Origin of the sequence: Photobacterium sp. BZF1 (assembly GCF_014349205.1) — a bacterium.
In the GTDB taxonomy this organism is placed as follows: Bacteria; Pseudomonadota; Gammaproteobacteria; order Enterobacterales; family Vibrionaceae; genus Photobacterium.
This window is the reverse complement of record NZ_JACSOF010000034.1, coordinates 1-48,161: the sequence shown is the minus strand read 5'-3', so window position 1 is coordinate 48,161 and position 48,161 is coordinate 1. Positions and strand designations below refer to the sequence as shown.

51 protein-coding genes are annotated in these 48,161 nt (G+C 43.4%); 32 read left to right on the top strand and 19 right to left on the bottom strand.

What is annotated here, in order from left to right:
• Positions 1-278 precede the first annotated feature (278 nt).
• On the bottom strand, positions 279-728 hold the full coding sequence (locus BIZ37_RS09825; RefSeq protein WP_187461351.1) for a GyrI-like domain-containing protein: 450 nt from the start codon (positions 726-728) through the stop codon (positions 279-281).
• A 75-nt stretch (positions 729-803) separates the two neighbouring features.
• Here BIZ37_RS09825 and BIZ37_RS09820 point away from each other — a divergent pair, with 75 nt between their 5' ends.
• The 3 genes from BIZ37_RS09820 (at position 804) to BIZ37_RS09810 (ending at position 2,209) form a co-directional block, all read left to right on the top strand.
• Positions 804-980: a hypothetical protein gene (locus tag BIZ37_RS09820; RefSeq protein WP_187461350.1), complete on the top strand. Its 177-nt coding sequence runs from the start codon at positions 804-806 to the stop codon at positions 978-980.
• A gap of 136 nt (positions 981-1,116) precedes the next feature.
• A complete protein-coding gene (locus tag BIZ37_RS09815) occupies positions 1,117-1,539 on the top strand; it encodes a DUF3859 domain-containing protein (RefSeq protein ID WP_187461349.1) in 423 nt (140 codons plus the stop codon).
• Positions 1,540-1,582: 43 nt separating this feature from the next.
• A complete protein-coding gene (locus BIZ37_RS09810; RefSeq protein WP_187461348.1) occupies positions 1,583-2,209 on the top strand; it encodes a PolC-type DNA polymerase III in 627 nt (208 codons plus the stop codon).
• A 117-nt stretch (positions 2,210-2,326) separates the two neighbouring features.
• Here the strand turns inward: BIZ37_RS09810 and BIZ37_RS09805 are convergent, their stop codons facing one another.
• Both BIZ37_RS09805 and BIZ37_RS09800 read right to left on the bottom strand, forming a co-directional pair.
• On the bottom strand, positions 2,327-2,980 hold the full coding sequence (locus tag BIZ37_RS09805) for a carboxylesterase (RefSeq protein ID WP_187461357.1): 654 nt from the start codon (positions 2,978-2,980) through the stop codon (positions 2,327-2,329).
• Positions 2,981-3,115: 135 nt separating this feature from the next.
• Entirely contained in the window at positions 3,116-3,589 is a 474-nt protein-coding gene (locus BIZ37_RS09800; protein ID WP_187461347.1) for a glycine zipper 2TM domain-containing protein, read from the bottom strand.
• 207 nt (positions 3,590-3,796) lie between these two features.
• Between BIZ37_RS09800 and BIZ37_RS09795 the strand changes: the two genes are divergently transcribed.
• Both BIZ37_RS09795 and rodA read left to right on the top strand, forming a co-directional pair.
• The gene (locus BIZ37_RS09795) at positions 3,797-4,249 is read left to right on the top strand and encodes a hypothetical protein (protein ID WP_187461346.1); all 453 of its coding nucleotides are present in this window, start codon (positions 3,797-3,799) and stop codon (positions 4,247-4,249) included.
• 95 nt (positions 4,250-4,344) lie between these two features.
• On the top strand, positions 4,345-5,427 hold the full coding sequence (gene rodA, locus BIZ37_RS09790) for a rod shape-determining protein RodA (protein ID WP_187461345.1): 1,083 nt from the start codon (positions 4,345-4,347) through the stop codon (positions 5,425-5,427).
• Positions 5,428-5,578: 151 nt separating this feature from the next.
• Here rodA and BIZ37_RS09785 read toward each other — a convergent pair whose 3' ends face one another.
• Both BIZ37_RS09785 and BIZ37_RS09780 read right to left on the bottom strand, forming a co-directional pair.
• Positions 5,579-7,198, bottom strand: coding sequence for a peptide ABC transporter substrate-binding protein (locus BIZ37_RS09785; RefSeq protein ID WP_187461344.1), 1,620 nt, complete (start codon positions 7,196-7,198; stop codon positions 5,579-5,581).
• Between the two features lie 245 nt (positions 7,199-7,443).
• Complete coding sequence (locus tag BIZ37_RS09780; protein WP_255526724.1) at positions 7,444-9,069, bottom strand: peptide ABC transporter substrate-binding protein; 1,626 nt, start codon at positions 9,067-9,069, stop codon at positions 7,444-7,446.
• Between the two features lie 245 nt (positions 9,070-9,314).
• On the opposite strand from BIZ37_RS09780, the gene BIZ37_RS09775 reads away from it, so the two are divergent.
• Positions 9,315-9,986, top strand: coding sequence for a Crp/Fnr family transcriptional regulator (locus BIZ37_RS09775; protein ID WP_187461343.1), 672 nt, complete (start codon positions 9,315-9,317; stop codon positions 9,984-9,986).
• 43 nt (positions 9,987-10,029) lie between these two features.
• On the opposite strand, the gene BIZ37_RS09770 is transcribed toward BIZ37_RS09775, so the two are convergent.
• Together BIZ37_RS09770 and BIZ37_RS09765 are read right to left on the bottom strand one after the other, a co-directional pair.
• A complete protein-coding gene (locus BIZ37_RS09770; protein WP_187461342.1) occupies positions 10,030-11,526 on the bottom strand; it encodes a sulfatase in 1,497 nt (498 codons plus the stop codon).
• Between the two features lie 14 nt (positions 11,527-11,540).
• Entirely contained in the window at positions 11,541-12,785 is a 1,245-nt protein-coding gene (locus tag BIZ37_RS09765; RefSeq protein ID WP_187461341.1) for an anaerobic sulfatase maturase, read from the bottom strand.
• A gap of 214 nt (positions 12,786-12,999) precedes the next feature.
• On the opposite strand from BIZ37_RS09765, the gene BIZ37_RS09760 reads away from it, so the two are divergent.
• The 5 genes from BIZ37_RS09760 (at position 13,000) to BIZ37_RS09740 (ending at position 18,897) form a co-directional block, all read left to right on the top strand.
• On the top strand, positions 13,000-14,268 hold the full coding sequence (locus BIZ37_RS09760) for an O-acetylhomoserine aminocarboxypropyltransferase/cysteine synthase family protein (protein ID WP_187461340.1): 1,269 nt from the start codon (positions 13,000-13,002) through the stop codon (positions 14,266-14,268).
• A 105-nt stretch (positions 14,269-14,373) separates the two neighbouring features.
• Positions 14,374-15,498, top strand: coding sequence for an endonuclease/exonuclease/phosphatase family protein (locus BIZ37_RS09755; RefSeq protein ID WP_187461339.1), 1,125 nt, complete (start codon positions 14,374-14,376; stop codon positions 15,496-15,498).
• A gap of 202 nt (positions 15,499-15,700) precedes the next feature.
• Positions 15,701-17,611 carry a bifunctional UDP-sugar hydrolase/5'-nucleotidase gene (locus tag BIZ37_RS09750; RefSeq protein WP_187461338.1) on the top strand — a complete coding sequence of 637 codons (1,911 nt, stop codon included), beginning with the start codon at positions 15,701-15,703 and terminating at the stop codon, positions 17,609-17,611.
• 179 nt (positions 17,612-17,790) lie between these two features.
• Positions 17,791-18,141 carry a putative quinol monooxygenase gene (locus tag BIZ37_RS09745; RefSeq protein WP_187461337.1) on the top strand — a complete coding sequence of 117 codons (351 nt, stop codon included), beginning with the start codon at positions 17,791-17,793 and terminating at the stop codon, positions 18,139-18,141.
• Positions 18,142-18,255: 114 nt separating this feature from the next.
• Positions 18,256-18,897, top strand: a complete 642-nt coding sequence (locus tag BIZ37_RS09740; RefSeq protein WP_187461336.1) for a DJ-1/PfpI family protein — start codon at positions 18,256-18,258, stop codon at positions 18,895-18,897.
• A 4-nt stretch (positions 18,898-18,901) separates the two neighbouring features.
• Here BIZ37_RS09740 and BIZ37_RS09735 read toward each other — a convergent pair whose 3' ends face one another.
• The 4 genes from BIZ37_RS09735 to BIZ37_RS09720 all read right to left on the bottom strand — a co-directional run bounded on the left by BIZ37_RS09735 (position 18,902) and on the right by BIZ37_RS09720 (position 21,244).
• Positions 18,902-19,240: a DUF1840 domain-containing protein gene (locus tag BIZ37_RS09735; protein ID WP_187461335.1), complete on the bottom strand. Its 339-nt coding sequence runs from the start codon at positions 19,238-19,240 to the stop codon at positions 18,902-18,904.
• Positions 19,240-19,809, bottom strand: coding sequence for a rhomboid family intramembrane serine protease (locus BIZ37_RS09730; RefSeq protein WP_187461334.1), 570 nt, complete (start codon positions 19,807-19,809; stop codon positions 19,240-19,242). The genes BIZ37_RS09735 and BIZ37_RS09730 overlap by 1 nt, the downstream gene beginning before the upstream one ends.
• Before the next feature lie 58 nt (positions 19,810-19,867).
• Positions 19,868-20,674, bottom strand: a complete 807-nt coding sequence (locus tag BIZ37_RS09725; protein WP_187461333.1) for a crotonase/enoyl-CoA hydratase family protein — start codon at positions 20,672-20,674, stop codon at positions 19,868-19,870.
• Between the two features lie 78 nt (positions 20,675-20,752).
• Positions 20,753-21,244 carry a hypothetical protein gene (locus BIZ37_RS09720; RefSeq protein WP_187461332.1) on the bottom strand — a complete coding sequence of 164 codons (492 nt, stop codon included), beginning with the start codon at positions 21,242-21,244 and terminating at the stop codon, positions 20,753-20,755.
• Between the two features lie 524 nt (positions 21,245-21,768).
• Between BIZ37_RS09720 and BIZ37_RS09715 the strand changes: the two genes are divergently transcribed.
• The 12 genes from BIZ37_RS09715 (at position 21,769) to BIZ37_RS09660 (ending at position 32,953) form a co-directional block, all read left to right on the top strand.
• Positions 21,769-22,287 carry a DUF4136 domain-containing protein gene (locus BIZ37_RS09715; protein WP_187461331.1) on the top strand — a complete coding sequence of 173 codons (519 nt, stop codon included), beginning with the start codon at positions 21,769-21,771 and terminating at the stop codon, positions 22,285-22,287.
• 306 nt (positions 22,288-22,593) lie between these two features.
• Positions 22,594-22,782 carry a Flp family type IVb pilin gene (locus BIZ37_RS09710; RefSeq protein ID WP_187461330.1) on the top strand — a complete coding sequence of 63 codons (189 nt, stop codon included), beginning with the start codon at positions 22,594-22,596 and terminating at the stop codon, positions 22,780-22,782.
• 3 nt (positions 22,783-22,785) lie between these two features.
• Complete coding sequence (locus BIZ37_RS09705; protein ID WP_187461329.1) at positions 22,786-23,271, top strand: prepilin peptidase; 486 nt, start codon at positions 22,786-22,788, stop codon at positions 23,269-23,271.
• Positions 23,272-23,282: 11 nt separating this feature from the next.
• Positions 23,283-24,620, top strand: coding sequence for an AAA family ATPase (locus BIZ37_RS09700; RefSeq protein ID WP_187461328.1), 1,338 nt, complete (start codon positions 23,283-23,285; stop codon positions 24,618-24,620).
• A complete protein-coding gene (cpaB, locus tag BIZ37_RS09695) occupies positions 24,613-25,407 on the top strand; it encodes a Flp pilus assembly protein CpaB (RefSeq protein ID WP_187461327.1) in 795 nt (264 codons plus the stop codon). The genes BIZ37_RS09700 and cpaB overlap by 8 nt, the downstream gene beginning before the upstream one ends.
• A gap of 24 nt (positions 25,408-25,431) precedes the next feature.
• Positions 25,432-26,895: a type II and III secretion system protein family protein gene (locus BIZ37_RS09690; RefSeq protein WP_187461326.1), complete on the top strand. Its 1,464-nt coding sequence runs from the start codon at positions 25,432-25,434 to the stop codon at positions 26,893-26,895.
• 10 nt (positions 26,896-26,905) lie between these two features.
• Positions 26,906-27,205, top strand: a complete 300-nt coding sequence (locus BIZ37_RS09685; protein WP_255526723.1) for a hypothetical protein — start codon at positions 26,906-26,908, stop codon at positions 27,203-27,205.
• A gap of 78 nt (positions 27,206-27,283) precedes the next feature.
• A complete protein-coding gene (locus BIZ37_RS09680; protein ID WP_187461325.1) occupies positions 27,284-28,531 on the top strand; it encodes an AAA family ATPase in 1,248 nt (415 codons plus the stop codon).
• Positions 28,532-28,533: 2 nt separating this feature from the next.
• Positions 28,534-29,925, top strand: coding sequence for a CpaF family protein (locus tag BIZ37_RS09675; RefSeq protein ID WP_187461324.1), 1,392 nt, complete (start codon positions 28,534-28,536; stop codon positions 29,923-29,925).
• On the top strand, positions 29,925-30,893 hold the full coding sequence (locus BIZ37_RS09670) for a type II secretion system F family protein (protein WP_187461323.1): 969 nt from the start codon (positions 29,925-29,927) through the stop codon (positions 30,891-30,893). Before BIZ37_RS09675 ends, BIZ37_RS09670 begins: the two co-directional genes overlap by 1 nt.
• A gap of 1 nt (position 30,894) precedes the next feature.
• Positions 30,895-31,854, top strand: coding sequence for a type II secretion system F family protein (locus BIZ37_RS09665; protein WP_187461322.1), 960 nt, complete (start codon positions 30,895-30,897; stop codon positions 31,852-31,854).
• A gap of 19 nt (positions 31,855-31,873) precedes the next feature.
• A complete protein-coding gene (locus BIZ37_RS09660) occupies positions 31,874-32,953 on the top strand; it encodes a lipopolysaccharide assembly protein LapB (protein ID WP_255526722.1) in 1,080 nt (359 codons plus the stop codon).
• A 40-nt stretch (positions 32,954-32,993) separates the two neighbouring features.
• Here BIZ37_RS09660 and BIZ37_RS09655 read toward each other — a convergent pair whose 3' ends face one another.
• Positions 32,994-34,379 carry an O-antigen ligase gene (locus tag BIZ37_RS09655; protein WP_187461320.1) on the bottom strand — a complete coding sequence of 462 codons (1,386 nt, stop codon included), beginning with the start codon at positions 34,377-34,379 and terminating at the stop codon, positions 32,994-32,996.
• 137 nt (positions 34,380-34,516) lie between these two features.
• Positions 34,517-35,569, bottom strand: a complete 1,053-nt coding sequence (gene aroG, locus BIZ37_RS09650; RefSeq protein ID WP_187461319.1) for a 3-deoxy-7-phosphoheptulonate synthase AroG — start codon at positions 35,567-35,569, stop codon at positions 34,517-34,519.
• 289 nt (positions 35,570-35,858) lie between these two features.
• Between aroG and BIZ37_RS09645 the strand changes: the two genes are divergently transcribed.
• From BIZ37_RS09645 to BIZ37_RS09630, 4 genes are all read left to right on the top strand, one after another.
• Positions 35,859-36,596 carry an amino acid ABC transporter ATP-binding protein gene (locus BIZ37_RS09645; protein ID WP_187461318.1) on the top strand — a complete coding sequence of 246 codons (738 nt, stop codon included), beginning with the start codon at positions 35,859-35,861 and terminating at the stop codon, positions 36,594-36,596.
• Positions 36,597-36,607: 11 nt separating this feature from the next.
• Complete coding sequence (locus BIZ37_RS09640) at positions 36,608-37,438, top strand: amino acid ABC transporter permease (protein ID WP_187461317.1); 831 nt, start codon at positions 36,608-36,610, stop codon at positions 37,436-37,438.
• Between the two features lie 114 nt (positions 37,439-37,552).
• Positions 37,553-38,317, top strand: a complete 765-nt coding sequence (locus BIZ37_RS09635) for a transporter substrate-binding domain-containing protein (protein WP_370577328.1) — start codon at positions 37,553-37,555, stop codon at positions 38,315-38,317.
• Positions 38,318-38,344: 27 nt separating this feature from the next.
• Positions 38,345-39,238 carry an amino acid ABC transporter permease gene (locus tag BIZ37_RS09630; protein ID WP_187461354.1) on the top strand — a complete coding sequence of 298 codons (894 nt, stop codon included), beginning with the start codon at positions 38,345-38,347 and terminating at the stop codon, positions 39,236-39,238.
• A 42-nt stretch (positions 39,239-39,280) separates the two neighbouring features.
• Here BIZ37_RS09630 and BIZ37_RS09625 read toward each other — a convergent pair whose 3' ends face one another.
• The 4 genes from BIZ37_RS09625 to cobU all read right to left on the bottom strand — a co-directional run bounded on the left by BIZ37_RS09625 (position 39,281) and on the right by cobU (position 42,524).
• The gene (locus tag BIZ37_RS09625) at positions 39,281-39,814 is read right to left on the bottom strand and encodes a GNAT family N-acetyltransferase (protein ID WP_187461315.1); all 534 of its coding nucleotides are present in this window, start codon (positions 39,812-39,814) and stop codon (positions 39,281-39,283) included.
• 66 nt (positions 39,815-39,880) lie between these two features.
• A complete protein-coding gene (locus BIZ37_RS09620; protein WP_187461314.1) occupies positions 39,881-41,368 on the bottom strand; it encodes a cobyric acid synthase in 1,488 nt (495 codons plus the stop codon).
• A 10-nt stretch (positions 41,369-41,378) separates the two neighbouring features.
• Entirely contained in the window at positions 41,379-42,002 is a 624-nt protein-coding gene (locus BIZ37_RS09615; protein ID WP_187461313.1) for a histidine phosphatase family protein, read from the bottom strand.
• Positions 42,003-42,524: a bifunctional adenosylcobinamide kinase/adenosylcobinamide-phosphate guanylyltransferase gene (cobU, locus tag BIZ37_RS09610; protein WP_187461312.1), complete on the bottom strand. Its 522-nt coding sequence runs from the start codon at positions 42,522-42,524 to the stop codon at positions 42,003-42,005.
• Positions 42,525-42,696: 172 nt separating this feature from the next.
• On the opposite strand from cobU, the gene BIZ37_RS09605 reads away from it, so the two are divergent.
• The 3 genes from BIZ37_RS09605 to BIZ37_RS09595 all read left to right on the top strand — a co-directional run bounded on the left by BIZ37_RS09605 (position 42,697) and on the right by BIZ37_RS09595 (position 45,084).
• Positions 42,697-43,533 (top strand): CPBP family intramembrane glutamic endopeptidase, encoded by an 837-nt coding sequence (locus tag BIZ37_RS09605; RefSeq protein ID WP_187461311.1) that lies wholly within the window; start codon positions 42,697-42,699, stop codon positions 43,531-43,533.
• 105 nt (positions 43,534-43,638) lie between these two features.
• Complete coding sequence (locus BIZ37_RS09600) at positions 43,639-44,010, top strand: NirD/YgiW/YdeI family stress tolerance protein (RefSeq protein ID WP_187461353.1); 372 nt, start codon at positions 43,639-43,641, stop codon at positions 44,008-44,010.
• A gap of 270 nt (positions 44,011-44,280) precedes the next feature.
• Positions 44,281-45,084, top strand: coding sequence for an alpha/beta fold hydrolase (locus tag BIZ37_RS09595; protein WP_187461310.1), 804 nt, complete (start codon positions 44,281-44,283; stop codon positions 45,082-45,084).
• Positions 45,085-45,163: 79 nt separating this feature from the next.
• On the opposite strand, the gene BIZ37_RS09590 is transcribed toward BIZ37_RS09595, so the two are convergent.
• Complete coding sequence (locus tag BIZ37_RS09590) at positions 45,164-46,345, bottom strand: amino acid aminotransferase (protein ID WP_187461309.1); 1,182 nt, start codon at positions 46,343-46,345, stop codon at positions 45,164-45,166.
• Positions 46,346-46,623: 278 nt separating this feature from the next.
• Between BIZ37_RS09590 and BIZ37_RS09585 the strand changes: the two genes are divergently transcribed.
• Positions 46,624-46,935 carry a DUF3081 family protein gene (locus BIZ37_RS09585; RefSeq protein WP_187461352.1) on the top strand — a complete coding sequence of 104 codons (312 nt, stop codon included), beginning with the start codon at positions 46,624-46,626 and terminating at the stop codon, positions 46,933-46,935.
• A 271-nt stretch (positions 46,936-47,206) separates the two neighbouring features.
• Positions 47,207-47,377: a hypothetical protein gene (locus BIZ37_RS09580; RefSeq protein WP_187461308.1), complete on the top strand. Its 171-nt coding sequence runs from the start codon at positions 47,207-47,209 to the stop codon at positions 47,375-47,377.
• Between the two features lie 73 nt (positions 47,378-47,450).
• Here BIZ37_RS09580 and BIZ37_RS09575 read toward each other — a convergent pair whose 3' ends face one another.
• Positions 47,451-47,867, bottom strand: a complete 417-nt coding sequence (locus BIZ37_RS09575; RefSeq protein WP_237156837.1) for a VOC family protein — start codon at positions 47,865-47,867, stop codon at positions 47,451-47,453.
• Between the last annotated feature and the right edge of the window lie 294 nt (positions 47,868-48,161).

Sequence of the window (48,161 nt, the reverse complement as noted above, 5' to 3'; positions counted from 1 at the left end):
GGTTTACAAAATGAAATATTTAGACGGGGAAATTAAAAAATTCAGATGGAAATAAAAATATAAAGAATTTTATGAGGCACATACTTTGTACGCATGAATAATACCCTTAACTCGGGTTTTTCTTCAAGTCTTTTCTGTCTAACCGATAAAAGAAAACCTTTTGCTACATAACCCAGCAAAAGGTTACATTTAAAAACAATTCAAAAACACTTTTACTCTTTTAAATCAGTATTTTGCATCCCACAGCACATTAATCGCCAAAATTGGTTAAGCTACCATTAACCTTTAATCGCCAGATAAAAACCGACATCTGCAACATGTGTTTCAATATCATAACTATGATACAACTCGAAACATGGCCGTTGATCCAGTTCAAGCCCTGCCTGCTTTGCCCTTTGTTTTAATGCATTCCAATATTCCGCATACTCACTTTTTTGCCTAACTATATCCCTATGGGTACAGTATTTACCTTCTGGCAATATTTGTATTTCTACCTCTCCTGACGGCAGTGTTCCTGCTGGTACGGTTAAGCATATATCCGTCCGACATTTCGCCGGTTCTGTCTTATCAGGATCGTCATGATAAATAAATAAGCATTGCCCGCCCTGCAAACCATTTTCACCAGCCCAGCGATAAACTTGGTCGACGGCAGGTTCATAGTTCTCGCCATACGGGCCTGTAACTCTTATGAATGCCAGGTAAGTTTGAGCAATCTTTTCGCTTTTCATGTCATTACCTACACAACGGACTAGTATTAGTGGTGTCTATTCAAAAACAACGTATACCGTTAATAAGGTTAGCCTATGTTTGAGTGGCTCAAGAACATCTTTAACCCTGCTCAACCCGAGCAGGACAATATCGTTGACCAGCACACCCCTGACGAAGAAGATGACAGATTAGACCGTTACGCCAAAGGAAGTCCGGGCGAAGACAACTCGTATGACGGGACCCATGACGGCGATGGTGATAGCGGAGATTGAATAATGGATCTATTCGACCAACAAAAGAGGCTATCCAACTAGCCTCTTTTTCATTTGCTAACAAATGAACATGAAACCTAGCCAACTTACCTTTATAATGCCCCTTTGTTTCTTTTGTAGCGCTGCTCTGTAAGTCATGGCCAAATCAAAACCTGTCGTCAGCATTGAGACCTATGGTATCCATACCACCTGGGATGCTGAGTCCAAGCACCTCCCAAAAATCAAGACCTTCACCACCGATGTGCCAGCAGAAATAGACATCGAGTTCGGCTTTACTGTCAATATTAAGAAAGCCCGTGGCGAGAAGATCCGCTATTGTATTTACCATCCGGGGATCACCGACGAAGATGGTGACGAGTTGGATCCGTTCGACGGCGAATTGCACGTCCGTACCAACGACTGGGATTTCTACTTGGGAGACACGATTTGGGAACCCATTGCCAACAAAATTGGCAAATGGCGCATGACGATAGAACTCGGTGGTAAGGTCGTGGCGGAAAAGACATTCAATCTATACGCCAGAGACGAAGCTGACTTTTGGAAAAAGCGCGGCTACTAATTTACAGAAAAAACAACATAAACAATAATTTGCTAGGTTACTAATGTATACACAACATCCTGCTGATACGGTTATCGTTCTCGACTTTGAGACGACCGGTCTTTCACCTAACATGGGCGACCGTGCAATAGAAATTGGTGCTGTCAAAATTCAAAATGGCATCGTTATCGATCAATTCCAGCAATTGATGAACCCAGGCTTTCGAGTCAGCAGCTTTATTGAAGGATACACAGGTATCACCAACAAAATGTTGGAATCTGCCCCTAGTTGCCATGCGGTGATGGATGAGTTTGCTGATTTTATCCAAGGTTATAACCTTATCGCCCATAACGCTTCTTTTGACCAACGCTTTCTAGATGCCGAATTGGGGATGTTAAACCGCCAATATACCGGTAACTTCGTGTGTTCGATGCTATTGGCTCGCCGCCTATACCAAGAGGCACCGAACCATAAACTGGGCACTTTGGTTAACGAGTTGGATATCCCCAATGATGGTACCTTCCACCGGGCGTTAGCTGATGCCGAAATGACGGCAAGACTGTGGTTACGTTTAGTGAACGAAGTCAAAGACAAAACCAATTTACAATCTGTCTCATTTGATGTGATGCACAAGCTAAGCAAGACCAGCAAAGCATCAGTACCAGCCTTATTTAGAAAGCTGGCAGCTTAATTTCTGTTCTAAGGCCAATTTGCTCATTTCATCGCAGAGTTCAAATAATACCCAAGCCAATATGCTTGGGTATTTCCTAAACGACTAATAATGTTGGACTTGGTCTCCTATTGACAGTTACAGCAATTTAGCTTGCAACCACATTGAAATATCATTGATTTGTGGATAACACACCTGATGCTCCATAGGGTACTCTCGCCAGTTAGGATTAAATCCAAGCGCTTTGAGGGCATCTAACGCATCACTCCCCATAGCAGGTAATACAACAGGATCATGGCTACCATGCATTATCTCAATATCTAGCTTCTTGTTGGCACTATTTGGTTCAATATCATTCACTGTAGGAAAATACGTTGAGAGTGCGAGAAGTCCAGCTAATGGCTTGGGATAGGTTAATGCAACTTGATAGGCAACTGCGCCGCCTTGCGAGAAGCCAGCCAGAACAATCCGTTCACTGCTGATACCACTCGCAATTTCATGGTCCACCAACTTTGCTATTGCATCAGCCGAATTGATCAACTGTTGCGTATTAAGTTTACGCCCCGCACCCATCTCCAGAATGTCATACCATGCTGGCATGACCATACCGCCGTTGATAGTGACAGGAATCGATGGAGAGTGCGGGAAAATAAACCGGATGGCTGCGTCTTCTGGCAGCTTCAACTCCGGTAAGATTGCTTCGAAGTCGTGACCATTAGCGCCAAGCCCGTGAAGCCAGATAACCGATGCTGTGGGAGTAACTAGAGGTTCGACAACCACGGAAGATAACATGCGGGTCATTGAGATTAAATCCTGTAATCAACTGAGACGAAGACTCCAATATAATGTATCCATATAAAACAAAGCCACTCTAACTGTCGGGATCAAGACTTATATCCCATAGGTTAGAGCAGCCAGTTATGGTCATCACTCAGGCACTACCCGAGCTGTTCGGCCATCGACATTGACCCTGACCCGTTGACCCACTGTGAACATCATATTTGGATTGGCTTCTTGAACAATCGCGATGGTTTCACCTGTATCATCCATCTTGATAGTCAAATTGACACCATTACGACGAGTCACTCCTTCAGCAGCTTTACTACCGGCGTAGCCACCGAGTACACCACCACCGATAGCAGCGATATCTGAACCAGAGCCGCCACCTATTTTAGAACCGAGAATACCACCTACAGCGGCACCTGCTATCGCACCAACCGCTTGGCCTTCGCCTTCAATGGTGACGGGTTCTGTCTTCATCACAACACCATAACGCACCTGCTGAATAGTACGGGTATCTGCGACCCCATAAGAATCACCATAAGGATTACTCGAACACCCTGCCAGTCCCATCCCCATCAAACCAAACAGCAACACTACCGGATAAAACAACTTCTTCATGCCGACACCTTTTCTCACAGTGGATCCTGATTTAAGTATAGCGGTAGCTTTTCAAGGCTCTAGCAAGGAGATGTGTATAAAGATCCCGCAACCGGATGTAAGGGAGTGCTACTAGTTCAAAAATAAATTGCATTTTTTTACTAAAACTATAACTTGTTTACACTCCTCGACGATAAAGCCCTCAACGCTGTGGCTTAGATACAAGCAATGAAAACGTCCCTTTCACTTCCCAAGTTCATCACGCTGTTTTTTGGGTTATCGCTCGTATCGCTTTCTACCTATATCAGCTTTCTTTTCCAGCCTGGCTTTGAACACAGCCGTTTCCATTTGGCACTGGTCGTAGAATCATCGGAACAGAGATTAGGTGATGAAGAGGAATGGTATTTTTCGACACTGCACAAGCATGAGCCAATTGGTTGGATCACGATCAGCTCTCCACCCACTTCGCAAAGGCACCTCGAATTACCACAGCGCTCGCTACCACTTGAATCTTGGTCGCATACCTCGGCAAGACGGCTTTTAGTTATGCAATGGGTATTAGTCGCTATGGCAATTATTGCCATTCCTATTAGTGCCTACAAACTAGTGAAAACCAAACACCGGCTAGGAGGATGGAAAGAAGCCAACCTCCAGTTCCGCAGTATTGTTCAACACCAATAATGTATTGAATCTACCCGTTATATTTTGCCCTACGGGGCTAACGTGCGTAATGGATGCCATTACGCAGATTGCTATTGCTTACGATTCAATAAATTATGCTTAACTACAGACCCAGAATTGATTACCCCTTGCTGATTGCTATCAGCCTACTGATTTTACTTGGTTCCCTCACCGTATGGAGTGCCAGCGGATTTAGTGAGCCTATGCTCGAAAGGCACCTTGTTCGTGCCGTAGTGGCTCTGTGCTGCCTAGTTGTAATGTCGGCTATTCCACCAATCAAGTACCAACATGCCGCTCCCTACCTTTATGGTTTGGCGATTGTATTACTGCTAGGCGTTATCGTTATGGGAGATAGTACCAATGGTTCTCAGCGTTGGCTCGCCATTGGCCCTGTTCGTTTCCAACCTTCAGAACTCGTTAAAGTTGCCATTCCTATGATGGTAGCCTGGCTTTTGGTTGTTGATGCTGGTCGGCCTGATCTGAAAAAAATTGGCCTCTGTTTGCTGGTAACTGGGGTACCGGCAGGCCTTATATTTATTCAACCCGACCTTGATGGCGCCATTTTTACCATTATCTATGCGTTATTTGTGCTCTATTTTGCCGGAATGAGCTGGAAAATCATTGGTTCATTCCTTGGCGGTATTGCCACGGCAGCCCCACTATTGTGGTTCTTCGTGATGGAGGCATATCAGAAAAAGCGAGTCACCCAATTTCTTGACCCAGAATCAGATCCGCTTGGTGCCGGCTATCAGATAATCCAATCTCTGATTGCCATCGGCTCTGGAGGGATCAAAGGCAAAGGGTGGACCAATGCAACCCAGGGACATCTGGGTTTCATCCCGGAAAGTCATACTGACTTTATTTTCTCGACCTATGCCGAAGAATGGGGCTTTATTGGTAGCCTGATTCTACTCGGTTTGTACCTGTTTATTACCGGACGTGTAATTTGGCTAGCCTGCCAGTGTGAATCGCCGTTCAACCGGTTGGTCAGCGGCGCGTTGTCTTTAAGCTTCTTTCTCTATGCATTTATCAACATGGGGATGGTGAGTGGTGTATTGCCGGTAATGGGAAGCCCGCTACCCTTCTTCAGTTACGGTGGTACCGCGATGATCACCCAGGGGGTTTGCTTCGGTATCATCATGTCGTTGTGTTTGTATAAACCCTATAAGAGTAAATAACTATTAGAGTCAATATCTTATGGTGAGAACAGTAGGCTCAAGTTTCAAAAACGCATAAATACATCCATGTAGCTCCGACCCGCCATCCCTGGCGGGTAGGTTTTGAAACTTAACCCTACTGCTCTCTAAATTAATCGGTTCTTAGACCTGCTTACTTCACAAAATACATATCCTTGGCATAAATATTCCCCTTCGGATTGTTGACTGGGAAGCCTTTCAAATCCGCTTTGACCAAACGGGTGTGGTTATAGTGATAAAGCGGGATCACTGGCGCGGCATCGTTCAAGATAGCTTCCGCCTGATGGTACAGGTCATAGCGCTCGCTTTGATCCGAAGCCGATGCAGCCTTGGCGAGCAGATCATCAAACTTGCTATCGCAATATCCCGTCTCGTTGCTGACATGACCGCATTGAAAGCTACCCAATACCGATGAAGGCTCGGCGAAATCCCCGAAGGCATAAGAGCGGGCGACAGTAAAATCACCGGCTGTTTTAGCCGATAAGTACGCGTTCCACTCCATGTTGTTCAGCTGGACATTAACACCCAATGGCTTCCACATTGATGCAATAGCCAAAGCAATTTTCTTGTGATTCTCGCTGGTGTTATAGGTCAACTTGATTGTCAGCGGCTTGCTTGGGCCATAGCCAGCCTCAGCCAATATGGCTTTAGCTTCATTGAGTCGCTCTTTACTTACTGTGCTCTTAAATGAAGGTACCGCTCCTTCGTAACCGGCAATAATATCCGGCACGACAGAATAAGCGGCAGGTTCACCTTGCCCTGTCACTTTATCGACCAATATTTCACGATCGATTACCATACTCAGCGCCCTGCGCACATCGGCATTGTCGAAAGGTGCAACGCGGGTATTGAATGCGTAGACATAAGAGCCCAGTAACCGTAGTGCTTGAATTTGCTCAGGGCTTTCTTTGATAAGCTTTTGGTAATACTCCAGCTGCACCCTATTGGTCATGTGGATTTCACCGGCTTGATACCGGGTTAGCTCAGCATTCTGCGACGAAAGCGCAAGGTAGGTCACCGCATTAATCACGGTGCTGTCATTATCACGGTATTGCTCGTTTCGAACGACGTCCACTTTTTCATTCGGCACCCATTGTTTGAGCTTATAGGCACCATTGGAAACAAAATGCTCGGCACGGGTCCAATTGTCACCATATTGTTCAACTGTTGACTGCGGCACCGGGAAAAACGTTTTGATACTCATCATACTGATGAAATACGGTGTCGGGCGGGTCAGTGATACCACAAGGGTGTTCTGGTCAGAAGCCTTCACTCCCAGTTCAGAAGAAGGCTTGTCGCCAGCGACAATTTCATCCGCATTGACGATATTTGCTGTCTGGAAGTTAAAACCTGTGCTGTTACCGGTTTTGCTGTCTATCGCACGCTGCCAGGCATAAACAAAATCATTCGCCGTTAATGGCGATCCGTCTGACCATTTCAAGCCATCTCGTAAAACGAAGGTTACGGTTTTACCGTCTTCAGATACTGACCAAGATTGTGCCTGTCCGGGGATAGTTTCGCCTGTTAGATTCTCGATCACCAAGCCCTCGAAAAGATCATTGACGATCACATCACCTGGGCTACCTGAGCCAACAAAACCGGGATCGACAGTATCAGGTTCAGCACCATTGGCCCGAACCAAATGCTGACTGTTTGCCAGTTCAACGCCCGCAGGGACATCAGCGGCAATCAAATTAAATGAAGGGAGAGCAAGTGCTGCACTAATAGCTGCGGAGAGAACGTACTTTTTCACTACAAAGTCCTTTTTCGAATATTACGTGTTACTTCCTGTTGTCAGAATGACCTATAAATAGAACGCTATATTGTTCTACAAATCAATAAGCAATCCCACGTAAATCATAACTTGGAGTTTTTATTTTAGTGAATAAGCAATTCTGGATAACAACACTGAAAACTCCCCTCAGGACAGCGTAGATTTCTGCATTGCCACTATAAATTTGAAGTGATGCGCGGCACGAGGCCGCGCAAATGTCATCGCTAGGATTTCTCTACGAAAAATAGATCTTTTGCGTAAATGTTCCCTTTCGGGTTGTTATCAGGGAAGCCTTTAAGTTCGGGTTTAACCAAACGTGTATGGCTGTAATGATAAAGAGGGATCACCGGTGAAGCCTCATTAAGAAGTGCTTCTGCCTGATGGTACAACTGATATCGTTCGGCTTGGCTGCTAGCCTCACCTGCCCTTTTCAATAAATCATCAAAACGGCTATCGCAGTATCTTGTTTCATTGTTACTGTGGCCGCACTGGAATCGTGCCAACATTGCGTAAGGTTCGGCAAAATCCGCAAAGGCATATGAGCGAGCAACACTATAATCACCGGTTGTTTTGGCAGCAAGGTAAGCATTCCACTCCATATTCTCAAGCTCAACCTTTACGCCTAGTGGCTTCCACATTGCCGCGATAACCAAGGCTATTTTCTTATGGCTCTCGCTGGTGTTGTAAATCAACCGGACGGTTAAGGGCTTATCTGGCCCATAGCCGGCACTTGCCAGCAATGCCTTCGCCTGTTCTATTTTCTGCTTGCTATCGACACCTTTGAACTGTGCAACAGCTCCTTCATACTCAGCAATCAGATCCGGGACGACACCATAAGCAGAGGGCTCTCCCTGACCAATAATTCTCTCGACCAACAATTCACGATCAATCACCATACTTAGCGCTCTTCTAACATCAGCATTATCAAAGGGAGCGACTTCAGTATTAAATGAATAAATGTAAGATCCCAAGGTCCGCAACACCTGAATCTGCTCAGGGCTTTCCTTCATCAATTTCTGGTAATACTCAAGCTGGACATTGTTGGTCATATGAATTTCGCCCGCTTGATAGCGGATATATTCAGCATTCGGTGACGCCAGAGCAAGGTATGTGACCTTTTCAATGATGGTCTTGTCGTTATCCCAGTATTGTTGGTTTCGAATAACATCCACTTTTTCATTAGGGACCCACTGCTGGAGAGTATAAGCACCATTGGAAACAAAAAACTCAGGGCGGGTCCAGCTATCACCATGTTTTTCCACTGTCGCTTTCGGCACTGGGAAAAACGTCTTGATACTCATCATGCTGATAAAATAGGGTGTGGGTTTATTAAGGCGCACTTCGAATGTCAGTGGATCCAATACCCTGACACCCAACTCTTTAACAGGCGCATTACCAGCAATAATTTCTGCAGCGTTGACTATGTTCGCCGTCTCAAGGTTAAAGCCCGTAACATTGCCAGTTGCTGGGTTTACTGCCCGCTGCCAGGCATAAACAAAGTCTTCAGCAGTCAAGGCAGTACCGTCAGACCAGTTCAATCCTTCTTTGAGAAAGAAAGTGATGGTCTTTCCATCTTCGGATACTTTCCACGCCCTTGCCTGCCCAGGGATCTCACGGCCCTCACTGTCTTCAATCACTAATCCTTCGAACAAATCATTGATAATCACATCCCCCGGAGTATTAGATTGCACAAATCCAGGGTCAACCGTGGCAGGTTCGGCGCCATTTGCCCGCACCATGTGTTGCTGCTCGGCTAATTGTGTACCAGACGGGATTAATGCTGCATGAAGAGTAGGAGATGATGTAAGGAAAGCTGCGCTGATCACAGCAGAGATAAGTTGCTTTTTCAAAATCAAACCTATGACGTTATTGTATTTATCAAATACTCAAGAGAGTGCATAACAAATATCGCCAAGTTATTGCCAATGCAACATAATCAATTTTTTATTATCTAATTTTGCGACTCATTTGACCTTGTTACTGAGTTGAAAATAAAAAACAATCTTGTGCAACATAGATTTGTTATATAATAGATTTCGAACCATCCATTACAGCTATTTTTAGCCCTATAAACTTAACTAAAGTGTTTTTCATTGTGCTTATAACTTCTGAAGATATATACGACACCAATCGCCTAATTGAATATATCAGCACACATCATGGTGAGCTTTTAGCCAGAAAAACCACCATCACCGAAGGCCAAACCTTACTCAATCAGGGGCAACAAGTTGATCAGTTGATCTTCATACTCTCTGGTGAAATATCGTTAAGCCGCCAAACAATACATGGTAGACGGTTCCAGCTCGGTACCTACAGTCACAATGGTTTCCTTGGCCTTATGGAACTTTTTTCAGAGAAACCATGCTTTTATACCGTAACAGCCAACACTGAATGTTCCGGCTTACTGTTTGATGCCAAGCAGTTCACCCAACTGATTTATCAAACACCTGAGCTTGCTAAGTTTGTTTTCAAACACATCACATCTAAGTGGTATCTATCAGTAGAAAAGATGACTCGTAATATGCTCCATACCATCAAATACTGTGTCATTGATGAGTTACTCGCCTTCGATCAGCAGCAACGAGGGGAAAAGCTGATCGTCAATAAATCATTGGAGTCAGAACGTTTAGGCACCAGTATCCGTGTATATAACAGAATAATTAAACAGCTTCAGGTCGAGGGAGCAATCGAGGTTGGAAGAAATTATATTCAGGTCATCAATCGTGACCTATTAAAAAGAATACTTGAAAGCGAAGTTGATAAATAATTGGCCTAGCTAAAGGCCAATTAAGTTATCGCTATCTTGGCAATTAGTTCCAGCGCTCGTGCTTGAGCATATCTTCCGTTGTGAAGTTCGGGTAAGCCTGCTCCCACATCTTCAAACCATTATATTCATCACTTGAGTATTGTTTGAAGAATGCATCTAGGTCAGCAATCATCTTCACACGTAACTCTTCACGAGGAGGTTCAGACAAGTAACGCTCTCCCATCGGGTTACTTAGATCATACCAATGATCTTCTGGCTCTTTATTCACTTCTGGGTTCGGATAATAACGAATAAGCTTCCAATGGCCGTTAGAGATCATCCTGGAATTACCACGCTCTGCAAATTGATATTCGCGCCAATCACGTACCCGCTCACCCTTAAGCATTGGCAGCAAAGTTTTACCCGGCCCATAACTGGAATCATAAGTCTGGTTCTGGCCTGCGGCTAAGTCCAATACGGTTGCATGAAGATCAATCAAATCCACAAACTCTCCACGAACTTGTTTTGGCCTAACATACTTTTCAGGGCCTGATACAACAAACGGGATACGCACTGTCTCTTCATAGTAATTATATGGGAATGACGCATTAACCTTACCGTACAATCCATACTGTCCCATCAGTAAGCCATGGTCAGAAACGAATGCAATCACAGTATTGTCGAGTAAATCTCGCCCTTCCAGACCATCAATTAATTTACCCAATTGATCGTCTAGTAGCGTTACCGCAGCTAAATACTGAGCTAATTTCTCTTCATGAGCATCAGGGACTAAAGTAAAGTCACTCATATGCTCGAGTACCGAATTTCCACCAAATGCCACAACTTTATGTGCAATGCCGCGGTATTTGGTTACCAAACGCTCAGGAAGTCCTTCGAACGGAAAGTGAGGCTCTACATAGTTTAAGCTTACAAAGAAAGGTTGCTCACTGTCTTGGTCGATAAACTTCAATGTTTCATCCGTTAAAAACTGCGCTTGAATCCCTGTGTACTCCATGTTTTCGCCATCGCTAGAAAACAATACCGTACCAGAGTGCAAATATTGGTTTTTCCAGCCAGCCTCAAGCGCATCGTAACTCAACCAACGATCAAACCCTCTAATAGGATCTTTACTATCGGTGGTTGCATGCCATTTACCCATCAAGGCCGTACGGTAGCCTTCATCTTTCATTCGCTCAGAAAGTAACTTCTCGCCATCAAGCCAATTGGCATCGAATTTAGGGTCTTCAGCCAAGAAGTCATAGACCCCATGCTGCGATGGCATTTTACCAGTATGAAACGATGCCCGAGCAGCTGAACTGACTGGAGCAGGTGTCATACCGTTTTCAAAACGAACACCATTCTCCGCCAAATAATCCAGGTTCGGGGTTTCGATTATATCTTGGTTGCGAAAGCTGGTTGCCCACTGACCTAAATCATCAGCCATAATCACAATGATATTTGGCTGCTCATTGGTACTCACATTTTCAGTTGCTTGGGCAAAAGGCGAACAAGACAACGCCGCCAAAGCACACCCTTTGGCAATGGCATTTAATTTAAACATGGTACGTACTCCATTTACTGCTGTTGAGATTCTTTCTTATGAATAATTTGCATGATTGCTGCTGGTGGATAGTTATTCAGATACAGCTTTTTCATTAACGCCATATACGGGTGGGAATATTGAAAGAACGCTTTATAGCCTGGACAAAAATAATTTTGATCCGGCTTCCCAGATGACGAAATGGCAAAGCGGTGCTTAGGGCAGCCGCCATGACAAAGTGAGCGAAATTCGCAACGGCGACAATCGGTAGACAAGGTGTCAGATTTAGCTAAACCAAACTGCCGGTTACGCTCACTATTGTTCATTTGCGTAATTGTTGTTTCTTTTATATTTCCCAGCTTATATTCGGGATAAACATAGTGGTCACAACTATATACATCACCGTTTGCTTCAAGGGCAAAAGCACTTCCGCACTGGGGAGAAAAAACACAAATTTGCGCAGGTTGCTCGCAGGTCAAAGCAAAGGTATTTTCAAACATCTGGATATACACGTTTCCGATATCGACTCTAACCCACTCATGGAATATTTGAATCAGAAACTCACCGAAAGCTGTGGGTTCAACAGACCAATCACAAAGTTCCCCAGCAACTTTGCTTTCAGGGTATATCAGGGTTAACCCACTGCCTGTAGTCTCGGTTGCTTTTCTCTCAACCAGCGGAATAAATTGCATGTGTCGGCTGCCTAATTGCTTTAGGTAGCGATATACTGTGAGAGCTTGGTGAACATTCGCCTTGCTCACCACTGTTAAGGTATTAAATTCAATCTTGTATTTTTTGAATAACAAGATTGCGCCTTCGACTTTAGCGTGGGTGGGTTTGCCAGAACGATTCTTTCGATAAATATCGTGAAGTCCAGCCGGACCATCAATTGAAATACCGATCAGAAAATCATGCTGCTTAAAAAAAGCACACCATTTTTCATCAATCAAAATACCGTTGGTTTGAAAAGTATTAATTATCTTCTTACCCTTAGCGTATTTCTGCTGCAACAGTACTGCCTGCTCAAAAAACGTGAGGCCACGTAAAGTTGGCTCCCCGCCTTGCCAAGCAAAGACAACTTCATTTCCACTTTGGGCTTCTATATGCTGCTGGATGTATGTGTCTAAGGTTTGTTCCCCCATCATCCAATCTTGACCGCGCTCAGGATAAAGTTTTTCTTTTTCCAAATAGAAGCAATAGGAGCAATCTATATTGCATTTTGAGCCTGTTGGTTTGGCCATCACATGACAGCCTGAAGGTTTCCAAGTTTGTGTAATCATCCGCAACATCACCAGCACATATAAACGTTTGCGTGCGGATGTTAGAAAAGTTCAAACCTGATAAATAGGACATTTGTCCAAAACGGTATATCTCTTTTTATTCTGTGATTTATGGCCACTTTTTCTCTTTTGACGCCTCGCTTCACTGTAAAGTGATTAAACATTTGCCATAATTTCGAATTGTTCCAACACTAATCAAGGAAGAAAGAACGATATGAAAGACGAAACGCTCTCGATACATTGCGGCTACGAGACCTGCCCGACGACCAAATCTGTAGCGACTCCTATTTACCAGACTGTGGCGTACGAATTTGACGATGCCCAGCACGGTGCCGATCTATTCAATCTGGAAGTACCGGGCAACATCTATACCCGCATCATGAACCCGACCAATGATGTGCTGGAAAAACGTATGGCCGCACTCGAAGGCGGTATAGCTGGACTTGCTGTCAGCGCAGGGAGTGCCGCTATCAACTATGCTGTCCAGACCCTTGCCGAAACGGGCGATAATATCATTTCTACCCCACAGCTTTATGGTGGAACCTACACCCTGTTTGCCCATATGCTGCCAAAACAAGGGATAGAAGTTCGTTTCGCCCCAGATGACAAACCCGAGAGCCTTGCAGCACTTATCGACGAGAAAACCAAAGCAGTTTACTGTGAAAGTATCGGTAACCCTGCTGGCAATATTATCGATTTGGAAAAAATAGCCGAGCTTGCCCACCAGCAGGGCGTACCCGTTATTGTCGACAACACTGTTGCGACGCCTGCACTATGCAAACCCATCGAGTTTGGCGCAGATATCGTGGTTCATTCCCTGACCAAGTATGTAGGCGGCCATGGCACTACCTTGGGCGGTATGATTATCGACTCAGGAAAATTCCCTTGGGCTAAATTCAAAGACCGCTTCCCAGTATTCAACCAGCCAGAAGCTTCTTACCACGGCGTGATCTATACCGAAGCCTTCGGTGAAGCGGCATTTATAGGACGCGCTCGTACTGTTCCCCTTCGCAATACCGGCTCGGCGCTTTCGCCGATGAATGCCTTTATGCTATTGCAAGGGCTGGAAACTCTCCCCCTACGTATGGAACGCCACACTGAAAATGCGCTTAAAGTTGCTGACTACCTAAAGCAACATGAGAAAGTAAGCTGGGTGAGTTATGCCGGTCTATCTGACTCGCCATATTACCCACTGGCCGAGAAGTACATGAAGGGTAAACCATCGGCAATCCTCTCCTTTGGTTTGAAAGATGGCTACGATGCTGGTGTTCGCTTCTACGATGCACTGAAAATCTTCAAGCGCTTGGTTAATATTGGTGATGCGAAGTCACTGGCTTGTCACCCGGCTTCGACTACTCACCGCCAACTTAGTGAGAGTGAACAGGCTCAAGCCGGTGTCAGTCCAGAAATGATCCGCCTGTCTGTCGGTATCGAGCATATCGACGATATTATTGAAGATTTGGAACAAGCATTGAACGCATAGCGTCCAACTACTCCGTTGAATCAGGGCTAAACATCAATTTTCGTTTTGTTTTTGTATGTTTAGCCCTATCCTAATAACAGGATCATCGAGTATTTGGATAGCAGTTTGCCCAATTCAGCCAATAGCTCTCACACACCAGAGAACATAAAGGTAGCAACCTTCAATTTATGTAATTACCTCGCGCCACCTGACGCTTTTTATGACTTTGAAAATATCTATTCTCAGCAGCAATGGGATAAAAAGCAGGCTTGGATCCGCAATTACCTTCAGCAACAACAACCTGATGTCATTGGTTTTCAAGAAGTCTTTTCTGCCCAATCATTGAAGCAACTTACCGAGGCAGCAGGCTACCCGTATTTTGCCGTAATCGATGAACCAAACGTCGTTGACGACTTTATCTATGACAGCCCAGTAGTCGCCATAGCATCACGTTTCCCCATCACGGATTTCGCTGCAGTCGCATCAAATGCTGACCTGAATGCCCCGCTCGGAATAAACAACCATTTCAGATTTAGCCGTAAGCCGCTCAGGGCAACGGTTCAACTTCCTCAGGTTGGTGCCTGTGATTTCTATGTCGTTCATTTTAAGTCCAAAAGATCGATAACCGATGAGGGTTTTAGCCCAATCGATACCAATACTGCATCTTCAGATGTAAAAGCCGCCAATAGTTTACGTGCTGAAATCCTTGGCCAATGGGCTTCGACCCAGCAAAGAAGCGCTGAAGCCGCCCAACTTATCAACGCAATCTGGTCACGCAAAATAGATTCGGGTCATCCTGTCATTCTTATGGGGGATTTCAATGACGAGCTAGAAACCAGTGTATTGCATCATTTGCTTGCAGATGGTGGCCGTGTGAAAAGCGATTTATTGACAAGTGCCATTGCACAACGCTTCCGCTTACAGCAAAGCTGGTCATTGTTCCAACAAAGTCTTTGCCATCGAAATATCAATGAACCAGAAGCCACTGTATTGCTTGATGGCTCCGATCAAGACAAGGTTCAGATACCGACCAAACACCCTGCTCCGTATACATTTTACTATGGCACCAAAGGGATGGTGCTTGACTATATCCTGCTAAGCGGTGAATTTGACCCGAGCTTCAACGAAAGCCTGGCAGAGGTTTATGATTACCACCTTCACGATAGGCACCTAACCAACCCTTCCTACGACATAGACAGCCACAGTACTGACCATGCCATCGTCATGATTTCACTTCGCGTTCGTCAGTAATTCATCGGGCTAAAGCACGACAATTCTACTGTTGGTTCAATCCCCGTCACTTTGTTCAATGGCGCAGCAGATTGTAAGACACCCCTCACAATGACATGCAAACAAATACAATCAACAAGCATTAAAGTGATCAATACTGCAAAAACGAAAGCAATAAACCTTTAGTATTACGCCACTTTATTCATAAAAATCATAAGTTAACATGAAAAAACATATTTTAGCCTCGACCATTCTTCTCGCCCTTAGCGGTCACGCCTTTGCTGCTGATGGCGATATTGTAGACGTTACAATCTTGGGGACTTCGGACATTCACGGACACTTCATGGCATGGGACTATGCCAGTGACAAGGCCAACACCCGAGGGAGCCTTAGCCAAATTGCCACTAAAGTGAAGGAAGTCCGCGGTCAATCTGACAATGTTATTTTGGTCGATGCCGGCGATACCATTCAGGGGAACTTCGTCGAAACATTCAAGGACGAACCGGTTGACCCAATGATGCTGGGATTCAATGAAATGGACTACGATGTCTGGGTATTGGGTAACCATGAGTTCGACTTTGGCCTTAAAGTCCTCAACCGTTCCCTTACACAGTTCAAAGGTACTTCACTGGCTGGCAACATCAAGCGAGCCGATGGCAACATCTTCTTGCCCGCCCATACCATTATCGAACGACAAGGCATCAAGATTGGTGTGATCGGTATGGATACGCCAATGACCCAAGTGTTCGCCGAAGGGACTAACCGACTCGAAGGCATGACATTCACCAACCCTTCTTTGGAAGTGAAGAAAGTCATCAAACAAATTGACGATCAGGTTGATGCTATCGTGCTTGTTGCTCATATGGGCCTAGATAACGAAAACAACATCGAAGCGACCGGTGTCACCGATATCGCCAACGACAACCCAGAGCTCGATGCCATTGTTGCAGGACATATGCACACCCGCATCGACAAAGCTGTAGTCAATGGTGTGATTATCACCGAGCCAGATAAATATGGCCGTGCCCTTTCTCGAATCGACCTGCAGTTCGAAGAGAAAAACGGCCAATACACCTTGGTCAACAAAGATAGCTTCACCTACAAAATTAACGGCATCGACTCTGATGAGAAAATGGACGAGCTGTACTCGCCTTACCACAAAAGGTTACGTGAGCAAGCCAACCGTGTAATTGCAGATCTTACAGGCGTTGATCTTGTTCCACAGAATGAGATCAGAGGGATCCCGCAGGTACATATCCAAGACACGGGCATCAGTACCCTATTCCAAGAAGCCAGTATGTACTATGCACCAAAGGCCAACATCATCGCCCTACAGATCGATAATGACAAAGCCGAACTGAACGTTGGTCAGATCAAAGCCAAAGACATCGCCTACAACTACCAGTATGCCGGCGGTGAGATCACTGTTTATGAAATGACAGGCAAAGAGCTTAAAACTTACATGGAATGGTCAGCCGGTTACTTTAACAGTGTCACACCGGGCGATGTAACTTACAGCTTCAACCCAGAACGCCGTGCGTCGAAATACTCAACCAATGATTTCTTTGCTGGTGTAACTTACACCATCGACCTTACCAAGCCACAGGGCCAACGCATTACTGAGCTTCAGTTTGCTGATGGTACTCAGGTTACTGACACCACTCCTATTCGCTTGGGTATGAACAGTTATCGTATGGGGCACCTGACCAAAGCAGGTGGTGTATTGGAAGGCCAATCTTTCCCTGTACTTTTCGATACTGAAGCTGAGTATGGCGAAGAAGAAGGTACCATTCGTAACCTGGCTATTCGTTACCTGACTGAAGTCAAACAAGGTAAATACGAAGGCAAACCAATGAACCGTTGGAAGTTGTCAGGGCTGGAGGGCTATGAAAAGCAACGTGAAATCGTCAAAAGCCTGATCAATGAAGGTAAGATTTCCGTTCCAACAAGTGAAGGCGGGCGCTATACCAACGTCGCATCGATTAATGTCAAAGATCTAATGTTCAATTCACCGAAAGAAGCGAAGGCATTCATCACAGACCAGCAGGAATTGCTACAAGGTGATGTCTCTGAGCATATGACTACAGAGATTAAACGTAACATCGTGATTGCCCAGGCTTTGAATGATGTTTGACAGCATCATTGATCCACAGATTAAACATAACTCACTGACATAGCATAAGCCCCTCTATTGAGGGGCTTATTTGTAAGCAAAATCATGTTGCTGCTCAAAATTTGGCTTGTTATCTTTACGCTTATGTATAATTTATTCAACTTGAACATTGAATCCTTCTTAAGCGATAAGGAAATCCCATGTCGAAAAAAGTTTATTGCATCGCTCAATTCCAAGCAAAAGATGGCCGAGAGCTAGAGTTGTTTGCAGCGCTTCAAGCCTTAGAGCCCAACACATTAAGGGAAGACGGTTGCCTGCAATATATCGTTACCCGACAAGTAAAAAGCCCGTTTGCTGAAGGTACATCAATGCCCATTGCCTTCAATGAAATATGGTCGGATATGGCAGCATTTGAGGCCCATTGTCAGAGAGCAGAAATAAAAGCTTTCTTTGCTACACACTGCGCGGCTGAAACAGGAGCGGCCAAAGAATGGAATGTATGCATTTATTCTGATGAACCAGAGAACTTTGATGCACCTCAAGTGGTTTGAGCTCATTCTAAGACAAAAGCGCCTTTCTCATTGCCTGAAGCGCAAACTTGCGAATCCTTCCGGTAGTTCTCGAAGCTACGCTTATTTAAAGTGGCCCAAATTACTTAATAATTTATGTCAGAACATCAACAGCCAGCCGTTCCATCAAGCTATACACTTGCAATCCTTTTATTTGAAGGGTTCGACTTACTTCAGGTTACGTCAGCCATTTCACTTTTTCATGCCCTGCCTGAAAAGTTCGAAATTCTGTTGGTATCCGAGGGCGGCGAAGTTGTACCTAGTCAACAAGGTATCACCTTGAATACTGATTTGAGTTATCAAACATTAATGGCCTATGACATTCTCTTTGTCCCCGGCGGTTACGGTGTCGAAGCTACAGCCCAAAATAACAAGCTTATCAATTGGCTTGCAAAACAAAATCGCCACGAGACCCTTATATGTTCTTCATGCTTAGGGGCCGTCTTGTTGGCTCAGGCAGGATTATTGGAAGAGCGTTTAGCAACAACCAATAAGCAGCATTATCATTGGGCTACAAAATTTGGTCAGAACGTAAATTGGAACCCAGTAGCTCGATGGACCAAAGACAGACGCATTTTTACCTCATCAGGTAACACCGCTTGTTTGGATATGCTTATCGCAGTCATTGCCGAGTTCATTAATGAAGAGGCCGCAAGAAAACTAGCGATAAAAATGGAATACCTCTGGATCCACGATCCTGATGATGATCCTTTCGCCCCGCTTCATATTGTCGAGTGATACGCTAACACCCCTCCTCCCACATAACATGGCAATCAGCCTGTTTGGCTGCCTGAAGCATTTCAATCAGCGGAGTGGCGCGGGTATGGAGACTGACAACGGGTTCCATGTCCAAATCAGCAACATCGTCAACGTCTACCGCTTCTTCACCTTCTGCCTGTTTCTCTAATTGGCGTAGCTTATCTATTTGCGCTGTTAGCTTTACAAGCGCATCATCAATATCTTGTGGGTCAATGGCACCTGGGATGTTCTCACAATGCCCCATAAACTTGAGAAGTTGTTTCGCGACATCACCGAACATGACGACATTGGCATGCCGCTTACATTTGAATGTGACTAACATTATTCACTCCTTCTCTTGTCTCTGCGGGCATAGAAATAGCCTGCAATTCCACCAGATATTGCCCCGAAAAAATGGCTTTCGTAACTGATCCACTCCTGGGTTGGCAAAAAGCCCCAGATCATCGAGCCATAGAAAAACATAACCAAAACGGCAATCGCTATAGACTTCACGCTCCGGTACATAATGGCGTATACCAATAGGTAAGCCCACAGGCCGTAAATGATACCACTTAGCCCTATGTGGTAATGCATACGACCGAATAGCCAGACGCCTAACCCACTGCCCAGCCAGCTCATCATAAAAACAGCGATAAGTCGAGCTAAGCCCGTTCGGGATAATAAGAAAGCCAAAACAGAAAAGGAAAGGATGTTACTGATCAAGTGGCCCCAGGAACCATGTAAAAATGGGTAGGCAATAATGCCGGTGAAGCCAGAGAAGTGACGTGGTAACAGGCCAAAATCAGAAAGATAGCCGACAGTAAATACATTGACGACATGAACGACTGTAATCAGCACTACAACTGTCGCAATGAACTTTAACGAGTCTCTGTCTTTCTGATCCAGTTTCATCGTCTATAACCATTAAAATGCGATAGGATATATACCATCATCACCCATATTTATTTTTCTACCAAAACGACTGCCTAGGTTTGTAATCTATATCAACTTTCTTACGTTGCCGTTTACCTGCGATATGAAAATTCTTACCCAGAATAAGCCTGATTTGATTTAAGGTTTCTGTCGCCAACAAGCGACGACCTGAGCTATGCCAGCATCGATTCATCGTCAACTTAATCGCGGCAATAGCATCCGGAGAGCCTTTGCTTATAGATTGGCACAGAGCTTGTGCTCGGCACATTGGATCTTCTGCCACTTCGCTAACCAAGTTCAATGCATTTGCTTCTTCAGCCTGCAAAATCTCACCCGTCATTGTTAGCCTCATTGCAGTATCTCTCGGTACCACCTCTCGCAGGGACATCAAGCCCGCCATATCAGGCATCAACCCCCAGCGGATCTCCATAATAGACATTTCTGCATCTGGCGATACGATACGAAAATCGGCCCCAAGCACGATTTGCATTCCCCCGCCCCAGCACTTTCCTTCAATCACAGCGATTACTGGGCAAGGAATTTTCCGCCAATTGCGTGAAACACGCTGTGCCATATTTGCGTTGCCAGGCAACCATTTTGCCAGCAGCGAAAGTGCATTAGAGCGTGATGTGACAACACTTTTGACGTCGAGGCCACTACTGAAGTTTCCACCAGCTCCCCGGACAATTACAGCTCGGACATCTTTGCGTTTGCGTAAATCACTACTGATCTTGTCCAATTCTCTGAACAAAGGCATATCTAATGCGTTACATTTGTCAGGCCTATTCAGTGTGACTGTCACTACGCCATCATCTTCTTCTACAAGCAATCTGGTCCATGACATATGTGTTATCTCCCATCTGGTCTGTCCAGTTACATCATGAACATTAACACAAATTCAACAAAGTACAGCATCGTCTACTCATTTTTGTGGTGGCTCAAACCCTTTTTTCTCGGCATAGAGTCGCCATTCAGAGGATGTAGAAGAAGATATAGGCTCAATAGTTTCAACGCTTGCTGCTACATCACCACCCGTGCATGTTGTCCCTGTTGGTTTTATTGATGCTCTAAATAACGGATAGGAATGGCTACCAGATATACACCAATCTAAGTCCATTTCCCCGCCCTTGCTGGTACAAACATCAGCGATAAAGCTCTGGAACTCCTCGATCGACCCTTTTCCTTGATTCAAACACCAGAGGCGATTGTAATGAATGTAACCATCACGAGGGTGATAAACCTTACCAGGAAAAAGTGAGGTAAAGTCCCAACCACCACCTCGAGTTGCATTAACGTATTGCGCTGATAAGCTGGCAATATCTTTACTTTCATCAATCACGGGTTTTGAGTAATGTTGGCTAGTACAGGCACTCACTAGTACACAGCTGAATAATGCCAAACCTGCTTTCCCCATATCCGCACCTTCACCTTAGCTACTTCATTCGACTACCTCTTTAATGAGGCGTTTATTGTCAGTGGGTTACGCTCTTATGCTACTTCATTAAGCATAGTGAGGATTTGCCTTTCCCTCTAACCCATTTGCAACAAGCAGCACAAAGTCACTACCGGCCTCTACGAACATTTAGAAAATGTTGGTATCCACGACTGTCTCTGCAATGAGCAAATGTACTCCGCTAAGCTATGCTTTAATGAGTACAAGCCAAAAATGTGATGTGAGTCAAATATGTACTTAGAACCCCATTCAAGACTGTTAATTGCTGATACTGCTGAGGTATTGGATGCTTTTCTAGACAACGGATTACACAAAGAATACGAAATTTACTGTCAATTTCCCCACAGTTTGCGTATACAGGAAAAGTTGAAAAATGTGTCGCCGATTTCAGTAGAGTTCAATGATGGCTTCATTTTAGGGGAAAACAAGTAGTGAAAAATAGACAGTTATTCAAAGGAAATTGATAGGTTCTCGTAGGTATCAATATGGCTAGGCAATTAATAATATTACTATTTATATTCATTAATATCGGCTGTGCCAAAGACGTAGTGACAGACTTTAACAGTGCTGTGAACTATGGCGGCTACAAGACCTATGAGTTTGCAACCTTCTCGACTACCCAAGCTACTACGCTAGATGGGAAAAGAATAGAAGATGCTATTGCTACACAGTTATATACAAAAGGGTTAACCGGTGTAAATGAAAATGCTGACTTGTTAGTTAGGCACTCTATTGTTGAACAAAGTGATTTTCAGACCTACGGCACATCATTTGGGTTCGGATATAGACATAGAAGCGTTGGCGTCGCATATTCCACTCCAACCCAAATTAGAGAATACCGGTACGGTAAAATAATCGTAGAACTTATCGATACCGAAACAAATAGTGTCGTTTGGCGTTCTACCTCCCAACGAAAGTTGACTGAAACAATGACTCCCTCTTCCCGCAAGACATTCATTGACACCCAAATTAATGAAATGTTTAAAGAATACCCGCCAAGATAATAGCCCCGAAAAAAAGTTAGATAAAAAAACGCTAAATTACGCAATGTATCCCTTTTCGTACTATATTGTACAATAAAAAAACCATACTGAGATTATGTTTTTTAAGCGCATAATTTTATTGAGAAGAATATTAACACCTTATTTCGCAAATATGCTATTAGTGTCATATGCGAGAAAATATGTAACTTTTTTGCTATATAAGATCACAAAAAAGTACCATTTTTTTTTGTAATTCTGAACCCAGTTACTAGATTTATATTGTCGGTGGACAATGACAAAAGGTTATATCAATTAAGGAGATACATTATGAAATCCGTGAAGCAGTTTTTTATCGAATTTTACAAAGATGAAGAGGGTCTGACTACAGTAGAATATGCTATTGCTGGTGCAGTTGTTGCAGCAGGAGTAGCAACGATATTTACTAACATGGGTACTCAAATAAAATCAAAACTTAATGATCTTCTTGAAGGTCTCGGTGGAACGAAAGTAGCATAGTCAATGCTGATAATAACAATTTTATTTTATGCTGCTATGTTTGACATAAACAAGCATAAGATACCGAATGAATTAACATTTACAATTATAGGATTAGGGGTTATTTCTCACTTTCCTCTAGGTACTCACCCTATTGGGTTTTCTTTATGCTTAATTGGATTATCAGTAGGTTTTGTGATTACTATATTCTTATATTCCATAAATGTATTCGGGGCTGGGGACGCCAAGCTTTTGGCGTCTCTCGGGTTCATCGTGGGCTATCCAAATATTATAACTCTGATTGCAACTGCTATTATTTTTTCAGGCTTGCTATCAGTACTTAGGTTAATTTGTCATGGAGAACTCGCTTCAATGCTCTCGCGATGGAAGTATTCTTTGTTTGCCGGTTTTTATGAAAAACCGGAGTCAAACTCGGTGGCTGCGGGGGCAGTACCGATGGGAGGGGCCATTCTACTTGCTTATATGTATTGTTATTTCTACCTGTTTTAAAAGGAAACCGCATGGATGCGTATAACAACAAATTAGAAGAATATAAGTCCCTAACTGATCCTACTCACCCTCTGCTCTCTAAACCACGAAGTATTGAGGATACAGGTATTCCATTACGTATACTTGACGCACTACTTCTAAAACACCTTACAAAATATGCTGATAGTGATGCCCTCCAACTCTCTAAACGAATGGCTCTTCCAGGCAATATTATTGAGCTACTATTACAACAACTTAAAGATAATGCGTATGTAGAAATACGTTCTGATTCGCGCTTTTCTTCCGGGCTTCGCTACGGTTTAACTGACAAAGGCAGAGCCATTGCCACTCTTGAGCTTCAACGTGATGGTTATATGGGACCAGTTCCTATTTCATTAGACCACTACAACGAAATAGTCCTTGCTCAATCATCGTTAAAGCACATTGTAACACCTGAAATCTTGCGTAACGGGTTAGAAGGACTCATCTTACCTGATGGCATTGTCAATCAAGTAGGTCCAGCCCTAAATTCAGGCCGAGCTATTTTTATCTATGGCTTACCAGGTACGGGAAAAACATTTATTTCTCGTCGTCTTGTTAAATTGTTCGATAATGCAGTTTACATACCCTATGCTATTTGTGCCGGGGCACAAGTTATACAGGTCTATGACCCAGTAATACATAAGTCCATTCCGGCATCAAATACCCCTTCTATTTTTCTTGACAGTGGTACCGATGAACGTCTGGTTCAGTGTTATCGACCTGAGGTTGTTGTAGGTGGCGAGTTAACAGCCGAAATGTTAGAAATTACCCTTGATAGTACAACACGAATCAATCGAGCTTCACTTCAATTAAAAGCTAACAATGGCCTATTACTCATCGATGATCTTGGTCGCCAGAAAATGAGCGTCGACGCGATTTTGAACCGCTGGATCATACCGCTTGAAGAGAGAGTCGATTATTTGAATACCGCTTCTGGTGAGCATTTTGAAATTCCTTTTGAGCAAATTCTCGTTTTCTCATCAAATATACATCCAGCACAACTTGCCGATGATGCTTTCTTACGACGCATTGGTTATAAGATTCAATTCGGCTCCATATCTGCCAATGATTATCAAGACCTTTGGCATAAAGAATGTAACAAACACCAACTCAACACACCTGAATCAACGTTAAGTTACATCATTAATCAGTTACATGCCTACGACAAGGTACCTTTACTCCCTTGCTACCCGCGCGATCTTGTCTCTATGTGTGCAAACCAGATTAAATTTACCCAATCTTCAGCGATCATTAATACCGAGCTCATTGATCTGGTTTGGAACTGCTATTTCGTAAACGATACATCTCAGGGAGGTGATCATGTCTAAAGGTAGGCTGCTCATCACATTATTGCTCTCTACGCTAATGGGCTTGGGGGCACTAATATTGGCGAATAACTGGCTTGAACAGAAACAGGCAAATTATGAACCCAACCAAGTAGAGGCCGAACAAGTCGAAGTCGTCAGAGAAGTAATAAAAGAAGTGGTCAAAGAAGAAACAAAAGTTGCTCAAGTTACGGCAATACAACTCCTTCCCTCTGGCACGATACTTGAGTCTAAGCATCTAACTATAAGAAATTTACCCGAAGACGCTATTCCACCAAGCGGCTTTGAAAACATTCATGACGTTGTAGGGAAAGTAGTTAAAAACGAAATTTTAAAAGGCGAAGTCTTACGACAAGAGCGCCTTGTCAGTGCCGGTGAAGGCACTACACTTGCAGCTTTAATATCACCGAACATGCGAGCGGTCACCATCAGGGTAAATGATGTCATAGGTGTAGCAGGCTTTTTGTTACCCGGTGATTATGTTGATGTAATTTATACCAAAGAAAATATGTCTCGAGCCCAAACAGTTTTAAAGCGAATAAAAATATTGGCAGTCGACCAGACAGCGAAAGCTAACGCATCAGACCCTATTATTGTCCGTGCTGTCACCTTAGAACTTACTCCACGGCAAGCCGAATCACTTGTAACGGTCAAATCAAAAGGTGAACTGCAGTTATCTTTGAGAAACCCGAACGACCCCATTGTGAAGCCACGAGTCTACAAAAAAACTACAGACAGCGTCACCATAATCAAAGGCACCCAAACTAGTCGGATCAACGTCAAGATTTAGCCAGTAGTCATAGGAATCTACCGCATGGAAGCACAACAACAAATAATCAAACGATTTTTCCTTATCGGTATAATTTTATCTGTCATGATAAGTGGCTATAGTTTTGCCGCGCGTACTCAGGCAATTTCAGTTCCTCACAATAAATCTCGGTTAGTTGAAATCCCTGGTAATGCTAAAAGAATTTCTATCGGTAACCCTGATGTCGCAGATATTATCATCTTGCGATCAAACCGGATCTATGTCCTTGGAAAGGATTTGGGGACAACCAATGTCATCATCTGGGACTCTAGAGACAGATTAATTACTGTACTCGATGTTGAAGTCACCCATGATCTTAACGCACTGAAGGCAAAGCTGTACGAGTTTATGCCTCAAGAGAAAATCTCTGTTTATACCAGCCAAAACAAGCTCGTGTTGAGTGGTGAAGTTTCAAGTGCAGAGCGTATCGCAATGGCTGAGGAAGTCGCGAATACATTCACTAATAGCGATACAGGTATCATTAATCTGATGAGTGTGGGCGGTTCGCATCAAATCATGCTTGAAGTGACTGTTGCCGAAGTACAGCGCACCTTAGTAAGGGAATTTGATTCCAACTTTGTATTTGCAAGAAACAACAGCAACTGGACTTGGGGGACAGTCAATGGCGGAGCCAGTATTCCAGCCGTTCCCCCAATTGATGATGCCGGCAATATAATTACAGAGATCATTACCGATCCACTAAGCATTGATGACAATGGTATCTTCGCCAGTTATCTCAGCGATAGTACCCTTTTCAGTGCCGCTTTTAGTATTGCCAAAACCAACGGCCTAGCAAAAGTTTTAGCTGAACCGACATTAACCGCGCTAAGTGGTGAGAATGCAGAATTTCTCTCCGGCGGCGAGTTTCCTATTCCTGTTCCAAATGAAGACAACATCACCATCGAATTCAAAGAGTTTGGTGTTGGCTTGCAGTTCGTCCCTACTGTCTCATCTGCAGACAGCATAAACCTTGCTTTGAATATTGAAGTCAGTGAAATCAGTAATCAAAATGCAGTTACCCTAAACCCATCAGGCACCAATTCACAGTTTTTCGTTCCAGCACTTACCAAGCGCAGTGCAAAGACAACCGTGTCTTTAGGTAACGGCCAAACTATTGGTATTGCGGGCTTACTAAATGAAAACATTACCGATGTGGTCAACAAGCTACCAGGACTTGGTGATTTGCCTGTTATTGGACAGCTATTTAGAAGTCAGTCTTTCCGCAAAGGGGAAACAGAACTGGTCATTTTAGTTACTCCCCGACTGGCTAAACCTATTCGTAGACAAGATATAAGCTTGCCAACTGATACTTTCGTCGAACCTAATGACTGGGAGTTTTACCTATTAGGACGCATGAGTGAATTAAAAGAGGCAGAACCGGGTACTCAAGGGGTACCATTCACGCCAAACAATACAGCAATACTTACCCCTAGTGCTGGCACCGAAGGTCAGTTCGGTCATAGTTTATAAGGATAAGGCTATGCTAAACAAAACAATACAAATAAAGAATATGAGCAAACAAGCTATGTGGTTACAGGTACTCGGTTTTTCGGTACTAATGCTAGTTGCCCCTACCTTCTCACTCGCTGACACGCCATTAGGAAAAAGCCGTAATCAAATGATCAGATTACAAACAGTTGACCCTCTGGCCGAAAACAGAGTACCAACACAATCTCCGCCATTCAGTGGCAAAAAGGCAACAAAAGCGATTAAACAAGAACACATAGGGTTAGAACAAAAAAAAATTAAGCAAAACGATGCAGTCAGAATTAGTAAATAACAGTTTTTATTGTTGAATCAATCTAGATTGCTTAGCCTTCAAGTGACTAAGGATAGATTTAATTATTAGGTAAGCGCTATGAATAATACATCTGAAAAGACGGTTCAACCCTTAAATAATGATAGCCGGGTATCAACAAAAAAATTACCCCTTTCAACAACCCTTTATGGTTGGGTTATCAGTAATGATGAGGATTTTGAACAGCCACTAATGGAGTACTTAAGCCAGTGGCCTAACGCAAAATTCACCGCTATTACCGAACTAGAGTACAAAATCGCCTTCAACAACCTTAAGCAGTTCCCTTCTCCAGACATTATCATTGCAGACAGTAATCTAAACTGGGAAAAGCTGTCAAAAGATGTTGTGGAGAACTTCTCCGCTGATTTACCTATTATCCTGATTAGTCATCAATCTGATGCAACGCTGTTAAGAAAAGCAATAAGAAACAACATCAAAGATGTACTCACCATCCCATTTGATGAAAGTGAAATCGATAGTATTTTAGATGAATGCGCCAAATCAAAAAGGATTCGAAGGGGACAGGGAAAGCTCAGCGTCTTCATCAATGCTAAAGGTGGTATGGGTGCTTCAATTATCACCACAACGATTGCTCATATGATGGCACTTGACAATCTCACTACTTGCCTTGTTGACACAGATGCGCAATTTGGCAGTATTTCTAACCTGCTGTCAACTCCTCCCAAGTACATTCTTAGCGATGCTTTATCTCAAGTAGAAACACTTGATGAATATGCCTTAAATGGTATGTTAACAAAACATTCGTCAGGATTAAGGTTTATTACATCCCGCTCTGAGCATGTTTTTGATAATATCAATGAAGTTCAACCTAAACTGTTTTCTGATTTCATCGCCCAAGCTAAAAATAATTTTAATCATGTTATTGTGGATATGTCTCGGGGTATGGAAAATAGTACTTTACCAGCCATTTCAGAAGCGAATTATATTTTTATCGTTGTCCAGCAAAATATTCCATCAATCAGGGAAGCGTCATCATTAATCAAGCGAATCAAGCACCTATTTGGTAACAGTGATCAACAGATCAAAGTAATTGTTAACCGCTTCTCCAAAAATGTAGACATATCTCAATCTGATATTATCAAATCACTACGTGTTGAAGATATCATTGTGATTCCTAATGACTATCAATCGGTAAGTTCATCCACCAACCTCGGTGAACTACTCGCGACAAACTTTGAAAACAAACCAATCACAAAGTCTTTACGTAATGTTTCAAACATTATCTATGAAAAAGAGATAAATCACATAACTGGCTTCAAAAAGCTATTAGCTTATTTTAGGAGGTAGCTATGTTTTTAAAGAAAAATAAGCCAGAGAAATCAAAAACAGCTAGCTCTTTACAGAAGCCTCTTCAGGTTCATTCTAAAGAACTGACTCCATTCGAAGCAGTTATTAACCCCCTTTCTAATCAAGAAGTTAGAGTGAAAGATGAGGTCATGGATGATATTTTTAAAGCCCTTGACTTATCACTTTTAGAATCTCTTGATTTGGCAGAAGGGCGAAAACAAATTTCTGATATGGTAAGTTTATTATTACTCGAAAAAGAGGTCCCACTCAGTGCGGAAAGCCGCCTTCGAGTGATTGACGAAATTTGTGACGAAATACTCGGCTTGGGGCCGATTGAGCCACTACTAAAAGACCCAAGTATCTCAGATATTCTTATCAATTCAAGCAAACAAATATATATCGAGCGAAAAGGAAAGTTAGAGGCGATTAGCTCTTCTTTTCGTGATGATAGGCACCTACTCAATGTTATCGACCGCATTGTCTCGCAGGTAGGCCGCCGGATAGATGAAAGCTCTCCCATGGTTGATGCAAGACTCAAAGACGGTTCGCGAATCAATGCGATAATTCCCCCTCTCGCTATTGATGGTCCGTCCCTTTCCATAAGACGCTTTGCTGTTGAAAAACTCAATATTGAACAGTTACTTGATTACGGCAGTTTAAATCAACCTATGGCCCATTTTCTCCAAGCTATTGTTAAAGGCAGGCAGAACATTTTAATTTCTGGAGGAACGGGGTCAGGAAAGACAACAACGCTCAATATCTGCTCTTGTTTTATTCCGGAAAATGAACGAATCATAACCATAGAAGATTCAGCGGAATTGCAACTTCAACAACCTCATGTAGTTCGTTTGGAAACCCGCCCTGCAAACATTGAAGGAAAAGGGGCAATTACACAGCGTGAACTGGTAATAAATTCCCTCCGGATGAGACCAGACCGTATCGTTGTTGGTGAGGTTCGTGGCTCAGAGGCTGTTGATATGCTGGCAGCGATGAATACTGGTCATGATGGCTCTATGACGACAATTCACGCCAACACTCCACGGGATGCATTAGGTCGAATTGAAAATATGTTCGCGATGGCTGGTTGGAATATGCCCATAAAGAATGTACGTTCACAAATCGCTTCTGCCATTAATATCGTAGTTCAATTGCGACGTATGGAAGATGGTAAACGTCGAATTACGAGCATTGTTGAAATAAATGCAATGGAAGGAGATGTCATCACCATGACAGAGTTATTTTGCTTCCAACGAAAAGGCATTGATGAGCAGGGAAATGTACTTGGTGATTATATCGCAACCGGGAACATCCCTTCTTTCATGGAAGCGTTCAAATTTATGGGTATCGATCTACCCTACTGCTACTTCAATGACTCGGCCATGGAGGACTTCTAATGGATCGGAACCTTCAACTTTATTTAATTATTCTTTTCATTGCCGTAGTGGTTATCTCACAAACCATATTGATCAGCACAACAGGCAATAGAGCGAAGCGTTCTCGTTTAATGCGCGCAAAACTCAAAAACATTGAAGAGCAAGGTACAAGCAACCAGTCTTTGTTGCGTATTAACTATCTTGAAGAACTTTCACCCACGGAGCGCTGGCTAGAAAACAACGCGTTTGGTGAGTACATGAGTGAAAAACTGGCACATGCTGGCTTGGAATGGAAGGCATATAAAACGACATTATGGTTGTTGTCAGCTTGTCTACTGAGCTTGATTGGCTCTCTACTTTTTTTTAACAACATAATGATAGCATTTATCGTCCCTGCCTTACTCATTGTTACTTTTACCCTATTCCTACGTCATAAAGCCGAAAAAAGAATGCAGCTGTTTGAAGCGCAGTTCATCGAAGCTATTGATGTTATGAAGAGAGCCCTGTTGGTGGGTTACCCCTTCACAGAAGTTATGAAGACTGTAAGCCAAGAAATGGCTCCTCCTATTTCGACAGAATTTGGCAAGACATTCATGGAGCTAAATTATGGGGCGGATCTACGTACTGCATTGAATAATTTGGCACAAAGAAACCCTTCAGTCAGCGTATTAGCCTTTAACAGTGCGGTAATCATCCAAAAAGAAACTGGAGGCAATCTAGCTGAAACATTAGATAAGATCTCTAATGTACTTCGAGGCCGGTTCCGCTTTCTTCGTAAAGTTAAAACTCTTTCTGCTGAGGGAAGGATGTCAGCTTGGGTACTTATGCTGGTACCGTTTGTCCTTTTTTTAGTCTTATATACCTCAAACCCTGAGTATTTAACCCCTTTATTTACAACTGAGAAAGGGATAAACATGCTGCAATTCACCGGTATATCTATGATAGCTGGTTTAATTTGGATTAGAAAACTGCTGCGAATTGAGGTATAGCATGGATTATTTAATCTCATTAACCTCTAGCTTTATTGAAGAAACGCAATCAAAGTGGATTATTCTAATATTAATTTTTTCCATAACAGTTTTACTGACGGTGTCCGTTTCTATTTTAGTCACAAATAGTATTACACCGGTCAAAAAAAAGTTGAAAAACATATCAATCCCAAATGAAAATTTTCATTCTGCTTCTGAATCTAAAAAGCTTGATAAGACATTGGAATCAATTGATAAATACGTAAAACCGAGTTCGGTGAAAGAACAAGCAAAAACACGAACATCATTGATGCATGCTGGTTTTGAAAAAGAGAGAGCATTAACCACTTTTTATGCAATAAAAGCAGTTCTCGCTATTACTGTCGGATTCATTTGCATAATTTGTTCTCAATTTTATCCTGAAGCAACAACCTTGAAAATCATCACTTATAGCTTACTTGCTGTTGGGTCAGCAAGTTTGTTACCAAACTTTGTCCTAAAATCAATGGCTAATAAACGTATCAAATCTATGCGGAGTGCTTTTCCTGATGCTTTAGACTTATTAGTCGTGTCAACAGAAGCAGGATTAGGCTTTCAAGCTGCTCTTCAGCGTGTTGCTTCAGAAATTGAACCATTATCCAAAGAACTAAGCCACGAACTTCAATTGGTATGTCAGAAATCAAATGTCGGTATTCCTATGCCTGACACACTCAATCAATTTATTGTCCGAACAGGACTAAGTGAATTACAAGGATTGGTCAGTGTAATTTCACAATCTGTAAAACTCGGTTCGAGTCTTGGGGATACTCTGCGTGAATACGCTAAAGAATTTCGTGACAGAAGAATGCAAAAAGCCGAAGAAGAAGCAGCCAAAATCGGTACAAAGATGATATTTCCATTAGTGGTCTGTATATGGCCAAGCTTTTTTGTTGTCGCTGTTGGACCAGCGGCATTAATCTTTATCAAACTGTTTGCTGCTTAATCTAAACATGGAAGGCATTATGAAGATTCTACGACTGCTAACATATCTAACTTTATCATTAGCCGTTACTCTAGCAGGCTGTTCATCTAGCAAAAATTCTACAAATTCAAATAACGTTGAATTCAACCACGAATTATATGATGGCAAGCCAACCCTTGGACTAACGGGGGAGTTTCCACCTGAGACCCCTGAAGAAGCTATTCTGCGCGGTGATAATGCTTACATGGCCAATGATCCTGACTTGGCCTTATACGAGTACATTCGAGCAGTCAGTTTCCCATCGCAGAGTAAAGCCGATCAGGCTTTTTACAAAATTGGATATATCCATCACCAACGTAAAAACTACTCTTTAGCCAAGCTTGCTTATGCTCGTGCTGCGCTAATTAAACCCAGCAGTATTCAATATACCGCATCGGTTGGTGTCACTTCACTCCAGCTCGGTGAACATGAAAATGCCAAGAAGCAGCTTCTCAAAGCGGTTACCATGGATCAAGAACGTCAAGGCGCACAATGGGATCCTGAAAAAGACATGCTATCCCAACCTCTAAAAATGGACGGACGGTCGCCATTTGAAGCCTATATCGCATTGGGTATTTTGGCTGATCTAGAAGCCGAGCATCATAATGCACAGCAGATATACCTAACCGCACTCGATGCTAACAACCGCTCAGAAAAGGCACTGACTAACCTAGGTTACTCCTACTATCTCGACGGAAAAGTTGAACAGGCTGAAATGATCAACCGTCGCACTACAACCCTCTACCCCAACAATCAGCGTGCCTGGTCAAATTTAGGCCTGACCTATATTAAGATGAAGCGTTACGAAGATGCCCTTGATGCGTTGTCAAAAGTAATGGCCCGAGAAAAGGCCCTTAATGATATTGGCTATTTTGCAATGTTAGAGGGTGATTATGAAAGTGCTGTTGAATACCTAAATCGAGCGATTAACACCAGTCCAACTTTTTATGCAAAAGCCCATGAGAATCTACAACGCGCGCAAAAGTTACAAATTACAGCCCCGCCTGTAAAACTATCGAATGACAGGAGAGAAAATCAATCACAAGCAACGGTATTTGCAATCACCGACACCACGCATTAAGTCGCAACTAGCAGGGCTAATTATTAGCCCTGTTTCGTTGTCATTCACAGTTAGAACCTAGCCAAAACTCTGGTTTGTGCACTTCGGAACTCCACTGCTCCATAACCCTAGTATTATTTAAATAATAACTATATCTATCAACAGATTTCATCGTTAAAAATATAATAGCAACCAGTGAAAAAACAACTAAGGTATACTCGAATATCTTGTATTTTCTCATGCCTTTGTTGTCTTGAAATGAAGTCCAATATAGAGATAAGAAAAGAATAAACAATATCTGGCTTAAAGGCATTGTGAGTACACCAGAGACTAAACTGTAAGTAAGACCGGCAATGAGTGTCAAAGCAAGTACTCTTTGTACTCTTGATTTAGTAACAATCACATTATAAATTAATTGACAGCCACATACTAAGAAGGTTATTAATGCAGGCCATCCCCAATCAACTAATATTTGTAAAACTGAGTTGTGTGGATGACCAAACCTAGGTGTTCCTTCTGCTTCTGCTACACAAACAAAATACCCCCCTCCATTTCCCCATAAACTTACCAAGCCTAATGTATCTTTCCACAGTTGAAGTCTTCCAGACGTACCTGTTCTTATTGAGCCTAAGTCTAAGCTTTCGCCAAGAAACAGCCATGCTGGAAAAGGGTCTAAAAATATTAATTTAATTAAGTACCCGGCAATAAATGAATAAAACAAGACTTTAAGAATTTCAATCCGCCATTTTTTATCTATAATCGCCCATAGTAATATAGTTAACAAAAGAGCAAGTGATACCCCCCTTGCATCAGTCGCAATAATTGCACTGACAGTTAATATTAAAGCAAAAAAGTAAAATATCGAACTCCGGTTACGTATACTGCTTAGAATAACTAGGTATAACGTAGGGATAACTAACCATACTTGTACTTGGTTTAAAAATCGAGGGTTTACAAAGCTGAATATTGTATGGAGATTTGTGTCTAAGTTGTAATACAGTCGCAACAAAAAAAACAATGAAACAGAAGAAAAAAGAAGAACTAACAATACTGCAGATAATTGAAACAGTTTGTACCTGTCAGTCTCTACATTCCCCTTCAAAAAACAGCACAGCAGCATCATACCAACAAGGTAAGAAAAATTAGAATAATAGTAAATAGTATTACTTTGTAGTGTGGATACTGTTGTACTAATAATAAACATCAACAAAAGAAATTTATTAAAACCAGAAAGCTGTACTAATGAGTTAACAATCTCACTTCTATTCTCCTTGGAAATTAAAATAAAAACCAATGATAATATAATAACACCCAATACATAGAATCTTTTGGAGTCATATAATAATTGAGCTTCATCCCGCATAATATAAATATTAAAACTAAATAAGATTAACCCCATCACTAAAACAAAAATGACAATGTTGTGATAACTCTTATTATCTACCATGCTTCTTCCTTGAAACGACGATACTACTGTTAATTATATACAACAGAATCAGAATGTTACGGCATACCTCTCATTTAACTAAAAAAGCCAGTGGGATACCCCACTGGCTTTCATTTGACTATCAATGTGTACTAGTTTTACTTCGCTCGGCGCTTCTTCACATCTTCCGCAAGCTGACGTAGCACTTTTTCTGTATCACCAAAGCCGATACAAGCATCTGTAATACTCTGGCCGTAAGTCGGCTCTTGGCCATCTACGATATCCTGGCGACCTTCTACAAGGTGGCTTTCGATCATTACACCGAAGATGGATTTGTTGCCATCTGCAATCTGGCTACCTACATCTTCCGAAACCAGCATTTGGCGCTGGAACTGCTTGAGGCTGTTAGCGTGGCTGAAATCGATCATTACTTTCTGGCGCAGGCCTGCTTTTTCAAGCTGACCAGTAATAGAGTCAACATGTTCTTTGCTGTAGTTTGGCTCTTTACCGCCACGCAGGATGATGTGGCAATCTTCATTACCGGCTGTTGATACAATCGCAGAGTGGCCATACTTGGTCACAGATAGGAAATGGTGCGGTGCACTTGCTGAACCAATCGCATCCGTTGCAATCTTGATATTGCCATCAGTACCATTTTTGAAGCCGACAGGGCAAGATAGGCCTGAAGCCAGTTCACGGTGCACTTGTGATTCAGTAGTACGTGCGCCAATCGCACCCCAGCTGATCAAATCACCCATGTACTGTGGTGTGATCATATCTAGGAACTCACCAGCTGTCGGTACGCCCATATCAGTTAGGTCAAGCAGGAGCTTACGGCCCATACGAAGACCATCGTTTAGTTTGAAGCTGTTATCCATGTATGGGTCATTGATTAGACCCTTCCAGCCAACAGTGGTACGTGGTTTTTCAAAGTAAACACGCATAACGACTTCTAGCTCGCCTTTTAACTCTTCACGCAGCACTTTTAGCTTCTCGCCGTACTCTAAAGCCGCTTTGGTATCGTGAATGGAGCATGGGCCAACAATCACTAGTAGGCGATCATCTTCATCGTTAAGAATTTTGTGAATTGACTGACGAGCTTGATATACCGTTTCAGACGCATTTTCAGTTGCTGGGAAACGCTCCAGTACCGCGACAGGAGGGAGAAGTTCTTTAATTTCGCTAATGCGAACATCATCGGTCTTATGCATTGTTACTTCCTAATTTACGCATGTGTCAGCTGTAAACTTAATATTACAGACTTCGTTGACAGTATCTTTCAAATCCAATTGACATTAACTTATCTTCCTTTTATGAGCAGTGCAAACGCTAATTGGCCAATTCGGTGATTTTTTTTCAGATCGGTGGCTTATTAAACAACATGATGCGTAATCAATAGAATTTCACATTTATCTCCGTTTTATCTCTTCATATCTTTGAATTCCTCGTTACAAAGCAATAGCATAGTCATATAAATACTATCTCTTTGGAGCGGTCTGGATGACCAAAGAAACTGTAATTTCGTTTCAAAACATCAATAAGTGGTATGGAGATTTCCAGGCACTCAAGAATATCAACCTAGACATTCAGCGAGGTGAAAAGCTCGTCGTCTGTGGTCCATCAGGTTCAGGAAAATCAACCTTGATCCGGTGTATTAACGGCCTTGAACAGTTCAATGAAGGTCAATTGGAGGTGGCTGGCAAACCGCTTGATGCACAACACCTCAAACACATCCGTGGTCAAGTGGGTATGGTGTTTCAGCACTTCAACCTATTCCCCCATATGACTGTGCTGGAAAACCTGACCCTAGCTCCTCGTCGCACCCGAAAGCTTGGTAAGCAAGAAGCCGATAAATTAGCAATGGATTACCTTAGCCGTGTTCATATTGCCCATCAGGCCGATAAATATCCTTCACAACTGTCAGGTGGACAACAACAGCGTGTAGCTATTGCCCGCTCACTTTGTATGAAGCCGGATATCCTGCTTTTTGATGAGCCAACCTCCGCGCTGGACCCTGAAATGATCCGTGAGGTCCTCGATGTCATGACAGAACTTGCCGACGAGGGTATGACTATGATCTGTGTGACCCATGAGATGGGATTTGCTAGGAAGGTCGCCGATCGTGTGGTCTTTATGGACGAAGGTGAAATTGTTGAGATTGCCCCTCCCTCTCAGCTATTTGATTCTCCACAACACCCAAGAACCCAAGTGTTCTTGGAACAAATCCTGAGTTATTAAGGATAATGACTATGGTTCAGAAAGTGGTTAGGTCATCACCGGTACTGAAAACGTTGGGCCGTATTTCCAAACCTTTTTTCTCAGGGTTATTACAGGTTAGTCTCGTCGCCATTTTCATACTCTGGTTACTTGAGACCGGTGCAGATGCGATGAACTACCGCTGGCAATGGTATCGAATACCTCAGTACTTATGGTTTGTTGAGGATGGAGAGTGGTTTCCAGCAGAGCTACTAGAAGGCTTGAGGGTAACGCTTGAAATTTCAGCCGTTAGCTTGTTGTTCACCTTGGTTATAGGTTTGGCTACCGCCCTACTTCGACTCTCTGATTCGATTGTGGGTCGAACTGTTGCGAGAGGTTATATCGAGCTTATTCGTAATACGCCTTTACTGGTACAAATTTACCTACTGTATTTTGTCTTTGGCCCTGTACTTGGTTTGGAGAGATTTACCACCGCCGTATTGGCGCTATCTCTATTCCAAGGCGCTTACACAGCTGAGATTTTCAGGGCAGGCCTAACCAGTATTGAGCGTGGACAGTTTGAAGCCAGCGACAGTCTTGGGCTGTCAAAATTAGACAGCTATCGTTTTGTCATTTTGCCTCAAGTCATTAAACGCATTTTACCCCCACTGACAAACGAAGGCGTTTCATTAGTAAAAAACTCATCAATCGTTAGTGTGATGGCGATTTTTGATTTAACTACAGAAGGTAGGAATATCGTTGCCGATACCGCTATGCCCTTTGAGGTATGGTTTACCGTGGCCGGTATCTACCTCATTGTCACCCTTACGCTATCGGGATTTGCCGCTTGGTTAGCACATAGGCTGAATACCCCGTCACATTAACAGAACTATAAATTGCACTATGTATAAACAGTCACTCATGAAAAACGTTTGGATTAGGAGAAAGGAAGCATGAAACGATTACTCTCAGCACTGTTAGCCGTTATCGCGCTAACGATGGCCTCTGTCTCGACAGCTGCCGATAAAAGTGCACTGGTTGAAATCAAAGAGCGTGGAACCCTTCGCGTTGGTTTATCAACATTCGTCCCCTGGGCGATGAGGGATAAACAAGGTGAATTAGTTGGCTTTGAAGTCGATGTGGCTCGCCGCTTGGCTAAAGATGCAGGGTTAAAAGTTGAGTTTATCCCGACGGCTTGGGACGGTATCATCCCTGCGCTACTAGCCGGTAAATTTGATGTCATTATCGGTGGTTTGTCTATTACACCGGAGCGTAATATGAGCGTGTTGTTTACAAGCCCATATGCTCACTCTGGGGTACAACTTGCTGCTCATAAGGAGCTATCTGCAGATAAAACAAGTTATGAAGACTATAACAAGCGCAGTGTGACTTTAGCTGTCCGTCGTGGTGCTTTCACGGTACAAACCGCTAAAAAATACTTCCCGAAAGCAAAACTGCGCCAATTCGATGATGAAGCCCAGGCATTTCAGGAAGTCCTAAATGGTAATGCCCATGCCGCTTTGGCCTCATCTCCGAAACCAGAACACATGGCTATCCAATACAGTGACAAGCTATACATCCCATTCGAAGAGCGCCTGAGCCGCGGCTCTGAAGCCTTTGCAATCCGCCATGGTGAATTTGATCTACTTAACTTCTTCAACAACTGGATTTTGCTTCGAACTGAAGATGGCTGGTTAAAAGAGCGCCATGACTACTGGTTCACTACCCTAGACTGGGAAGACCAGATCGCAGAAGGACAATAAGTGTTGTCACGAACAAAGATACGAAACATGCCGGGAACGACTTTCCCGGCCTTTTTCAAACTGAATAAACTAGATGTTTTACTTCTTGGTGTTATCGCCGCAACTGTTGGTTGGCTGTGGTACCGTTCATCTGCCGGAATTCATTATCAGTGGAACTGGGAGAGAGCATTTAGCTTGATCATGACACCAGGTCGGGATGGTGAGCTACCCTATTTTGTCCAGGGTCTCCTCGCAACATTACGCCTTAGCCTATGGGGGATAGTGTTTGCTGGCGTGCTCGGCTTGTTACTCGGTTTAGCTCGCCGATCAACATGGTTTTTCTTGCGGTTACCCGCACAAGCCTATATCCAATTGGTACGAAACATTCCACCATTGGTTTTTGTCTTTATTTTTTATTTCTTTATCTCCAGCCAACTCATTCCTGTTTTAGGCCTAGAGGCTCTGCTTCGCAATACGCCTACTGAAATCAGCCTTTGGCAGTCTGTTCTATTTGGCCCGGCAAAATTGTGGGAAAATTTGTTTTCAGGGATCTTGTGTGTTGGTCTGATTGCTGCAGCTTATATCGCCGAGATTGTCCGCTCTGGTATCGACGCTATAGCAAAAGGACAATGGGAAGCGGCTGACTCGCTTGGCTTATCAAAACTAGACCGATTCCGTTTTGTTATCTTCCCTCAGGCTTTAAGCGGCATTGTGCCACCGCTAGCGGGTCAATTTATTTCTTTGGTGAAAGACTCGTCCATTATTTCACTGATATCGATCCAAGAACTCACTTTTGTGGGTAGTGAAATCGCCAACTCTTCAGGTTTGATCTTTGAGATTTGGCTACTGGTAGGCGCTGGATACCTCGTTCTTTGCTTTGGCCTGTCCGTCCTGTTTAGCCACTTGGAAAGGCACTCACAGAAGCACCACCAAGCCCGATAGTGCTTCTGATTCGTAAATTGAACATTCAAAAAAGGGAGCCGATTAAGGCTCCCTCTTTATTTGAAAGACACTGAGCTTGCGGTTATGAAGCTCTCTGTCGCCAATGTGTTCCATCCCTATTTTTTTCATAACCTGACGTGCAGACATATTTCGGACGCATGTAAATCCGATTATGCTGTGAAAGCCCGCTTCCCGAAAACCGTATTCAAGGATCGCTTTACCGATCTCAGTCGCATAACCTTGATGCCAATGATCTTCACAGATCACCCATTCAATTTCTGCTGTCGATTCGTTATCACCATAAGGATGCAACCCTACTCGGCCAATCAAGGTATTGCAATCAGACAGTATAAGCGGGCAGTTAAAGTAACCACGGTGACCTTCATTTACAGGTGGCTCAATATGGTACTTCCGTAATTCACGTCTCGCCTTTTCTTCAGACCAAGGTTCTTCTTCCGTGAAGGTATGAACTGATTGATTGGACATTATCCGGTATAAACCAGCAAGATCGTCTTCATCCCATGGTCTGGTATAAAGACGTTGAGTTTTAATACTCGGCGAAACATCTAATATCATATTCATCCCTCTTATCTCAGAGCCCAGTCGCTTATCGACTAGGCTCAGTGGTTAACAAAAGGAGAATCAAACTCCATTCTTGTCAAACAGTTCAGACCATTCTGGCCATAACTTTTCCAAATCCATGTGCTCTTCAAGCATATCGGCAACACGATCAATACCTTGCTCTCTGATCACATCAAAATCCGGTGTGCAGGTTGCTGTCAGTCCCGCCCAATTCAAAATGGCATCGCAAGCTTCTTGTTGCTCGAAGATACCATGCAGATATGTACCAAACACCTGATTATCTACGCCGAACTTGCCATCGAGATTGTCAGTCAACTGAACCGGTGCATCTTCACCAATCCCTTCGGTCACTCCAGCATGGATTTCATAACCTCTAACCGGCACACTTCGCTGATCAGGCATTGTGAGGCTTCCCGCTACTTGCTTGAGCTGCTTATGAGGTGCTAATACCGTTGATACGGGTAAGTACCCTAATCCACGACTCGTCCCGGGTTCACCCTCGATACCATCAAGATCGGCTATGGCCTCACCCAACATCTGATAACCACCACAGATACCCATAACCTTTCCGCCTAAACGAAGGTGACGGGCAATTTGCTGGTCCCACCCTTGCTCCCGAAGGTAGTCCAGATCACTACGAACACTTTTGTTCCCTGGAATAATGATAAGATCAGATGGCGGAATTTGCTGCCCTTTACCTATAAATTGTAGATTTACTTGGGGATGCATGCGCAGGGGATCAAAGTCTGTATGGTTACTTACACGTGTTAGCACCGGCACAGAGACTCTTAATTGTTCACCATCGGCAGCGACTTGCTGAACATCAATGGCATCTTCTGCCTCTAGCATTAGACCATGGAGATACGGCAATACCCCCAGCACAGGCTTTCCGGTTTTCTGCTCTAGCCATTCCAAGCCAGATTCCAATAACTTGATATCACCTCGGAAACGGTTGATGACAAAGCCTTTAACCCTTGCCTGCTCACTTTCTGATAATAAGGCTAAGGTGCCATATAAATGAGCAAAAACACCGCCGCGATCTATATCAGCAACGATAATCACAGGCACGTCTGCTTCTTCAGCAAACCCCATATTCGCAACGTCATTTTCACGCAGGTTGATTTCAGCCGGACTTCCAGCTCCTTCGATGATGACAGTTTGGTATTCCTGTTGAAGGATATCGAAAGACTCCATAATTGGACCTATCACGACTTTCTTGTAGTTGTGATAACCAACTGCATCCATGTCTGCGAGAGCTTTACCCTGAACGATGACCTGGGCGCCTATATCTGTATTGGGTTTCAACAGTACCGGGTTCATGTGTACAGTCGGCTCAACTCTGCTTGCCTGCGCTTGAACCGCTTGCGCCCGCCCTATTTCACCACCATCTTTAGTGACGGCACTATTCAAGGCCATATTCTGCGATTTGAATGGGACGACTTTAATATTCTTACGTGCTAATACACGGCACAACCCTGCAGCCAAAACACTTTTGCCAGCGTCAGAAGTTGTACCTTGAACCATCAAGGCTTTCGTTGTTGATTGCATTTGTTCTCGCTTAATACTGCTGTTCGGTCGGCCACTGGATCTGGGGCCAGTGCAAACCTTTATCATCTGTGGTTACTGTGACGCGGTAACGTGCCGCATAAGGTAAGTCGATTCGATGGAGATAACTGGTTGATTCAGGCATCTCCAACAGAATTCGCATTAGTTGTTTCATCACCCCGGCATGAGTCACCAATAAGATGTTTTGCCCTAAAAAGTTATCCAAGAGATGTTGCCATGCTTGCTGAATACGCAGATCAAAATCTTTAAGCGCCTCACCACCGTGAGGAGTCGATAACCAAGGGTTTTGCCAATACTGTTCTAATGATGCGCCATGTTGCTGCCATAGGCTATCATGACTCTGTCCATCCCATTCGCCAAAATCCATTTCTTTCCAATGTGCAAAGTGCTGGCAAGGCAAAGAAAACTTCTGCGAAAACATATATGCGAAATCACTGCAACGTAACAATGGAGAGGTGATGATCTGCTCAATATCATTCAGCCCTTTTACGGCAGTGTGCATCTGGATAAGCCCAGCTTCAGTAATGGGAAAATCAGTATGACCCCGCAAGCAGCCATGGCCTTCAGGTAAACCGTGTCTCAAAATATCAATTCGAGTTTTCACACACTGTGTCATTTATGTCCCCTTCAAGTACTGAGGTATTCCGGCTGTCACAAAAGTCACTCTCTCAACCTGTTTTGCTATCGACTGATGCAACCAACCGCTCTCATCAACAAAACGTCTGGACATCTCGCCAATCGGCACTATCCCCTGCCCGACTTCGTTACTGACGAGGATTACATCTCCCGGAGCTTGCTCCAGTGCTGAAAGTAAATCGTCTTTATGCTGCTGCCATTCAATGGCGTGATCCTTGTTGAACAGGCAATTGGTCAACCATAACGTCAAACAATCCACCAGCAAGCAGTTATTGGGTAAAGAGTGCTGTTTAATTGCCTCTGCGAGGGCTAAAGGCTCCTCGACAACAAGCCAGTTGTTTGGCCGATCCTTGCGATGCCGCTCTATCCTTTCCGCCATTTCATCGTCACCAGCCGTTGCTGTCGCAATGTAGACAACCTCTTTACCACCCGCTAGGGCTAACGACTCAGCATAACTACTTTTACCTGAACGCGCGCCGCCCAAAACCAGTTCAGTTGTCATTGATTCACCTTTGATTGTACCAGCAAGAGATTCATGGCGATTATTCCTTCTGCTTCCATATTCAATTTACCGCCAAAGACCGCCCATTCTCGTTATTATCGCAATGAAAATACTGCTTTTTTTCGATAAAATTAGATTCATTATTATATCGCTCAACACCACATACAATACTATGTTTCATGTTAATGACCTATGGCCAGACGGCCTTGTGTGGCTACTTCTTGCCAGTACAGTACTGTCACTATTTTTCATACCAAGAATTTGGCCAGTTTTACTCGGTACAACCGGGTTGGTTGCCTTATTTCTGGATCGCATCTCACCCATTGCCCTAGTCTTCATCTTGTTTGGCCTGGCTATTGCGAAAATTAGCCAAGGCCAAAAAGGGCTGTATAAAATACTCTGCCATATATTGGTGGTCATCTGGGGCGTTTGCCTCGCCCTGCACCTGATTCCGGGTTTCTACAACCTATTGGTACTTGAGAAAACCCTCACCGGTTCAGATAGCATTCCATTTACTATGTATTTGAATTTGGATAAGCCCCTTATCGCATTTGGGCTACTGCTACTTGCACCGGCAATGCTGTGGCAAAAGGCCTATGCAAATCGCCAACAACTAGCCATTATCTTTGGGTTATTTATCACCTTGCCGTTCATTGCCTGGGGAGTTGGCATTGTTCAACCTGAGTTCTCTTTGCCAAACTGGATATGGGTATTTGTCATCAACAACCTTGTGTTCACCTGCGTCGCCGAAGAGTTTTTATTTCGCGGTTATATCCAACGGGGTTTATGCCAACGCTTTTCGCCAACTGTAGGCATTACCGTTGCCAGCCTACTTTTTGGCATGGCACACTTCGCGGGAGGCGCATTGTTCATTTTTGTCGCTACACTTGCTGGCCTACTATACGGCCTCACGTACTTCTGGACCGGAAAACTGGCTTTTGCGGTTTTAATCCATTTTGCCTTCAACTTGGTTCATCTTGTGTTCTTCACCTACCCAATGAGCCATTAATTCTAAAAAAATGCTTTTATGAACCATTTCTGAATAGGCGCCTCATCATTAATTCAGAACCCGTGTTGTTTAATAGAACCATCAACACAAGGAGACCGAATTATGATTAAGAAAACTGTTATCGCCATTGCTACAGCCGCTATCATTCTAACAACTGCTGCCCTTGCTGGTGAGCACGGCAAAAATGAAAGCACGTTGAATTATTCCGGCCCGGTAGAAACAGTTACTGTTGCTGACCTGCTGCAAGATACAAGTATGTTTACCGAAAAGCAGGCGATTGTCGAAGGCCAGCTAATCAAGCAGATTAATGCCGATACCTTTATTTTCAGCGATGGCACCAAGGAAATCCAAGTCGAAATAGATGACGACATCAATATGCCAGCGGCAATCAATGCAACAACAAGGCTCCGTCTGTACGGTGAGTATGAAGGCGGCAACACCCCTGAAATCGAAGTCGATCGACTGCAATTGCTATAACCTTTAGCGCTTCGGCTCTACAACACATAATTATTCGGCATAACCAAAGGTTATGCCGTTTTTTGCTATTTGTCGTACAAGGGTTCAGCATCCCTCATCAAAAAATGAGACATACCTCACAAACTGAGTGTTCCATTATTTATCATTAACTTCACTATCAATAAGTTAAATTCCAACTAAGACTTATGTTTACAAAGCATCACACATCGGAGCTAAGTCTTAGGGGGCACCGTGTTATAATGGCCGCAGAAAACCCAAATGAGTCGATACATGTCAGATACTTTGTTGTTTCATAAAACTTACCTACACCCAACCAGCAAGGACTGGGTGGTATTTGTTCATGGTGCGGGTGGCAGCTCTTCCATCTGGTTCAAGCAAATCAAAGCTTACAAGCAGCACTTCAACCTATTGCTCCTTGACCTGAGGGGGCACGGCCGCTCAAACAACATGTTCCAGGACATGATAAAGAATCCTTACACGTTCAAGTCTGTCACCACAGATATCGTGCAGGTGTTAAATCACTTGAAAATCCAGTCAGCCCACTTTGTTGGTATTTCCCTTGGAACCATCATCATTCGCAACCTTGCAGAGCTAGCACCAGAAAGAGTAAAAACTATGGTGCTTGGGGGTGCAGTAACCCGTTTGAATACCCGTTCTCAAGTACTGGTGACAGCAGGCAATATGTGTAAGCACTTCATTCCTTACATGTGGCTGTATAAGCTGTTTGCCTATATCGTGATGCCGCAAAAGACCCAGAAAGAATCTCGGCTGATGTTCGTCAATGATGCGAAAAAGTTATGCCAGAATGAGTTCAAACGCTGGTTCAAGCTCGCTGCCGATGTGAACCCGATAATGAAGTATTTCAAGGAGAAGGAACTGCCAATCCCGACCCTATACTTAATGGGTGGGAACGATTATATGTTCATCAAGCCAGTTAAAGAGATGGTTAACAAGCATGAGCACAGCTACTTGACCGAATTTGAAGACTGCGGCCATGTTTGTAATGTGGAACGTCCCGATGAGTTCAATCACCACTCTATCGAGTTTATCCAACGTCATACTCTTGCCGCTTAATGTTAAATTACCTTACGGTGTCAAACATATAAAAAAATGGCCAGTCATCGACTGGCCATTTTTAGTTGGATAACAGATATCAGCCAGAAACCGATACCAAAGCTTTGGCCAAGTAGCCAAGATGCTGCTCTTGCAGACCAGCAATATTGATACGCCCATCCCCTACTGCATAAATCGCGTAGTCATCACGCAGACGAGCGATCTGCTCAGGTGATAGCCCAGTCACAGAGAACATGCCTTTATGCTGCTGGATAAAATCAAATTGGCTTGAACCCAACGCCTGAACTTCGCCCACCAAGCCAGCTCGCAGCGAGAGAAGGCGCTGCTGCATTTCATTAAGCTCTTGCTTCCAAGTTTGGGTCAGTGACTTATCGTTCAAAATTGTCGATACGAGTGCTGCACCATGATCTGGCGGCATAGTGTAAGTAGAGCGGGCAAGATTCAGGATACGTCCCTTGGCCTTCTGTGCTTCTTGCAGGGTATCCCCTATCAAAATAGCAGCCCCGGTTCGTTCACGATATAAGCCGAAATTCTTCGAGCAAGACGTAGCGATAACCATCTCTCCGATGTTATCCGCCATATGCTGCAAGCCTGCAGCATCTTGTTCCAGCCCATCACCAAAGCCTTGATAAGCGATATCAACAAACGGCAAGAAACCGTTTTTGTTTGCCAAGGCCGTTATTGCTTGCCAGTCAGAAAATGAAATATCTGCACCCGTTGGGTTATGGCAGCAGCCATGGAGCAAAACCACATCTTTAGGGCCGGCTTTTGCCAGCTCAGACAACATAGCTTCACTATTTACTTGTTTGGTCGCTGTATCAAAATATGGGTAATAGCGCACCTTCAATCCAGCAGCCTCCATCACGGGCTTATGGTTGACATAGCTTGGGTTGGAAATCCAAACCGTTGTCTCAGGCTCGGCAAGATGAATAAGATCAGCCAACATCCTCAAGGCTCCACTAGCCCCTGGCGTTTGCACTGCTGCTGCGCGTGGTTTAGCCGATGTACCTGTCAGCAATAGGTCCATCATCGACTGATTGAAATCTTCGTTTCCGGCAAGGCCAACATACGCTTTGGTTTTCTGACTCGCCTGTACTTGCTGCTGCGCCAATTGTACCGCTTGCATAATCGGGGTCTCACCCTGACTATTGCGGTAAACACCAATACCTAGATCTACTTTTTCTTCTCGGGGATCTTCACGATAAGCAATGGAAAGTGAAAGAATAGGATCAAGTTGCGCTTCGGCAAGTTGCTTAAACATGATTAAAATTCCGTTTAGTTGTCGTTCATACCTTCAAGCTACCACTTCATTTGGGTTCCGTCATCATGAATTTGCAACAATTTCATTTTCTTTAAAATTCAATAATGTGAAGCTTGGCAGTGCGTATTATTGATCTAGGTTAAACCTTGATCGGGTTATGTGGCAGACTGCCTGCAAACACCTAAATTTAAGGTAGGAAAACTTCGTTTTGTATACTTAACCATGCTTGATATGGATCCTGCATGAACATGCAACTTTGGTACATGATGGAGGCCAACATGAAAAACAGAGTCGATGTACGCACCCTACTCAATGTCTATGAGAAAATAAAAAGCCAGGGTCACACCATTGAATTTGGTACCCAGCTAGAAGATATCAAGTGTACGGAATCCCCTGATGGTTATTCTGTCAGTTTGGCTGACGATAAAGTCAGCTTGGATATCAACTTTCATAACACCTATCACTTCCATACCATGAATGAAGATCCTGAGTCAGTCATCAACCAGACCACTACCGAGTTCCATAACAATAACGAAGTTCAGATTCAGGAATTTATGCATAAATTGGAAGAGATCGATAAGAATTACTGAGCGTCACAACTATTCATCTCAACGCGCAATTTCCATCTTACTGAAATTGCGCAGCTTTTTAGTGCCACCAACGCCAGTTCTGACAAAGCCCTGACAATCCCATGACAGATGACTAACATCCGCTTTCTAATATAGCTTTGTTGATTCCAACAATGTTCAATAAACGAGCAAATTTGTTCAGAGTTTATTCATGTAAGCAGCGGTATGCTTTACAGGAATTAATGGTTTCAACAGCGTCTAATTGGCAAGCGATCTTGATGGGAATGATGTCATGCAACTACAACAGTTAAAGAACAATCAAGCTGATACTGTACTTCTTGCTCTGGATGAGTGCTACCGTCGACTAGAAAAGGCTGAGATCTCAGCAAAAGACCTAACACAAGCAGGTTTTACCTTGATGTTTAAGTCGGCTTACGAATCTCTAGCGCGTCAGAAACACTGACCTGTCGACATAAAGAATTAAAAAAGCTCAAGTTTTTCAACTTGAGCTTTAATGTATCTAGCAAACCACTGGTTTAGAAGTCCCAGTCACGATTCTGCAGCACTATTCGATAACCATCGAGATCTTCAAACGTCTTACCGACCTGTTCCCAGTATGGGTTACTTGACTCAACGACCGAGAAACCGGCGTCTATCATTTTTCTGCAAGCCCTTTCCCAAGCTTGGCTGCAATCTACATAGAAGACCAACAGATGTTCTTGACTAGGTGCACCTCCGACCTCAGAACCGATTTTGTGCACAAACTCGATATGATATGGGTGATGCTTATGTCCCAAAACGACACCATCAAAACCATCATAATCCTCAAATTGCTTAAGCAAATCAAAACCGAGTGCCTCTCGGTACATGGCTGAAATTTGGGATACATTATCTGTAGGTCTGACCACTCTTAATGTCGAATCTTGCGGTATCATATTGAAATTAAACTCCATTTATTTTGTTACCTGAGTAGTGTATTCCTCAGACAAATCTTATTCAACATAGTTAATAGCAACTTCGTACATTCCTTGATACCTGTCACAGAGTAAAGCTATCTCTTTTGCACAATTAATGCTTTACGCTTCATTCCTAGTATTTTCATGCCGTTTAGGTAATAAAAAAGTGGCACCAAGGCCACTTTTTAGGTTTAATGCCGATCGTTTAAGGCACTTGAACGATCCTAATATTGCGTAATAATCCCTACCAGCTTTTGTTGGCAGGGATTTTTTATATGTTGGTTAATGAGT

What these genes read in the sequence shown, in the direction of transcription:
- BIZ37_RS09825 (WP_187461351.1), bottom strand. Translation starts at nt 728, where the DNA reads ATGAAAAGCGAAAAGATTGCTCAAACTTACCTGGCATTCATAAGAGTT.
- BIZ37_RS09820 (WP_187461350.1), top strand. Translation starts at nt 804, where the DNA reads ATGTTTGAGTGGCTCAAGAACATCTTTAACCCTGCTCAACCCGAGCAG.
- BIZ37_RS09815 (WP_187461349.1), top strand. Translation starts at nt 1,117, where the DNA reads ATGGCCAAATCAAAACCTGTCGTCAGCATTGAGACCTATGGTATCCAT.
- BIZ37_RS09810 (WP_187461348.1), top strand. Translation starts at nt 1,583, where the DNA reads ATGTATACACAACATCCTGCTGATACGGTTATCGTTCTCGACTTTGAG.
- BIZ37_RS09805 (WP_187461357.1), bottom strand. Translation starts at nt 2,980, where the DNA reads ATGTTATCTTCCGTGGTTGTCGAACCTCTAGTTACTCCCACAGCATCG.
- BIZ37_RS09800 (WP_187461347.1), bottom strand. Translation starts at nt 3,589, where the DNA reads ATGAAGAAGTTGTTTTATCCGGTAGTGTTGCTGTTTGGTTTGATGGGG.
- BIZ37_RS09795 (WP_187461346.1), top strand. Translation starts at nt 3,797, where the DNA reads ATGAAAACGTCCCTTTCACTTCCCAAGTTCATCACGCTGTTTTTTGGG.
- rodA (WP_187461345.1), top strand. Translation starts at nt 4,345, where the DNA reads ATGCTTAACTACAGACCCAGAATTGATTACCCCTTGCTGATTGCTATC.
- BIZ37_RS09770 (WP_187461342.1), bottom strand. Translation starts at nt 11,526, where the DNA reads ATGTTTAAATTAAATGCCATTGCCAAAGGGTGTGCTTTGGCGGCGTTG.
- BIZ37_RS09765 (WP_187461341.1), bottom strand. Translation starts at nt 12,785, where the DNA reads ATGATTACACAAACTTGGAAACCTTCAGGCTGTCATGTGATGGCCAAA.
- BIZ37_RS09760 (WP_187461340.1), top strand. Translation starts at nt 13,000, where the DNA reads ATGAAAGACGAAACGCTCTCGATACATTGCGGCTACGAGACCTGCCCG.
- BIZ37_RS09750 (WP_187461338.1), top strand. Translation starts at nt 15,701, where the DNA reads ATGAAAAAACATATTTTAGCCTCGACCATTCTTCTCGCCCTTAGCGGT.
- BIZ37_RS09745 (WP_187461337.1), top strand. Translation starts at nt 17,791, where the DNA reads ATGTCGAAAAAAGTTTATTGCATCGCTCAATTCCAAGCAAAAGATGGC.
- BIZ37_RS09740 (WP_187461336.1), top strand. Translation starts at nt 18,256, where the DNA reads ATGTCAGAACATCAACAGCCAGCCGTTCCATCAAGCTATACACTTGCA.
- BIZ37_RS09735 (WP_187461335.1), bottom strand. Translation starts at nt 19,240, where the DNA reads ATGTTAGTCACATTCAAATGTAAGCGGCATGCCAATGTCGTCATGTTC.
- BIZ37_RS09730 (WP_187461334.1), bottom strand. Translation starts at nt 19,809, where the DNA reads ATGAAACTGGATCAGAAAGACAGAGACTCGTTAAAGTTCATTGCGACA.
- BIZ37_RS09725 (WP_187461333.1), bottom strand. Translation starts at nt 20,674, where the DNA reads ATGTCATGGACCAGATTGCTTGTAGAAGAAGATGATGGCGTAGTGACA.
- BIZ37_RS09720 (WP_187461332.1), bottom strand. Translation starts at nt 21,244, where the DNA reads ATGGGGAAAGCAGGTTTGGCATTATTCAGCTGTGTACTAGTGAGTGCC.
- BIZ37_RS09715 (WP_187461331.1), top strand. Translation starts at nt 21,769, where the DNA reads ATGGCTAGGCAATTAATAATATTACTATTTATATTCATTAATATCGGC.
- BIZ37_RS09710 (WP_187461330.1), top strand. Translation starts at nt 22,594, where the DNA reads ATGAAATCCGTGAAGCAGTTTTTTATCGAATTTTACAAAGATGAAGAG.
- BIZ37_RS09705 (WP_187461329.1), top strand. Translation starts at nt 22,786, where the DNA reads ATGCTGATAATAACAATTTTATTTTATGCTGCTATGTTTGACATAAAC.
- BIZ37_RS09700 (WP_187461328.1), top strand. Translation starts at nt 23,283, where the DNA reads ATGGATGCGTATAACAACAAATTAGAAGAATATAAGTCCCTAACTGAT.
- cpaB (WP_187461327.1), top strand. Translation starts at nt 24,613, where the DNA reads ATGTCTAAAGGTAGGCTGCTCATCACATTATTGCTCTCTACGCTAATG.
- BIZ37_RS09690 (WP_187461326.1), top strand. Translation starts at nt 25,432, where the DNA reads ATGGAAGCACAACAACAAATAATCAAACGATTTTTCCTTATCGGTATA.
- BIZ37_RS09685 (WP_255526723.1), top strand. Translation starts at nt 26,906, where the DNA reads ATGCTAAACAAAACAATACAAATAAAGAATATGAGCAAACAAGCTATG.
- BIZ37_RS09680 (WP_187461325.1), top strand. Translation starts at nt 27,284, where the DNA reads ATGAATAATACATCTGAAAAGACGGTTCAACCCTTAAATAATGATAGC.
- BIZ37_RS09675 (WP_187461324.1), top strand. Translation starts at nt 28,534, where the DNA reads ATGTTTTTAAAGAAAAATAAGCCAGAGAAATCAAAAACAGCTAGCTCT.
- BIZ37_RS09670 (WP_187461323.1), top strand. Translation starts at nt 29,925, where the DNA reads ATGGATCGGAACCTTCAACTTTATTTAATTATTCTTTTCATTGCCGTA.
- BIZ37_RS09665 (WP_187461322.1), top strand. Translation starts at nt 30,895, where the DNA reads ATGGATTATTTAATCTCATTAACCTCTAGCTTTATTGAAGAAACGCAA.
- BIZ37_RS09660 (WP_255526722.1), top strand. Translation starts at nt 31,874, where the DNA reads ATGAAGATTCTACGACTGCTAACATATCTAACTTTATCATTAGCCGTT.
- BIZ37_RS09655 (WP_187461320.1), bottom strand. Translation starts at nt 34,379, where the DNA reads ATGGTAGATAATAAGAGTTATCACAACATTGTCATTTTTGTTTTAGTG.
- aroG (WP_187461319.1), bottom strand. Translation starts at nt 35,569, where the DNA reads ATGCATAAGACCGATGATGTTCGCATTAGCGAAATTAAAGAACTTCTC.
- BIZ37_RS09645 (WP_187461318.1), top strand. Translation starts at nt 35,859, where the DNA reads ATGACCAAAGAAACTGTAATTTCGTTTCAAAACATCAATAAGTGGTAT.
- BIZ37_RS09640 (WP_187461317.1), top strand. Translation starts at nt 36,608, where the DNA reads ATGGTTCAGAAAGTGGTTAGGTCATCACCGGTACTGAAAACGTTGGGC.
- BIZ37_RS09635 (WP_370577328.1), top strand. Translation starts at nt 37,553, where the DNA reads ATGGCCTCTGTCTCGACAGCTGCCGATAAAAGTGCACTGGTTGAAATC.
- BIZ37_RS09630 (WP_187461354.1), top strand. Translation starts at nt 38,345, where the DNA reads ATGCCGGGAACGACTTTCCCGGCCTTTTTCAAACTGAATAAACTAGAT.
- BIZ37_RS09625 (WP_187461315.1), bottom strand. Translation starts at nt 39,814, where the DNA reads ATGATATTAGATGTTTCGCCGAGTATTAAAACTCAACGTCTTTATACC.
- BIZ37_RS09620 (WP_187461314.1), bottom strand. Translation starts at nt 41,368, where the DNA reads ATGCAATCAACAACGAAAGCCTTGATGGTTCAAGGTACAACTTCTGAC.
- BIZ37_RS09615 (WP_187461313.1), bottom strand. Translation starts at nt 42,002, where the DNA reads ATGACACAGTGTGTGAAAACTCGAATTGATATTTTGAGACACGGTTTA.
- cobU (WP_187461312.1), bottom strand. Translation starts at nt 42,524, where the DNA reads ATGACAACTGAACTGGTTTTGGGCGGCGCGCGTTCAGGTAAAAGTAGT.
- BIZ37_RS09605 (WP_187461311.1), top strand. Translation starts at nt 42,697, where the DNA reads ATGTTTCATGTTAATGACCTATGGCCAGACGGCCTTGTGTGGCTACTT.
- BIZ37_RS09595 (WP_187461310.1), top strand. Translation starts at nt 44,281, where the DNA reads ATGTCAGATACTTTGTTGTTTCATAAAACTTACCTACACCCAACCAGC.
- BIZ37_RS09590 (WP_187461309.1), bottom strand. Translation starts at nt 46,345, where the DNA reads ATGTTTAAGCAACTTGCCGAAGCGCAACTTGATCCTATTCTTTCACTT.
- BIZ37_RS09585 (WP_187461352.1), top strand. Translation starts at nt 46,624, where the DNA reads ATGAAAAACAGAGTCGATGTACGCACCCTACTCAATGTCTATGAGAAA.
- BIZ37_RS09580 (WP_187461308.1), top strand. Translation starts at nt 47,207, where the DNA reads ATGCAACTACAACAGTTAAAGAACAATCAAGCTGATACTGTACTTCTT.
- BIZ37_RS09575 (WP_237156837.1), bottom strand. Translation starts at nt 47,867, where the DNA reads ATGGAGTTTAATTTCAATATGATACCGCAAGATTCGACATTAAGAGTG.